The organism is Providencia sp. UF-183, from assembly GCF_058246155.1.
Genome location: NZ_JBSICD010000024.1, coordinates 1 through 57,671 on the forward strand (window position 1 = coordinate 1; position 57,671 = coordinate 57,671).

Here is a 57,671-nt window from a genome sequence, read left to right on the forward strand (position 1 = left end):
CAGTGTTCATCGCGCTTTGCGTTGTCTTGTTCCCGGTCAGTGGATGCGCATTATAGGGAGTCAGAAAAATCTGGCAAGTGTTTTTTAAAACTTTTTTTCCGACTGCTCGCTTATCACTCAAAATGGCTATTTTTTAATTCTTTTTAGCGTTTCTGGCAGGTCTGCAATGCTATTAACCACAAAGTCAGCACTATTCATTGCTTCTTCTGTCACAGGTTCGCCACTTTTAACCAGCACTGTTGTTCCGACATTTGCGGCTTTACCCGCTAAAATATCAGCAAGTTTATCGCCTACCATTATAGAAGCAGCCATATCTATATTTAAGAAAGACTGTGCATCTAATAACATACCCGGTTTTGGTTTACGGCAATTGCAGTCTTGGCGATATTCTTCTACATCAGACTCTGCGTGATGTGGGCAGAAGTAAATACCGTCTAGGTCAACACCACGATCCGCAAGTGACCAGTCCATCCATTCAGTTAACTGCATAAATTGGTCTTCGGTATAAATGCCACGACCAATACCTGATTGGTTTGTGACAACCACTAATGCATAACCCATCTTCTTTAATTCCAACATGGCTTCAATAGCGCCTTCAATAAATTCAAAGTCATCTATTTTATGTACGTAGCCATGGTCGATATTAATTGTTCCGTCTCTGTCTAAAAAGACTGCTGGTATCCCGTTACTCACCTGTTTACTCCTCAAACTGAATATCTTTTTAGTATCTCACGAAAAGAAATGAAATGAGAATAGAATAAATCGCACAATCTTTGTTGACTTAGACGTCTAGACGCCTTAACATCCAACCATATTAGATACACTATCTAAAGAACAATTCAGATAAAAGTTAGAAAACATAAATGATAAAGCTCTCAAATATAAATAAAGTTTTCCAGCAAGGAAGCCGTAGCATTCAAGCATTGACTGATATTAGCTTGCATGTGCCTGCTGGTCAGATATATGGCGTTATTGGTGCTTCAGGTGCAGGTAAAAGCACCTTAATTCGTTGCGTAAACATGCTAGAGCGCCCAACATCAGGCCAAGTTGTTGTTGATGGACAAGATTTAACCTCAATGACAGAAAAAGCGTTGACGAGAGCACGTCGCGGTATTGGCATGATTTTCCAACATTTTAACTTATTATCTTCGCGTACTGTGTTTGATAACGTGGCACTGCCACTGGAACTGGACAATACGCCTAAAGAAAAAATTAAAGAACGCGTTGATGAGCTACTAGATTTAGTCGGCTTAAGCGAAAAGAAAGATGCTTATCCTGCTAATTTATCAGGCGGACAAAAACAACGTGTTGCAATCGCACGTGCTTTAGCTAATTCGCCAAAAGTTTTACTGTGTGATGAAGCGACGAGTGCATTAGACCCTGCGACCACACGCTCAATTTTAGAGTTATTAAAAGATATTAACCGCCGTTTAGGGTTGACCATCTTATTAATCACTCACGAAATGGATGTCGTAAAACGTATTTGTGACCAAGTCGCAGTAATTAGTGGCGGTCAATTAATCGAGCAAGATAAAGTGAGCGAAGTGTTCTCTCACCCGAAAACACCGGTTGCGCAGGCTTTTATTCAGTCAACATTAGTTATTGATATTCCAGATGACTATAAAGAGCGCATGAGCACTGAAGCAGGTAAAGATTTATCGCCATTAGTGAAATTAGAATTTACAGGCCAATCCGTTGATGCGCCGCTAATTTCGATGGCTGTACGTAAGTTTGATATTGATATTAATATTTTAAGCTCTCAGATTGATTACGCAGGCGGCGTGAAATTTGGTGTGATGCTAGCGGAGCTGCATGGCATTAATGGTGGTGTTGAGTCCACAATTGAATTTTTGAAAGAGCACCACGTAAAAGTAGAGGTTTTGGGTTATGTCTGAGAGAATGATTTATTTGCTGATTAACGGCACCATCGACACTATCACAATGACCTTTGTTTCTGGCTTTTTGGGCTTTGTTTTAGGCTTACCACTAGGCGTTTTACTTTATATTACGCGTAAAGACCAAGTGATGGAAAATGTCGGTTTATATCGTGCGCTTGCCGTTATAATTAATATTTTCCGTTCAGTACCATTTATTATTTTACTCGTTTGGATTATTCCATTAACGTCATTTTTAGTGGGTACAACCATTGGTTTAAAAGCTGCAATCGTACCGTTAACCATTGGTGCAGCACCATTTATTGCACGTATGGTCGAAAATGCGCTATTAGAAATTCCAAGTGGTTTAATTGAATCAGCACGAGCAATGGGGGCAACTCCGCTTCAGATCATCCGTAAAATTTTGATCCCTGAAGCAATGCCTAGCCTGATTAACGCAGCAACCATTACTTTAATTATGTTAGTTGGATATTCCGCAATGGGTGGTGCAGTCGGCGCCGGTGGTTTAGGTCAAATCGCACTGCAATATGGTTACCAAACCTATAACCCTGTTGTGATGAATACCGTTATTGTTCTTCTTGTCATTTTAGTAAACGCAATCCAGTTTGGTGGCGAATACTTAATGAAAAAAGTTTCACATCGATAGTCAGTAAAATAGCGGCGCCGTTAGGGTGCTTATAAAGTCCGAATGAAAGGGGTACTACCAATGTCTATTAAGTTAAAATCTATCGCAGTTGTCGGCGCGCTATTAGGCACACTCGTTTTAGCGGGTTGTGGCGAAAAAGAAAAAGATGCTAACAGCATTAAAGTTGGTGTGATCATGGGCAAAGAGTTAGAAGTTGCTGAAGTCGCACAGAAAGTTGCTAAAGAAAAATATGGTTTAGATGTTGAGCTGGTTTCATTTAATGATTTCGTATTACCAAACGAAGCATTAAGCAAAGGTGATATCGATTTAAACGCGTTCCAACACAAGCCATACCTTGACCAACAAATTAAAGATCGTAACTATAAGTTAGTACCAGTGGGCAATACTTTTATTTACCCAATTGCTGCTTACTCTAAAAAAATCAAATCTGTTGACGAATTAGCTGACGGTTCACAAATCGCATTACCAAATGACCCAACCAACTTAGGTCGTTCTTTACTGCTGCTACAACAACAAAATTTAATTAAGTTAAAAGATGGCACAGGTTTAATGCCAACCGTTCTGGATGTTGTTGAGAATCCAAAAAATCTGAAATTTGTTGAATTAGAAGCGCCACAATTACCACGTGCACTTGATGATCAAAAAATTGCTTTAGCTATCATCAACACCACTTGGGCAAGCAGCGCAACACCTAAACTGACGCCAGCAAAAGACGGTTTATTTGTTGAAGATAAAGATTCTCCATATGTAAATATTATTGTTGCTCGTGAAGATAATAAAGATAGCGAAAATGTGAAGAAATTTATCCAAGCTTATCAATCAGATGAAGTTGCTAACAAAGCTAACGAAGTCTTCGATGGTGGTGCAGTTAAAGGCTGGTAATCTTTTTTATTATTAAAAAAACGATTAAAATACTAGGTGGCTCTATGCCACCTAGTATTTTTTGCAATTTATAGACTATAAAAATAACGATATTTTATTGAATCATATAAGAAAGGTAATAACTTATGAGACTGTTATTGCTCACCTTAGCGGCGTTGACGTTAGCTGGGTGTGGGATTAACCAATACACGAGTCCAGGGGCAAACAAAGGTTTCACCAGTATGAAATTGTCTAAACCTGTGCCAAGTGTGACTGAAGAACCTGAAACAGCAAATGTTAAATTAATGAATAGCCCAGAAGAACTCTTGGGAATGCCTTTCAAAGATTTAGGTATTGTTTCTGGTGAGTCATGCAGAGAAAGCGTTCAAAGCCCTCCTGCAAATCTAAATACAGCGAAAAACAGTATGTTATCTCAAGCTGCTTTTATTGCTGCTGATGCCGTCCTTTTACACCAGTGCCAGACAATGACCTCTCCAGGTTGTTATCAAGCAACGATTTGTGAAGGTAGCGCATTAAAAATTGTTGAATAACCGCCATATGCAATCTTTTCAATTTGAGACTATTGGGTATATCGAATCGCCATATAAAGAAAAGTTTGCCATCCCGCGCCAACCTGGGCTTGTTCCAGGTGGTGCAGGACGCCTACATCTCCACTCCCCTTTTAATGATGCTAATACTGTTCGTGGCTTAACGCAATTTAGCCATATCTGGGTAATTTTTGTTTTTCATCAAACGATGAAAGGTGGCTGGAAACCTTTAGTTCGTCCACCTCGCCTTGGCGGTAATGACAAAATGGGTGTATTTGCAACACGCTCAACATTTAGACCAAATCCAATTGGTATGTCCCTTGTTGAATTAAGAGGGGTTTCTATAAAAAATAACCAAGCTATACTCGAGCTTGGTAGCCTGGATTTGGTTGATGGCACACCTGTGATTGATATAAAACCTTATTTACCTTTTGCTGAAGCAATACCAGAGGCCACCGCGGGATATGCTCAAGATGCGCCTTCAGATAATATGCAGGTTATATTCACGCCATCCGTTGAAAATCAATTAGTGTCTTATCAACATCAATACCCTGCGCTAAAGCAATTTATTGAACAAGTTTTAATGCAAGACCCTCGCCCAGCGTATAAAAAACAATCGACTGAAATTCGTGACTATGCGGTTCATTTATTAGATTTTAATATTCGTTGGCGAGTGATTAATGGTGTGACTGAAGTATTCGCTATCGAACCTTACGAAAAAACGTGTTAACCCCTTTTGGCGAATCTCAGTCGCTGGTAGACTAGCTCTCTATATACTTTGGTAAGCAAGCGGCTTGCCATAATTTGTTGTTCTAATGGAACCTATACAATGCGTACTAGCAAATATCTGCTCTCAACTCTAAAAGAGACCCCTGCGGATGCAGAAGTTATCAGCCACCAGCTGATGCTGCGTGCAGGAATGATCCGTAAACTTGCTTCTGGTCTGTATGACTGGTTACCCACTGGCGTGCGTGTTCTACGTAAAGTCGAAAATATCGTCCGTGAAGAAATGGAAAATGCAGGCGCTATCGAGGTATCTTTACCCGTCGTTCAGCCCGCAGATTTATGGCAAGAAAGTGGACGTTGGGAACAGTATGGCCCTGAATTGCTGCGTTTTGTTGACCGTGGTGAGCGCCCATTTGTTCTTGGCCCAACCCATGAAGAAGTGATCACTGATTTAGTGCGTAACGAAATCACCTCTTATAAACAACTGCCATTGAATTTATTCCAAATTCAAACCAAGTTCCGTGATGAAGTTCGCCCGCGTTTTGGCGTCATGCGTTCACGCGAATTTATTATGAAAGATGCTTACTCTTTCCATATTAGCCAAGAATCATTGCAAGAAACCTATGATGCAATGTACGAAGCGTATAGCAAAATTTTCACACGTATTGGCTTTGATTTCCGTGCAGTTCAAGCGGATACCGGCTCAATTGGTGGTAGTGCATCTCACGAATTCCAAGTACTAGCACAAAATGGTGAAGACGACGTTATTTTCTCCACTGAGTCTGACTATGCGGCGAATATCGAGTTTGCAGAAGCGTTAGCGCCAACCACACCACGTGGAGCGCCAACCGAAGAACTGCGTTTAGTGGATACACCAAACGCAAAAACAATCGCTGAATTGGTAGAGCAATTTAACTTACCTGTTGAAAAAACAGTTAAGACACTTATCGTTCATGCCGAAAAAGATTCAGGCCATACATTAGTGGCATTATTGATCCGTGGCGATCATGAATTAAATGAAGTTAAAGCGGAAAAACATCCTTTAGTCGCTAGCCCACTAGAGTTTGCAACAGAAGCTGAAATTAGAAATGCTGTGAATGCAGGCCCAGGTTCATTAGGCCCTATCAATATGCCATTACCAATTGTTATCGACCGTAGCGTTGCTGTGATGAGTGACTTCGGCGCGGGTGCAAATATTGATGGAAAACACTACTTTGGCATCAACTGGGAGCGCGACTTAGCCTTACCTGAGACTTATGACCTGCGCAATGTGGTCGAAGGTGACCCAAGCCCAGATGGTAAAGGCGTGCTGCAAATTAAACGCGGTATCGAAGTTGGTCATATTTTCCAATTAGGCACCAAATATTCAGAAGCCATGAAAGCGTCTGTCCAAAATGAAGAAGGCCACAACCAAATCGTCACCATGGGTTGTTATGGTATTGGTGTGACGCGTATCGTTGCAGCTGCTATTGAGCAGAGCCATGATGATCGTGGAATTATTTGGCCGGATGCGATTGCACCGTTCCAAGTCGCTATTTTACCAATGAATATGCACAAATCTTATCGCGTAAAAGAAGTTGCTGAGAAACTGTATGCTGACTTAAAAGCAAACGGTATTGATGTAATTTTCGATGACCGTAAAGAACGCCCTGGTGTAATGTTTGCTGATATGGAACTGATTGGCGTTCCATACACCATCGTTATTGGTGACCGTAACTTAGATAATAACCAGATTGAATATAAATCACGCCGCAGTGATGATAAAGAATTGGTTGGTTTAGAAAATGTCGTTAGCTTCCTTAAAGGTAAGCTCGGCAAATAAGTTAGGTTAAAAGCCAAAAAATAGAGCCCAAATTCTAGTCATATTGAATTTGGGCTTTTTTCTTTAAATATCTCGGTACGAACCGATTTTAAAACCACGTGCAGCGATTTGTGATTTTAAATTTTCCGATGTTAATACTTCCAATTCATTTAAACGTGGATAAGCGTAGTTGCTTTTTAATAATGCATTATCAATAAAAGCAGGATGGCTCATGACTTCAATAGAGCGATGCCCTTGTGCTTTGGCTTCATCGATAATCTTCAAAAATAACGTTTCTGATATTTTATCGCCATAAAACTCACTACTAAAGCAATCAGTGCTCGCCACTTGGTATGATAATGGCGGCCAATTTTTCTCTAATTGACGATCAACACGCAGTGCAACACCTTGTTCTTGTGCAAAACCCACGACAATTGGAAAAATACCTTCAATCATATGCACGTGATGATGGCTATCAATATGGCTGGGCTTTTTGCCAAAAATGTCGATAAATTTTTGATATTGTAGATTCAGCTCTTGTTCAATCTCAGACAAAGGTAAATCATGAATATCGATATCCCATAGCCATTTACCTAACATTCCATCTCGAGTGAGCGTTGGCATTGGTGAAAAAGGCTTACCTGCCGTTAAAACGAAATGCATTCCCACCGCTAAATTCGGATTTTCATGACTTAATTTAGCCGCATGGGATATGGCAGGCATATTCATCATTGCGCTCGTTGAATTAACAACCCCATTACGATGAGATTCGATAATGCCGTAATTAACCGCTTCGCATAATCCAAAATCATCGGCATTCACAATAAGTAATGAAGCCATTTGTTCTCCCTTAGTGCTATAAATGATTTAACTCATTAACCTTCCAGCTCAAGTTGCTGTATTGCTTTCGCAAAGTTCGGCAGGTGTTTTTTATGGGCGATAAGTAATTCTTTCGAAATTAAACGCGCATCTTTATCTGAATGAATTAATGGGTTTAAATTCATTGCCAGTAATACATCATTAAACTGACCATTTACAGCTGCTTGGCTAGTGGCAATTTCAAAGTTTTTTAAGGTATAAATTAATCCAAGTACTTTGTCATCAAAATGCGTTACTCGTGGATGCGGTTTTGCACCATCGCGTCCCAGTAAGCAAGTCATCTCCACCGTCCAATCTTCGGGAATATTATCAATATGTCCCTGATGTGGGATATTAACGTAATGTTCTGTGTTTTTATTGTTATAAATAGCGTTAATGACTTCACAAGCCGCATCTGAATAATAGGCACCGCCTCGTAATTCAAGTTCTTTAGGTTTCACATCGAGTGATGGGTCCTTATAAAGCTCGAACAACCGATGTTCAACTTTTTGCACGATTTGAGCTCGAGCACCACCTTTATAATATTCCCCCAGCTCGATAGCTAACATTTCTTTTGGCTTAAAGTAATACAGTAAATAAGAGCAAGGGATTAGATTTAAGCTGCGAATTAACCCTTCTTCAAACGCAAGGTCAGTGATGTTTTTTACTGAGTTAGCACTTAATGTACCTGAAGCAATACCATCTAATAGCTCATCAAAACGAGAGATGCCATTAACTATCACATCCTTGATAAAAACCATGTGGTTTAAACCGAATAAGTCGATGGATAACTCATCTTTGTCTGACAGATTAAGAACATCTGTAATAAACATTTTCATGCCAATCGGAATATTACACACACCAATAAAACGCTTAAAATTAGTATGTCGGTAAACAGCTTCGGTCACCATCCCTGCTGGGTTAGTAAAATTAATCACCCAAGCATTAGGGCAGATTTCTTCCACATCTTTAATAATGTCAAAAATAACAGGAATGGTACGCAAACCTTTAAATAACCCACCAGCACCGTTGGTTTCTTGGCCTAAATAGCCATGTTTTAATGGAATAGACTCATCAATTTCGCGAGCCTTTAACTGGCCAACCCTCAACTGTGTAGTCACAAAATCAGCATCTTTAAGTGCTTCTCTTCTATCCAGTGTTTTCACTATTTTTAATGGGATGTTTGCATGCTTAACCATGCGTTCACATAAATCAAAAATAATATCTAATTTTTCTTTGCCTTCCTCAACATCCACCAACCATAACTCAGTTATCGGAAGTTCATGGTAACGTTTAATAAAACCTTCGAGTAATTCAGGTGTATAGCTACTACCACCACCAATGGTGACAACTTTTAACTTCTGAGTCATATTAACCTCATAGAACCTTATACAATAGACATAGAAAGGCACACCATCTTTATTAAAAAAGATGGTTATGCTTGAATTGTTTAATTAAGAACGTTTTGAAATTCAGTTTACCTAATGCTAATTAACCCACCATTTTTTGCTCAACACTGTATAAATTTTTCCGGTAATCACTTGGTGTTAGTGAAGTTGATTCTTTAAATTTTTTCACAAATAAACTTGGGCTACTGTAACCGGATTCAAATGCAATATCGGTGATCGAATAATTGGTAATTTCTAATTGCTTTTTAGCAAAATTAATTCGGATGTCGTTGATAATTTGCATGGGTGTTTTGCCATAAAAACGTTTTGTCGCTCGCGTTAAATACTCTTGAGATTTTCCCGTCATGGTGATCATATTTTGTAGTGCGCTTTCACTGAACATCGCAATATCATGCATATCTTCAAGTGTGCTCTTAAGCCATTGAGGGGCATCATCCTGTAAACTCTTTTCGCGAAAATGGCGTAAACGGTTGACGACATTAAATGTGACTAGCTCAATAAACTCATTAAACTCGCTGTCTCTAAAATTTAATGAGGCAATAACGGACTCAATATAAGCCATAAATTCATTTTTTAATGGGTAGCTTTGTGATGCAACAAAACAGCTTGGTAATAATGGCAAATAATGTTTATCAAAAAATGATTTACTAATTCCAACATTTAATATCCGTGTTGGACCAAAGTCATAAGCACTTTCGTGATATGAACCAATAGGCAAAAAAACAAAATCCCCACGCTCTAATAATATTTTTTTCCCATTAATAATTTGATAACAGCGACCTGTTAATACAATCGTGTATTCATAATAATCGTGTTGATGCAGTCCACTTGCGCTCTCAACTTTATTATAAATAAAGACATGAAAGGTTTTATTGTTAAACAGTTCGCTTTCTTGAACTAATTTAATTTCAGCATTAGTGTCGGTTCTATTCATCAGTGTCTGCATCATTATCCCCTTTTAATGGTTTAATTTTTCATGTAGCTCAATTAATTCAGTAATCAATTCGCGCGCTAGCATGGCATTCATTAAATGATCTTGAGCATGGACGAGGACTAAACTGACTTTAATTCGACCCTCCCCCATGTCGCTTTCAATGAGCTGAGTTTGTACTTTATGTGCTTCATTCAAAGAAGAGTGAGATTGCTCCATTAAACTTTTTGCTGTGACGAAGTCACCCTCTTTAGCCTTTCTTAATGCGGTATAAGCTAAGCTTCTTGCCTGACCTGCATTAATAATTAAGCCCATGACAACTTCTTCTAATTCGTTAGTTTCATCTTCTTGAATATCATCGAGTTCAAACATATTTTTATCTCTACTTAGATGGGAGGAGCAAGCTCCTCCGTTTTTTAAAACTTCAGTGCATTGGCAATATCTTCTTCACTTTCTTCTTCGTCTATCGTGTTTTGGGCTTTATTCGAAATCACCACAAATGGCAGATAAACCAGTACAGCAACACCAAGGTTAAATAAAGCAAGTAATAGTGCTGCAATACTTCCGTTAGTGTTGAAGAAAGCCGCCAAGCCTGTCGGCATTGTCCACGGTGCAATATTGGTCACCGGTGGGATAATCCCTAAAGAATACGCTGCTACCATTATTCCCGCCAATAAAGGTTGGATCAGAATAAATGGGATAAACATGACAGGGTTCATGATGATAGGTAATCCAAAAATAATCGGTTCATTAATTTGGAATATACCCGCTGGTAATGCTAGTTTTGCAACTTGGCGGTGATCTGCACGGCGTGAAGCAATAAAGATGGCAATGATTAACCCTAATGTCGCCCCTGTTCCCCCTAGGAAGACATAGGAATCAAGCATCGGTTTTGCCCACATATGGAAGGATTTACCCGCAGCAATCGCCGCATCCACAGAACCATATTGCGCATATAACGAGACGTTTTCCAGTGCCCATGGAGTCATGATCCCGCTGTCTAAGGCTGTCAGGGCTAATGAACCGTGAATACCAAAGAACCACAGTAACGATGTAAAGACTACATAAGCCCAGCCAACGACATTCCCCATTGATGCGAGCGGTGTCGACACGGTATCCATAATGATTTGGTGGAAGTTAGTACTGATACCACTCGAAAGCGCCCATGACACAATCCCCATTATCGATAAGATAATAAAACCCGGAATAAGTGCAGAGAATGAACGGGAAACAGAAGGAGGGACGCTATCAGGTAATTTAATTACCCAATTACGACGAACAATGAATGCAAACATTTCGGCAACAACTAACCCTAAAATAATACCCGAAATGATATTTGCGCCGCCTAACCAATTTGCACCAACAGCATAAGCGCCATTAACTTCATAAGGTGTTACTGTCATAAAAGCAGCGACTGCCAGTAACCCTGCGGCTAATGGGTCAACTTTTCGCTCTTCCGCTAATGCCATGGAGATAAAAAAAGGCGCCATGAGGGACATAATACCGAGCGTCCCATTGTAAACATTTCCCCCAATCGCTTTAAATCCATTTAATGTTTCTATTGTTGATGGTTCTAATCTCACGCCCAATGAGTAAAAGAACGACCCTGCATCAAAGCTTAAAAATACATTATTAATCAGTACAAACATTGCCCCGACTAACGTCAGTGGCATAATTCGAATAAAACCATTCTTTATTGCATTAACATGAGGTTGCTTTCCCAATCTAACTGCGAAGGGCAGAAGTACCTTTTCAAGCGAAGTAATAACAAGACTCATAAAAATACCCTCGATTTTTTGAGTGTGCTCCATTCTGATTAGGCTAATCTGCAATGAATAGCGCCAATGTTGATGGAGTTATTATTGAGTAGAAGTAGCTCTCTAATTTTAATTTGCTGTTTGTTTTTTTATGCTGGCAACGGCTGCTTTTAATACCCCAAGCCCATCAACTTTGCCGTATAACAATGAATCAATCACTTCAACGGGTTTATTTGGCAGTATTTTTTGAATATCCGTTAACATCCAAGCAATTTGTGGACCGAGTAAAACCAAATCTGCATCAACACCTTTTTCACTTGCTAAACTTTCTGGAAAAGCTTCTATATTGACGGGTACATCGTACTTTTCTGCCTGTTGCCTCATTTTGTTGACTAACAATGAAGTCGACATGCCAGCAGAACAAAATAAATAGATATTTTTCTTCTTCATTCCTTATCCTTTGATTCGTTCTATTTTTTAGTTACCGCTTAGATTTATAAATTTTTTTTACAGGCTGCGGCTTTTTTTTAAATCAATAAACTAAAAATTAAAATTATTTCTAGTTGAATGAAGTATACGGACTTCCCTTAGTTTACGATATTTCATTGTTATCATTAATTGTCTCTGATTGACCAACCGCTATGACAATCTTCACAAAACAAGCAAATATTTTGCGACAACAAAAAAGTTATACTGATATCAAAAAAAAGAGTATGAGAGGCGCAAAGAAATAGAGGAAGTGATTTTCTGTTGAGATTTTAAGATGTTAAATAAAAAAGCCCAATATTTCTATTGAGCTTTTTAGAGGAAAAATACAGTCTAAATTATTTACAAGACGCCGTTTTATCGAATTTAATCTGCCCTGTTTGAACGAATGCTGAGTCAAATTGACCATCTTCCATTGACGGACGAACGGTATAATAACCTTCAACCTCAACATAAACAGGCGTTCCGCCGTCAACACCCGTTTCCCCATAGGCTTTTTCTAATTCAATACCCGATGCAGCGTATTGGCGCCCAGTTTCGCACTCAGTAAAGACAGCGGCATCCGCCATATAACGATATTGGCCCACTTTTTTACTCGGTTGAACACGGTTTAACGTATAATTCAGTTCTGTTTCAATCGGGTTACCGTCTAAATCCAGTAAAGTCACGGACTCGCCATTGTCAGCTTTAGCAAAAAAGGTGCTTTCGCCTTTTGGATTTGTTGTACGCAATTTATTGCCTTCAACGCTCCATTTACCCGCTTCATGGAAGCCTGTGTTGCCGTCTTTTGTTCCCAAGTAAATCAATTGTTCGACATAACTGCCATCTTGATCCACTAACAATGTTGCTTCAATGCCTGAGCAATCTGCACAAGGCAATACACCAGTGTAAACTTGATCAACAGGAACTGCGCTGGTATTTTTCGCACCACTTTGGCAGCCTGCTAACGTCACCGCGCCAACCGCCATTAAGACTAACAATAGTGATTTTTTCATGAGACTTCCCTTGAAATTATTCGTTTTTAACTCGTTTACCAATATGAAACATCATAGCATCTCAAGTCATAAAAAAATGGAAACAGTAAGATAATTCGGACATAACTGATAAAAAATGCCACGCATTAATTTGATGAATAAGAATTGTCTTTTTCATCCAGTAGCGATTATAGTTATTAAAATTACTGTGCTATTATCGTACTAAGCATTTTTTTGCTTGATACAACATGTTCAAGGCGGCAATAACCGCCACTAACACAGTGGTGAGGGAATATGTCTACAGATACTGAATATCAACCTATCAATTGTGATGATTACGAATATCTAGAAATCGCATGCCAACGTCAGTTGAAGTTGCAAATAAAACTTAATGACGGCGAGAATATTGAAGGGCAGGCCAGTGATTTGCTTCTACGAAAAAAAGTCGAGTACCTGATTGTTGAAACACAAGAGGGCACAAAGGAGCTACGGTTGGATTGCATTAACTCCTTCAGTCATCCAGAAATCGGCACAATCGTTGTCGACCACTCTCACTAATGCTCACGATTTGAGTCCTTCTTACCCCTTATGATGGTCACAGTCATAAGGGGTTTCTTGTTTTAGAAATCGCTCTGAAACCTCGACTCTTGCTGCCAATCTATCGCTATCCCAACTAGTTCATCGCCAATAAAACCTTCTGGTGTGATAAAACACCCCACCGCTGTAATCAATTGATCGTTATAATAAACCAGTGGAATACGTTCTCGCATCCACGGTGCAACCCCTAGTTCCTGCCATATTTTTTTGCTGCTTCTTGAACGATGCCGCCCCACAATATTGAGCGTGCCTTGTAAACCAAAACGTACAGTCACTTTTTCATCAGGCTCTGGGGGGCGAATTTGCCCTTGCCCTTCCATAACCTGTAATCGACCAAGGGATTCAGGCAGTTCAAATGTGGCGGGATATGACCACGTATATTGCTGCCCTGCTAAGTTTGCAATACGAGGAACCACCCACAAGGCGCCTTGGTAACGGCGAACTTCAACCAGCCCTAAGCGACAAACAGGCTCGGCATCTTGCCGCGCAAGCGCCACTTCTTGCCAAATGCGCTCTAATTGGTTAAAAGGTGGCATCGGAAGCTGATGTAACCCAATCCAACGGCGGATCAGTGCGTTACGCTTTGCGACAGAACAATTTTGCAGTTCATCAATAAACAAACCACCACGGTAATCCATCATCCCTTCAAGGGTTTCCTGCAATAATTCATCCAGTAACGATTCTTGCTCAGCACATAGCGATGCACTGCGCGCAATGGCATTGGAAATATACGGCCAACGTGTCGTTAAACGCGGTAAAATATGCAACCGAAGGAAGTTTCTATCATAGCGGTCATCTTGGTTGCTATCGTCTTCCACCCATGGCAATTGCTGCGCTTGCATGTAAGCTTCTAAATCAACACGAGAGACCGTTAATAATGGGCGCAGCAACTGAGTTTGTCCGCATTTCCCGATAAAAGGCAAGGATTCAGGCATCGATGATAACCCCGCAGGGCCACTTCCACGCTTTAACGCTAATAAAAATGTTTCCGCTTGGTCATCAAGATGTTGAGCGGTTACCAATACTTCGTTGATTTCAAGTTCTTCACGATAAGCTTGATAACGGGCATCCCGTGCTGCTGCCTCAATACCTTTCTCGCTTGGGTCAACAGATACATGGTGGCAGACAAAAGGGATCTGCCATTGTTGGCATAACTGCGCACAATGTTGTTCCCAAGCATCTGCTCTCTTGTTTAAACCATGATGAATATGGATTGCTCGGATAATTAATCGCGAATTATGATTTTTCTTGAGTTGATAAAGCGCATGCAGTAATACTGTCGAATCAATCCCGCCACTAAACCCAACAAGTATTTTTGTATAATCACCGATTTTTTCGCGTACTCGCTCGATGATCATGGATGATTGCTGCACCATACGTTTACCCTTTTTGACTATTGTTGATTGCGACGTTTTGCACCAACACATAAAACACCTGAAATAATAACTAACATGACCCCAATAATATATGCAATTTCAAATGGCTCACTTAAAAGTAACACTAACCACAATACCGATAATACCGGTGATAAAAATACTACTGAGGCAATTTTTGTCGAGTTCCCCGTATTCATCGCTTTAAACCACAGGATATACGACACGCCATTAATGAGTACCCCATTAATCAACGTCGGCCAAAATGCGCCTTGAGATGGTAACTGCATTTCACTCAAAGACAACAGGAGAACCAAGGAAGTTAATGTCGAGAAGATAAATAACCAAACCGTACTAATATACGGATCAATAGAATATTGGCGTGAAAATACTGACATTAAAGCAAAGCAAAATGCTCCGCTAAAGACCAATAATAACGCCGTTGGGTTATCCACGTACAACTGGGTTATTTGCCCTTTCGTGAAGGTGATAATAACAGCAATAAAACCAACCATAACCCCGACAATTTGCCGCCCCGACAATCTGTCCTTCAATAGCACTACCGATAAAAGAATAATAATCAGTGGCCAGCTATATTGGATCACCAAAACAGCAATCCCATTTTCAATGGAATAACCGTAGTACAACAGCAAATAGAAAAGGCAATCCAGAAACCCAAGAACAAAAACTTTGGCTACAATGTCACGTGGCAAAATAAACAATTTAGCAGGCGTATAGCCTGATACTAATGCCACACTAATAACAGCAATGACCGAAATAAGGTTTGACCAAAATAAAAATTGAAAACTATCCATCCCATCTTGCCCAAAGCGTGAAACGATAGGGATAAAACTCCAAATCAGCACGCAAGAAAAGGCATAAATTAAATAATTATATTGTCGCACTTTAATACCTATTTTTTATTATTTGCGGGTGAATATTAATAACATTCAATAAAAAACGGGAGTTGGCAAAAGCAAACTCCCGTTTTATTTAATCTATGAATCGCTAAAAATTAGCAATAACCGTATTCCATCAGGCGCTGATAACGACGGTTTTTCAATGCTTCTGCATCTAATACTTCCAGTTCGTTAAGATCTTCAGTGATACGTGCTTTTAGGTGAGCTGCGATTTCATCATAGTTACGATGCGCACCACCTAAAGGCTCAGAGACCACGTTATCAATCAGTTTTAGCTCTTTCAGGCGCGGCGCTGTAATGCCCATCGCTTCAGCCGCTAATGGGGCTTTGTCTGCACTTTTCCACAAAATGGATGCACAGCCTTCCGGGGAAATAACCGAATAAGTGCTGTATTGCAGCATATTCACTTTATCACCCACACCAATGGCTAACGCGCCACCAGAACCGCCCTCACCAATGACTGTACAAATCACGGGAACAGATAAACGTGACATTTCACGTAGGTTACGCGCGATCGCTTCTGATTGACCACGCTCTTCTGCACCAACACCTGGGTATGCGCCCGGGGTATCGATGAAAGTGATAATAGGCAGATTAAAACGCTCAGCCAGTTCCATCAGGCGCAGTGCCTTACGGTAACCTTCAGGGGCTGGCATACCAAAATTACGACGGATTTTTTCTTTCGTTTCGCGCCCTTTTTGGTGCCCAATAATCATCACAGGGCGACCATCTAAACGCGCCAAGCCACCGACTATGGCTTTGTCATCAGCATAAGCACGATCACCCGCTAATTCTTGGAAGTCCGTGAAAATGCGAGAGATATAGTCCAATGTATAAGGACGGCGTGGATGACGAGCGAGTTTAGCAATTTGCCAAGCACCCAGATCAGAGAAGATTTTACGTGTCAGTTCAACACTTTTTTCACGTAAACGAGCAACCTCTTCATCGAGGTTGACCTCTAAATTGTTATCTTGACGGCTGACGGCTTTTAAAGAGTCAATTTTTGCCTCTAATTCCGCAATTGGCTGTTCAAAATCAAGAAAATCCAGACTCATAATATTCCTATTTTAGTCAAATTCTAATTCTACCTGCTCACTACCCAGCAGAGTTCGAAGATCGTTCAGAAGGGGATCCACGGGTGTCACACGCCAAACAACGCCAAATTTAAGCTTGGCTCTGGCATCGTCCTTCTGGTAATACAGATGAACCGGGATAGTGCCTGAACGATGAGGTTCAAGCGTACTGCGCAGCCGGTTCAGTAATTGATCGTTAATTTGTTTATCTGACAGTGAAATCGCAAGTCCACGTGCATATTTCTCCCTTGCTTCACTAATATCCATTAACTCACGCACTGTCATTTTATTACCACCATTGAAATCATCAAAGCTGACCTGACCGGTGGCTATCAGGATATTGTCTTTTTCCAACATATGTTGGTATTTATCGAGTGCATCTGAAAATAGCATAATATCCAGACGACCGGAACGATCATCAAGCGTACAGATACCAATTCTATTCCCACGCTTGGTTGTAATGACTTTAGCTGAAAGTACTAAACCTACCACAGTTGTCACTTGACCACGAGGGGTTGGGTTCACATCTTTTAATCTAAGGCCATTAGTATAGCGTTCTATTTCACTCAAGTATCGCGTTATTGGATGACCCGTTAAATATAAGCCAAGGGTTTCCCTTTCCCCATCCAATACCACTTGTTCTGGCCATTTTGGCACACTTGCATACGAGCTTTCCACTTGCTCAGGGGCTTCAGCTAACACACCAAACATATCGGCTTGGCCTATGGCTTCGGCTTTCGCATGTTGATCAGCGGCTTTTAATGCATCCTCAAGGGATGACATCAACGCTGCACGGTGAGGACCTAGGCGATCAAATGCCCCCGCCATGATCAGTTTTTCCATCACGCGGCGGTTAATTTTTTTAATATCAACGCGAGCGCAAAGGTCAAAAATCTCTTTGAAAATTCCGCCTTGCTGGCGTGCTTCAACAATGGCTTCAATGGGGCCTTCTCCGACCCCTTTAATCGCACCAATACCGTAAACTATCTCACCTTCATCATTCACATGAAAGTGATAAAGCCCGCTATTGATATCTGGAGGCAATACTTTTAAGCCCATTCGCCAGCATTCGTCAACTAAACCAACGACTTTTTCGGTATTATCCATATCCGCGGTCATTACTGCCGCCATAAATTCAGCAGGGTAATGCGCTTTTAGCCACAGTGTTTGGTAAGAAACCAGTGCATACGCTGCAGAGTGCGATTTGTTAAACCCATAACCGGCAAATTTCTCTACCAAGTCAAAGATTTTCATCGACAATTCGCCATCAACGCCGTTTTTGATTGAACCTTCCTCAAAAACAGAACGCTGCTTCGCCATCTCTTCCGGTTTCTTTTTACCCATTGCACGGCGCAGCATATCCGCACCACCAAGGGTATATCCCGCAAGAACCTGTGCAATCTGCATAACCTGTTCTTGGTATAAAATAATACCATAAGTTGGCTCAAGAACAGGTTTTAACGATTCATGTTGCCATTCTACATCAGGATATGAAATCTCTTCACGACCATGTTTACGGTCGATAAAGTTATCAACCATGCCTGATTGCAGCGGGCCTGGACGGAATAACGCCACCAGAGCGATCATATCCTCAAAGCAGTCAGGACGTAATCGCTTAATTAAGTCCTTCATTCCACGGGATTCTAACTGGAACACCGCCGTGGTTTCAGAGCGTTGCAGCATATCAAAACTTTTTTGATCGTGTAATGGAATGGCTGCAATATCAATCGGTTCTTGGTTTTTCTTAGCCCGACGCGCGTTGATCATCTCCAACGCCCAGTTAATGATCGTTAACGTCCGTAAACCTAGGAAGTCAAACTTCACTAACCCTGCATATTCAACGTCGTTTTTATCGAATTGCGTAACGGGGTTGTTCCCTTCTGCATCGCAATACAGTGGGGCAAAATCGGTAATTTTGGTTGGTGCGATAACCACACCACCTGCGTGTTTACCCGCGTTTCGTGTCACCCCTTCAAGTTTACGCGCCATATCAATCAGCGCTTTCACTTCTTCATCCGCTTCGTAAATTTCAGGAAGCTGTGGCTCCGCTTCAAAGGCTTTTTCTAATGTCATTCCCGGATCAGGGGGAACCAGTTTAGAAATCCTATCCACAAAACCATAAGGGTGGCCAAGGACACGCCCTACGTCACGAATAACTGCTTTTGCCGCCATCGTACCGAAGGTAATAATTTGTGATACCGCATCACGGCCGTACATCTGCGCTACGTGATCAATCACTTGGTCACGTTTTTCCATACAGAAGTCGACGTCAAAGTCAGGCATCGAGACCCGCTCAGGGTTTAAGAAACGCTCAAACAGAAGGTCAAATTCTAATGGGTCGAGGTCTGTAATTTTGAGTGCATAAGCCACTAATGAGCCCGCACCAGACCCCCTTCCCGGCCCAACAGGCACGCCGTTGTCTTTTGACCATTGGATAAACTCCATCACGATCAAGAAGTAACCGGGGAACCCCATTTGGTTAATCACGTTCAGTTCAATGTCTAAACGCTCATCATATGCAGGGCGTTTTTCTGCACGAACTTTTTCGTCAGGGAATAAAAACTCAAGACGTTCTTCGAGCCCTTCTTTTGACCGCATCACCAAAAAGTCTTCAGTTTTCATATCCCCAGTTGGGAATTGCGGTAAGAAGTACTCACCAAGACGAATCGTGACGTTACAACGCTTAGCAATCTCTACACTGTTTTCTAACGCTTCAGGAATGTCGGCAAAAAGCTCACACATTTCCTCTTCAGTACGTAAGTATTGCTGAGGGCTATAGTTTTTCGGTCTTTTGGGGTCAGCTAGGGTGAAACCATCGTGGATGGCAACGCGAATTTCATGGGCATCAAAGTCGCTACTTTCAATAAAGCAGACTTCGTTCGTCGCGACAACAGGCAAACCTTTCTTCGTGGCCAATTCGACGGCAGCATGAAGATAGCTTTCTTCGTCTGGACGACCCGTTCTGACGAGTTCGAGATAATAACAACCGGGGAAATGCGCTTCATAAAACTCAAGGCACTCATCGACAAGCGCTTGGTTGCCTCGTAATAGAAATTGCCCAATATCCCCTTTGCGCCCACCAGAGAGCAAAATAAGCCCCTCTTTGTGCTTTGCTAGCCAATCACGCTTAATTGTTGGCCCTACAGCGCCATAGCCCTTTTGGTAGGCTTCTGAAATCAAGAGAGTAAGGTTTTGATACCCTTCATTATTGCGAGCAAGAACGGTGAGATGAGAAATTTCATCGCCTAATAATTCGCTTTCTACATAAAAATCCGCGCCGATGATCGGCTTGATCCCTGCCCCATGTGCAGCACCGTAGAATCTCACTAACCCACACAAGTTAGTAAAATCGGTGATTGCGAACGCAGGCATGCCCATTGCTGCCACTTTTTTGACCAATGGACCCGTTTTCGCGAGCCCGTCAATCATCGAGTAGTCACTGTGCACACGCAAATGAATAAAACGAGGTGATGCCATCGATTAAGTACCTATTTTTGACTGTCTAAAGCTCGCCTCACGGGAGCAAAGCTTTTACGATGGAATTCGGTTGCACCATACTGCGCCAATTTTTCTAAGTGGTATGCGGTTGGGTAGCCTTTATGCTTTGCAAAGCCATATTCTGGGAATACTTTGTCCAGCTCGACCATTTCCCTATCCCGCACGACTTTCGCTAAAATGGATGCTGCGCTAATTTCTTGTACAAGGCTATCGCCTTTAACCACGGCCTGTGACGGCATTGGCAGTTCAGGGCAGCGATTGCCATCAATTAAAACAAATTCAGGGGCGATAGATAACCCTGCAACAGCACGCTGCATGGCTAACATCGTCGCGTGTAATATATTTATTTTATCAATTTCTTCAGGTTCTGCACGACCAATGCACCAACATAAGGCTTTTTCTTTGATTTCGTCGAACAGTTTCTCGCGCTTTTTTTCACTGAGTTTTTTCGAGTCTGCGAGCCCTGCAATCGGGTTATTGGGATCAAGGATCACAGCGGCAGTCACAACTGCGCCCACTAATGGCCCACGCCCAACTTCATCAACGCCAGCAATTAAATTGGCTTTGGGATAGATAAATTCCATTAATTTTTAACCAAATCGAGTACTGCTTCTGCAGCTTGTTTATCTGCATCACAACGGATCAACTGATGCAGATGTAAAAAAGTGTCTTTTAGTTGATTAACTCGTTCGCCACCTTCCAATAATGGAAGAATCTCTTGTGCCAGTTTTTCTGGCTGGCACTCTTCTTGCAGTAATTCTTTGACAATTTCTTTTTCAGCCAGCAAATTCGGCAAGGAGACATACGGGGTTTTAACTAAGCGTTTAGCCAGCCAAAAAGTGAACGGCTTCATACGGTAACCAACCACCATCGGGCATTTAGTCAACATACATTCCAGAGCAGCGGTTCCTGAGGCTAACAGTGTCGCATCTGCAGCAATCATCGCATCACGGGCTTGTCCATCAAGGATATGCACGGATAACTCAGGCGCAACAGTGGCTTTGATTGTATCAAATTGCAGACGGCGCTTTTCATTCACCAGGGGCACTACGATATGCAAATCAGGGAAGCGTTGTTGGAGTATTTTAGCTGTTTGTAAAAAATCAGCACTCAACATTTCCACTTCTGAATGGCGGCTTCCTGGTAATAATGCGAGACATTTTACATTTTCGGGAATACCGAGGTGCGCTCGCGCAGCAAGTTTATCTGGATGTAAGGGAATAGCATCCGCCATCGTATGGCCGATAAAACGACAAGGTACATCAAAACGGTCATAAAACGCTTTTTCAAATGGTAAAAACGCTAAGACTAAGTTTGTAGAACGACCGATTTTAAATACACGCTTTTGGCGCCAAGCCCAAACTGAAGGGCTGACGTAATGAATAGTTTTGATGCCTTTTGCTTTTAAGCGCCCTTCAAGGGTGATGTTAAAATCAGGGGCATCAATTCCGACAAAAATATCGGGTTGTAACTGTGTAAAACGCTGGGTTAAATCTTTACGAATAGATAATAAACGAGGTAACCGACCGAGAACTTCAACAATTCCCATCACGGCTAACTCTTCCATTTCGTACCAAGCTTCACAGCCTTCCGCTTGCATCAACGGGCCTGCAACACCAACAAAGCGAGCATTAGGCACTTGCTCTTTCAGTGCACGAATAAGCCCTGCACCGAGGATATCGCCAGATGTTTCTCCGGCAACAAGGCCAATAGTAAGTGGACGGTTATCAATCACCGAAATTCGCTCCTTAATAAAGGCCTAGTCACGTTAACCACAGCACTTTGTGATTAACGGATAATACCACGCTTAGATTGTGCAGAATCTTCTAAGAAATCACTAAACACTTTAACGTGTTCGTTGACTTTCCCTGCTTCTGCGATTTCTTCACGCGCTTCTTCTAATGATTTACCTGAACGATATAACGTCTTGTATGCATTACGAATAGCATGCAGTGATTCTTTTTCAAAACCACGACGTTTTAGGCCTTCAAGGTTTAGACCAAATGGCGTTGCATGGTTACCTTGTGCAATAACATATGGTGGCACATCTTGCGCCACGCCAGAGCAACCACCCACCATAACGTGAGCACCAATTTTACAGAATTGATGCACAGCTGTCATACCACCAATAATCGCGTAATCGCCTAATGTGACATGACCGCCTAACGTCCCGTTATTTGCAATAATGCAACGATTTCCAATGATACAATCGTGAGCAATATGCACGTTAACCATCAGCAGGTTATCATCACCCACTTTTGTTAAGCCAGCATCTTGGACGGTACCACGGTGAATAGTCACACTTTCTCTAATACGGTTTCTATCACCAATTTCAACGCGAGTTGGTTCACCTTGGTATTTCAGGTCTTGGTTAGCTTCACCAATAGACGCAAACTGGAAAATCACATTATCGCGGCCAATTTTTGTGTGACCGTTAACGACAACGTGGGATTTCAGCTCTGTGCCTTCGCCAATTTCAACATTCGCGCCAACATAACAAAAAGGGCCAATACGCACATTGGCGCCAATAATTGCGCCATCTTCGACGATGGATGAAGGATGGATATAGGCAGTATTGTCAATCATATCAGACCTCACGGCGACGGGCGCACATCATTTCTGCTTCGCAGGCCACTTCTCCATCAACTTTTGCAACGCCTTTAAAACGTGCGACTCCGCGACGTTCTTTAATAAATTCAACTTCTAAGATCATTTGATCTCCAGGCTGAACAGGACGTTTAAAACGGGCGTTATCTACCGCTGCAAAATAATACAGTTCACCCGGCTCTAATTTTCCAACGCTTTTAAATGCAAGGATACCCGTTGCTTGCGCCATTGCTTCTAAAATTAAAACACCCGGGAAAATCGGTTTACCAGGGAAATGCCCTTGGAAAAATGGCTCGTTGAAGGAAACATTTTTAACTGCACGCAAAGATTTGCCTTCTTCAAAATCCAATACACGGTCAACCAAAAGGAACGGGTAACGGTGTGGAAGGAGCTCTAAAATTTCTTCAATATTCAGAGTATGATTATCACTCATCGAAATACTCTTCCTGTCTATTAATACGGTTATTATTAACGAATCGGCCTGCTTCAACCTTAAATTAGGTTAACTGGCAGGCCGGAAAACGTAACTCAGATAACTATTTTAGCCTGAATTACAAAATGATTACTGATTTTTTTGATTTTGGCTATCTAATTCGCGTTCAACGTTTTTCAGGCGCTTATTCATCTCATTGATACTTAAGACTAAAGCAGCTGTTTTACGCCAAACTTTATTAGGTTGTAAAGGAATACCTGAAGAGTAAACTCCCGGTTCGGTGATAGGCCGCATGACCATTCCCATTCCCGTTACTGTGACCTTATCGCAAATTTCCATATGACCGTTGATCACGCTCGCGCCACCAATCATACAGTAACGGCCGATTTTTAAGCTGCCAGCCATGATTACGCCGCCAGCAACTGCGGTATTATCACCAATAATGACGTTATGTGCAATTTGGCACTGGTTATCGATAATAACCCCATTGCCAATCACTGTGTTATCTAGAGCGCCGCGGTCAATTGTTGTACTTGCGCCGATCTCGACACGATCTCCGATGATCACAGTGCCTAATTGAGGAATTTTGATCCAATTGCCACGATCATTCGCGTAGCCGAAGCCATCAGAGCCGATCACGGTACCTGATTGCACTAAGCAGTGCTCGCCAATTTCAATATTGTGGTAAACGCTGACATTCGCCCATAAGCGGGTTCCTGCACCAATACGCGTGTTTTTACCCACAAAGCAACCTGCGCCAATTACGACGTTATCGCCCAGTACAACACCACTTTCGATAACGGCATTTGCGCCAATTGCAACATTTTTACCGAGTGTTGCATCATCGGCAATCACTGCGGATGCATGAATATCTTCAGCCGGACTTGGCGTGGTATCCATGATTTGCGCCATCCGTGCATAGGCGAGGTACGGGTTATCAACAACCAGTGCCGCCACTTTGCAGGATTCGAGATCTTTTGCTGTAAGAACCACCGCAGCAGCTTGGCATTCGGCCAATTTATCACTGTAACGGCTGTCAGATAAAAAAGTTATCTGTTGATTATTCGCTGAATGCATGGGAGCAATACTGGTGATGACGATATCGCCATCACCATGTAATTGTGCATTCAACTGCTGAGCAAGGTCAGCCAATCGAATTGAAGACATCTATTATTTAACCTGTTTTTGAACCTGACTAGTGATGTCGATACTATCTTTTGCATACGCAACTGCGTTTGCATCGATAACAACATCGTAGCCTTCTTTAGCAGCAACAGACTTAATAGAGTCCTGAATACGAGTTAAAATTTTATTACGCTCTTCACCTTGACGACGACGGTTGTCTTCTTCAAATTTCTGCGCTTTTTCAGCAAAAGTATCACGTTTAGTCATGAGTTCGGATTCAAGCTTTTCGCGCTCACTTTGCTTCATGGTAGCACCATCACGACGCAGTTTTTCTACGCGTGATTGCAGGTCTTTTTCCAGATTCTGCAATTCAGTAGCACGGCTTTTGAATTCGCTTTCAAGCTGTTTAGCAACGGCTTCACGCGCAGGCATATTTTGGAAAATTTCGCCAACATTTACGATAGCGATTTTTTCAGCATAAGCACCCGCAGACATTGCTAAAGCAATACTCACACCCGCTGCACACAACAATTTTTTCACACTAAACTCCTTAACCCATATGTATGGCTGGAAATTTTGGTTGCTCCCATAAAATTATGGGAGCCTTCATAGATAGAAACTAGTGTAGATTACCACGTTCTACCAATATTAAATTGGAACTGTTCTGATTTATCCCCATCGTAGTCCTTAATCGGCTGCGCATAAGAGAAGACCAGTGGTCCAAGTGGGGACATCCATTGTAAAGCTACACCCGCTGAAGCACGGATATTAGACGCCTTACCGTAGTCAGGCATACCCGCACGCCAATCAGATGGAATACTGTTCCAGTTAGTGTCCCATACCGTACCCGCATCAACGAAGAGAGAGGTACGAACAGAGTTCGAATATTTCTCGTCGATAAATGGCGTAGGCGTAATTAACTCAAATGATGCTGCATACATGGCGTTACCACCGACTGCATCACTTGATGGGCTACCTGGCTCTGGACCAGCCACACCTGTCGTTTTATCACGCTTCAAATAAACCGCTTTCGGACCGATATTGTTCGAGCGGAAACCACGAATGGTGCTAGAACCACCCGCATAGAAGTTTTCATAGAATGGCATTTGTTTGCTGCCAATACCGTCACCGTAACCCGCTTGAGCACGACCCAGCACAACCCATGTTTCATCTTCATCTAATGGGTAGTACTGCGCAGTATCAAAACGCAGTTTATAGTATTCGTTATCAGAGCCTGGAACAGTCACTTTACCAGAGACGTTCGTTTTGTTACCCGACGTTGGGAAGAAACCACGGTTTAACGAGTTGTAAGTCCAACCTAAGTTAAGCGTGAAGTCATCCGCATCAAAGCTTTCTTTATTACGGCCATTCTCTGTGATTGGTGGATTTTTACCCATAGAATCAAGGTAATCCCACATCGCAGCTTGCGCACGCATATCAGACAGTTTGTTATGAACATAACCCGCACCTACGCGGAAAGAGTTATTTTCATTGAATGGGAAACTTAAGAAACTATCTAAGCCATATGTTTTGTTGTTATAGCCAGACAGGTCAGCATCTTTCGCACTAAAGTCGTTATAGAAAATACGACCACCCAAGCTCACACCATTAACGGTGAAGTAAGGGTCAGTAAAGGAGAACTCAACGTTGGTTGAATAATCATTTTTACTTGCGTTGATACCAACCGCGTTACCTGTACCTAACCAGTTATCTTGCGTAACACCAACTTGGAAGCTCACGCCACTTTCTGTACCGAAACCGATACCGAAGTTCATCGAACCTGTGTTACGTTCTTTAACTTTATAGATAACATCAACTTGGTCAGGGCTGCCCGGCACGCGCTGAGTTTCAACATCAACGGTTTCAAAGAAACCTGTACGGTTCAGACGTTCTTTTCCGAGCTCAACAAGGTCGTTCCCCAGCCATGCCCCTTCCATTTGACGCATTTCGCGACGTAAGACGGTATCTTTACTGGTGTCATTACCTTGGAAACGAATTTCACGAACGTAGAAACGGTTACCTGCATCAATATTCAGATGCAATTTAACGGTTTTATCTGCGTCGTTAATTTCAGGCTGAGTCATCACTCGTGGATAGGCATAACCATAACGACCAAACAGTTCTTTGATCTGGTTTTCCATTCGAGTCACTTGCGCACCGTTGTATAACTCACCCGGTGTGATTGTGATCAGCTCTTTGATTTCATTTAAATGTTCAGCCGTATTACCATTAATTTCAACGCCAGAAATTTTGTACTGGTCGCCTTCAGTAATGTTAATCGTGATATAAATGCCTTTTTTGTCTGGAGTCAGACTGACTTGGGTAGAGTCAATATTAAAGCGTGCATAACCGCGATCAAGGTAGAAACTGCGCAGCGTTTCTAAGTCACCCGCCAGTTTTTGCTTCTGATATTTTTGGTCAGCCGCAAGGTTCCACCAAGGTACATCATCACGTAATTGCAGCTTGTTAACCAATTCAGCGGTCGTGTAGTTTTTGTTACCTACAATGTTAATCTGCTGAATTTGCGCAGACACACCTTCGGAGAACACAAATTTTAAATCGACACGGTTGCGCGGTAATGGCGTTACAACGGCTTTAACTGTCGCGTTGTATTTACCCACACTGTAGTAAAAGTCTTCTAAGCCTTTTTCAATATTCGCGATTGTTGTGCGGTCAAGTGCCTCACCCACACGAATATTTGAAGCCTCCAAGTTCTGCTTGAGCATATCGTCTTTAACAGATTTATTACCTGTAAACGTGATGCTTGCGATGGTTGGCCGCTCTTTAACTTGAACGATCAGCGTGTTTCCATCACGCAGGACCCTAACATCTTCGAAGTTACCGGTTGAGAATAGGGAACGAATTGAACGACTGATATCGTCGTTATCAATTGAATCGCCCACCCTAACAGGCATGTTCAATAATGCTGCACCAACGGCGACGCGTTGTAGACCTTCGAAACGAATGTCTTTAACTACGAATCCGTCTGAACCGTATGCAGTGGCGCTGCCTAGAAGCAGCGACGCTATGAGCAACTTTTTCATCGCCATCGTTGTTATGCGTATTCCTTACTGGTCCCCGGCTTACAAAATTAGAAGCGAGAGAAATCATTAAAAAGTGCAAGTCCCATTAACAGAATCAATGCCATTGCACCTATCCGAAAACTAAAGTCTTGTACTCGCTCAGACACTGGACTTCCCTTAATTTTTTCAATTAATAAGAAGAGCAAATGCCCCCCATCTAAAACAGGCAATGGAAACAGATTGATGATACCTAAATTCACGCTAATAAGCGCAATAAACATCAAATAATATACCAAGCCTGATTCGGCGGATACCCCCGCTCCTTTCGCGATAGATATCGGACCGCTTAAGTTATTGAGTTTGACATCCCCAACAACTAATTTACCCATCATGTTGACCGTTAGCTTCATCAACTGCCACGTTTTATCACTTGCTTGGTAAAACGCAGAAAATGGCCCATATTGTTGCACCATTTTATATTCATCTGCTAACGGTAACACTGAAAGTTCCACACCCGCAAATCCAATTTTCTCACCACGCTGCCCATCTTGGCTATCTGGCGTTAAGGTCAGTGAAACACGTTGTGAAGAACGTTCAATTTCTAACTTTAACGGCGTTCCCGGATTCATACGAATGATTCGGGTCACAGGGTTCCAATACCCAAGTTCCTCACCGTTAACACTTACAATTCTATCGCCCGGAATTAACCCTGCGCGTTCACCAGCCTGACCCGCTGTGACTTTCTGAATCACCGGATCGATTCTGGCTGAAACAGGCATGATGCCAATTGACAAAATCGGGTCTTGTTTTTCAGGGTCAAATTTCCAATCAGTTAAATCAACTGTTTTGGTAATGGGCTCACTATACCCTTCTGGCACCACTTCAGCGGTTAACTCGCGATCGCCAATTTTAGCCACTAATGCTAAACGCGCTGAATTCCAATCAGGTGTTTCGATACCATCAATGGATTTTAGTTCCATTTTAGGTTCAAAATTTGCAGCCGCGGCAATCGAATCTGGTTTTATATCCGCAATAATTGGCTTCACTGATGGAACGCCAATCATAAAGACTATCCAGTAGACAACAATAGCCAGTAAAAAGTTCGCAATTGGACCCGCGCTAATAATTGCGGCACGCTGCCCCACGGTTTTATTATTAAACGCTTCATGCCGGCGTTCAGGTGAAACCTCACCAACACGTTCATCCAGCATTTTGACATAACCGCCCAGTGGAATTAGTGCGAGGACAAACTCAGTACCGTGTTTGTCTACTTTGCGCCACAGCGTTTTACCAAAACCAATTGAGAAACGCTCAACATAAACACCACAGCGGCGTGCAACCCAATAATGACCAAATTCGTGTACGGTAATCAGCACACCAATTGCAATAATAAATGCCGCTAAGCTCCAAATAAATCCCATTTATCTTCCTACAGACCAAAGCCGTTAAAAATTAACAAATTCAGCCCAGCAAATACTGGAATTGCCGCAGTTAGGCTATCAATACGGTCAAGAATACCACCATGACCAGGGATTAAATGACTACTGTCTTTAATGCCAGATTGGCGCTTAAACATACTTTCAGTTAAATCACCAAACACAGATACTACAACAACAATAATTGAAGTCACTAGCAAATAATCTGGCATAACAGGGATTGGTGCGTATGCACTAAATACCCAAGAAATAATCCCAGCAGTGATTAGACCACCCACGAGGCCTTCCCACGTTTTACCCGGCGACACTTTCGGTGCCATTTTATTACGGCCGATTGTACGCCCAAAGGCATAAGCACCAGAGTCAGCTCCCCACACCAGTAACATGACATACAGCAACCACCATGCACCAATAGCGGTATCATTCTGGTAGCCCACAGTACGCAGTGCCATCATTCCGCAGTAGAAAGGGATTATAGTTAATACGCCAAATAATAAGCGAATAATAACAGATTTACCCCACGATGCAGACGCAGGGTAAGTCACAACGAGCACAATAGCGACAATCCACCAAACTAGCCCTGCCCATAACCCATAAAGAATTATTGGCGAATTGGATAATGATGTGATGTCAGGAATCGAAAATTGCATTGCCAGCAAGATTACTGCAAAAACAATGGCTAAGCCAACACGCTTAACCTGTGAGTGCCACCCTGCAAATTGAGCCCATTCCCAAGCACCGAGAGCAGAAACAGCAACCACTACTAAACCAAAATTCGCTGGAGAAAGTAAAAACAACGCCGCAATAACAATTGGTATTAATACTATCGCAGTAAGCAAACGATATTTCAGCACATCTATCCCCTATTATTTGACAAGTTCGTCATCTGATTCAGCCCCACCATAACGACGCTCGCGCTTACTAAATGCATCAACCGCATCCTGAAACACCATTTCATCAAAATCTGGCCACAAAACGTTGGTGAAATAAAATTCCGCATAAGCGACTTGCCATAATAGGAAGTTGCTAATTCGATGTTCTCCCCCTGTTCTGATGACTAAGTCGACACACTCTTGGTCATGCATACAGATTGAGTTATTAATGGAGTCTTCATTGATATCATCAATGGAAAGCTCACCACTTTGTACTTTCGCAAAGACTTGCTTCACGCTATTAGCGATATCCCAGCGCCCACCATAGTTCGCCGCAATATTGAGTTTTAAGCCTGTATTGTTTTGCGTTAATGCCTCTGCTTTATCAATGCGTTTTCTCAGGCGCTCGCTAAAACGGTCAATATCCCCTATCACTTTTAATTTAACATTGTTCTTGTGTAGGTTTTTGACTTCATTATCGAGTGCAAAAACGAATAATTCCATCAAAGAACTCACTTCTTTTTCAGGACGTCTCCAGTTTTCACTACTAAATGCATAAAGCGTGAGCGAACTAATTTTATTTTTTACCGCAAAACGCACAGAATTACGTACAGATTCAACACCTGCCTTATGGCCTGTTATTCTGAGTTTTCCTCTCTGCTTTGCCCATCGCCCATTACCATCCATAATGATAGCGACATGCTTCGGCATCATCGATTCAGAGAGATTTTCACCACTAGAGTTCATTAAATGTTAATCCTTGTGAGTACCGCTTTGAGAATTCCACTCAATAATAACCACTATTATTAAGTTTGCTGATAAGACACATCCTTAATTCTCTGCTAAATACTAGGTTATCTTTCTTTTTTTAAACGCATCACATATTAAAGATAAATTATGGTTATCAGCAACTAAATAAATCACATACCAAGCTTAAACTGTCTGAGCGATTATTTTTGCCGCATCGCGGCGCGCACATTCGTCGATTTCTAAGACCTCTTCAATAGAAACAGGTTCAGAAAAAACTTGGCTTTCTAATATTTTGTGATTAATTTTCGCGATATCAGTAAAGCGAATTTTTCCTTCAAGGAACGCCGCAACCGTCATTTCATTTGCCCCATTCAGCGCCGTTGTTGCTGCTTGACCTTGATGGCAAGCATCAATCGCCAGTTTCAAACAAGGGTAACGCTGGTAATCTGGTTGCACAAATGTTAATGATGAAAGGCTAGCAAAATCAAGCGGTTTTGCACCTGACATAATACGCTGCGGGTAAGCCATGCTATATGAAATCGGCGTGCGCATATCGGGCGTACCAAGCTGTGCGATGACACTGCCATCGCGGTATCTTACCATCGAGTGGATCACCGATTGAGGGTGAATAATCACTTCCATTTGGTCAGCATTGGCATTGAAGAAATAGCAAGCTTCAATATATTCTAGCCCTTTATTCATCATTGTCGCTGAATCAACAGAGATTTTACGCCCCATCGACCAATTTGGGTGATTGCACGCTTCATCTGGAGTGACATTATCAAAGTGCGATAATGGCGTTTCTCTGAACGGGCCACCTGAGCCTGTTAAAACAATACTGGAAATACCTGAAGCAGTTAGATCGGCAAAACCTAAATTGAGCTGAATAATTTCAGGCAAACTTTGGAAAATTGCATTATGTTCACTATCAATTGGAAATACTGATGCATTATGCTGACGAATCTCATTAAAGAATAAACGGCCACTGGTAATCAAAGACTCTTTATTCGCTAATAATATTCTTTTGCCTTTGCGGATCGCTGCCAAGGTAGGTAATAGCCCAGCGACACCCGTAATTGCTGACATTACTTGGTCTGCATCATCAAGGCCTGCAAGGTCAATCGCGGCTTGTTTACCAGATAACACTTCTGTTTTGTTATTATTTTCAGACAAAATCGCCCGTAATGCCTTCGCCGATGACTCATCCGCCATGGCGGCATATTTCGGATTAAACTCAAGGCATTGCTTTGCCATTTCAGCAATGTTTTTACCTGCCACGAGGGCAAGAACTTGGAATTTTTCAGGATTTTGACGAACAACAGAAAGTGTATTAGTACCAATTGAACCTGTTGAACCCAGGACTGTCAGACGTTTCATAGTGATCGGATGCTCTGTATTAATTCAATACTGAGATTATATCAGCTTAGTGATAAGAAAGGATTTTTTAATGGGTACAAAAATAATAAAGCCACGCTAACGCACACTTTTTGAGTATGCATTGGTGGCTTTACCATTATGATGGATTAAAACTCCATCAACTCTGCTTCTTTTTGCGCTAATGATTCATCAACTTTCTTGATGTAGTTATCAGTCAGCTTTTGAATGTCATCTTGTGAACGACGCTCATCATCTTCACTGATTTCTTTGTCTTTTAGCAGTGCTTTAACTTTATCGTTAGCGTCACGGCGTACGTTACGAACAGCGATACGACCTTGTTCAGCTTCACCACGAACCACTTTAATTAAGTCTTTACGACGCTCTTCCGTTAACGGAGGAAGTGGAACACGGATAACGGTGCCCGCAGAAGAGGGGTTCAGACCTAAATCAGACGCCATGATCGCTTTTTCAATCGCAGGTGACATGCTACGGTCAAAAACAGAAATAGCTAATGTACGTGAATCTTCAACCGTCACGTTAGCCAACTGGCGCAGAGGTGTCGCTGAGCCATAATATTCAACAGTAATACCATCTAATAGGCTTGGAGATGCGCGGCCTGTACGAACTTTACTGATTTGGTTTTTGAATGCTTCAAGGCTCTTTTCCATACGGTCTTGAGCATCTTTTTGGATTTCGTTAATCACGTTTTCAACCCTTAAGAACTGATTATTAAAGGCCGCAATGCGACCTCGCTTAAATTGTCTGAATTTATCTTAGATAATACATTTAAACTCAGGCTGTGTCTCTGAGTATTAGTTGTGAGAAATCAGAGTACCTTCGTTTTCGCCCATGACAACACGGCGTAATGCACCCGGTTTATTCATATTGAAAACACGGATTGGTAAGTTATGGTCACGGGCTAATGTGAAGGCTGCTAAGTCCATCACTTTTAACTCACGCTCCAAAACTTCTTGATAATTCAGGTTTTCATACAATACCGCATCTGGGTCTTTTGCTGGATCAGCGGAATAGACGCCATCTACTTTTGTGGCTTTTAACACGACATCTGCTTCAATTTCAATACCGCGTAAACACGCCGCAGAGTCTGTTGTAAAGAATGGATTACCTGTTCCCGCAGAAAAAATAACAACACGGCCGTGACGTAATAAGCTAATGGCTTCCGCCCAGCTGTAATTATCACAGACGCCGTTTAATGGAATTGCAGACATCAGTCGTGCATTCACATAAGCACGGTGCAAAGCATCGCGCATCGCGAGTCCATTCATCACCGTGGCTAGCATACCCATGTGGTCACCGACAACACGGTTCATACCAGCTTGTGCCAAACCAGCACCACGAAACAGGTTACCACCGCCAATAACCACACCGACCTGTATACCCAGTTCTATGAGTTCTTTGATTTCCTGAGCCATACGATCTAAAACGCTAGCATCGATACCAAAACCTTCTGCGCCTTGTAAGGCTTCGCCACTTAATTTAAGCAGAATACGCTGATAAACGGGTTTTGCATTGGTAGCCATGGTGTTCTGTCCTAACAGATTATTTATTGGGGTAACATACGCAGAACACGCAGGTTCTACATACCTAAATTTGAATAGAGTTTTACAGCTTGATTACCCACGATATTTTTCAAGTCAAAAGGTAACGTTGTGGTCTCTCATGCCCGTTAACTGATGTTTGCTACTCGAAAGAAACGTGAATAAAACAGAGCCGCCAATTGGCGGCCCTTAGTTGATTACTTGCTCATCGCAGCAACTTCTGCTGCAAAGTCAGTTTCAACTTTCTCGATACCTTCACCTACTTCGAAACGAAGGAAACCAGAAACAGTAGCACCTTTCTCTTTCAGTAAGTCACCAACAGATTTGCTTGGGTCCATTACGAAAGGCTGGCCAGTCAGAGAGATTTCGCCAGTGAATTTGTTCATGCGACCGATAACCATTTTTTCAGCGATTTCGCGTGGTTTACCAGATTGCATTGCGATGTCTAACTGAATTTGGTGCTCGTGAGCAACAACATCAGCTGGAACGTTGTCTGGAGTCACATATTCAGGTTTGCTTGCAGCGATGTGCATAGCGATGTGTTTCAGTAATTCTTCGTCTGCGCCTTCTGCAGCAACTAAAACACCAATACGAGCACCGTGCAGGTAGCTACCTACTTGTGCGCCTTCCAGAATAGCAACGCGACGAATATTGATATTTTCACCAATTTTCGCAACTAAATTTGTACGAGCTTCTTCGAATTTTGCTTTCAGCGCATCGATGTCAGCATTTTTGTCAGCAACAACAGAAGCTAAAACTTCTTTACCGAATGCTAAGAAACCTGCGTCTTTAGCAACGAAGTCAGTTTCACAGTTCAGCTCAACCAGAGCACCTGTTTTACCACCGTTGAAAACTTCAGTCAGGATAACACCTTCAGCTGCAACACGGCCTGCTTTTTTAGCCGCTTTTGCTTGACCTGATTTACGCATGTTATCAATCGCTAATTCGATGTCGCCGTTAGCTTCAACAAGTGCTTTTTTACATTCCATCATACCTGCGCCAGTACGTTCGCGCAGTTCTTTTACCAATGCAGCGGTAATTCCAGACATGTGATTTATTCCTCGATATTCCCCGTGGGAGTCTTCCCCACGTGGATAGTTCTGATTCATATATAAAAGGGGCCTAAATCAGGCCCCTTCTAACATATAGCAGTACCTGTATAGCAATACCTGTTAATAAGGATAAAACCTTATTATTCAGCTTCTACTAAGCTTTCTTCTGCTTGAACAGCCAGATCTTGCGAACGACCTTCACGAACGGTGCTTGCTACAGCGCCCAGATACAGTTTGATTGCACGGATTGCATCGTCGTTACCAGGGATAATGAAATCAATACCATCTGGATCAGAGTTAGTATCAACGATAGCAAATACTGGGATACCCAGGTTGTTTGCTTCTTTGATAGCAATGTGTTCGTGGTCTGCATCGATAACGAACAGAGCGTCAGGTAAACCGCCCATATCTTTGATACCGCCTAAGCTGTTTTCTAACTTAACCAGTTCACGAGTACGCATCAGCGCTTCTTTCTTGGTCAGTTTGTCAAAAGTACCGTCTTGTGATTGAACTTCTAAATCTTTCAGACGTTTGATTGACTGACGAACAGTTTTCCAGTTAGTCAACATTCCGCCTAACCAACGGTGGTTAACGAAATATTGGTCACAGCTGTTAGCAGCTTCTTGAACGGCTTCGCTTGCAGCACGCTTAGTACCAACAAACAGAATTTTGCCTTTACGAGAAGCAATTTTAGTCAACTCAGCCAGAGCTTCGTTGAACATTGGAACAGTCTTTTCCAGGTTGATGATATGAACTTTGTTACGCGCGCCGAAAATGAAAGGTTTCATTTTTGGGTTCCAGTAACGAGTCTGGTGACCAAAGTGAACGCCCGCTTGTAACATATCGCGCATGGAAACAGTTGCCATTTAATACCTCTGTATTTAAGTAATTGGGGTTATGCCTCCACGAATCCCATACTACCGACTCTAAAGCTGCGTCTAAACGCATAAGAGCACCCCGGCGTACGTGTCGATTCGTGTGTGTTATACACAATTGAGTTTAAGTTTCGCAAATCCAATTTCCTTTTCAGGAAACCTCATTTTGCTGCCATAAATTGACATTTCAATGAAGATGAGAAGAAATAATATGGATTGCCGGCGCGCTTTATACCATAAAACCAACTTAGAAGCCAACTTTTGTTGATTTTTTCGCTCACAAAAGTGACAAAAAAACAGATTTTATGGGTCGCATATCGCCTATCTGATACAGGATTTGCATCCCATTAATTATAGACCTTTTTTGATAAGATGAAAAAGCCCTATTTTTATGATGGGCATTCATCCACTTAGCGCCAATTTTTTGCAATTTGTGCGGTGAAAAGCTCAAAATGAACAAGGCTCTCTCCTCTGTTCTTCTATCCTAATAGCAACTTCAACTCTCGAACCTTTCGATAGCAGGTTGGCAGAAAATGCGGTGGCTGTTACCATAAGTGTCATTAATGCTAAAAAATGGTCTCAAAAACCCATTTTCAACCTCTCATTTTTTAACATGTCATCAATCATTGCTGGCATGAATGGACTGAACTCATGGCTATTATTATCAAAACTGAAGAAGATATTCAGAAAATGCGCGTTGCTGGCCGCTTAGCAGCCGAAGTATTAGAAATGATCGCACCGCATGTGGTACCGGGTGTGAGCACGGGTGAACTTGACAGACTTTGCCATCAACACATTGTTGACGCACAACAAGCTATCCCGGCTTGCCTGAACTACCATGGTTTCCCAAAATCCGTTTGTATTTCCGTCAATGATGTTATCTGCCACGGTATTCCAAGTGATGACAAAATTCTAAAGGACGGTGACATCGTCAATATCGATGTGACGGTGATTAAAGAAGGCTTCCACGGCGATACATCCATGATGTTTATCGTTGGAAAACCGACAATTCAAGGCGAACGCCTGTGCCAAGTCACTCAAGAAAGCCTGTATTTAGCGATCCGTATGGTTAAGCCAGGTATTCGCCTGCGTACTATCGGTAAAGCTATTCAAGAATTTGTTGAAAAACAAAGTTTTTCAGTGGTTCGTGAGTATTGCGGACACGGCATTGGTGAAGGTTTCCATGAAGAGCCACAAGTGTTGCACTATGATGCCGATGACAGCGGTGTTGTTCTGCAAAAAGGTATGGCGTTTACCATCGAACCGATGGTCAACACTGGCGACCACCGTATTCGTACCATGAAAGATGGTTGGACGGTGAAAACCAAAGACCGCGGCTGGTCTGCGCAATATGAGCACACATTAGTGGTTACAGATAACGGCTGTGAAATTCTCACTCTGCGTAAAGAAGAAGAACCTTTTATTTCTGCCGTTTTAGTCAACGAATAAATTTCCCCAAGAACCCTCAATTAAGGGGGTTCTTTCTCTGTTCATCTTTCACAAAAAACCGTAAGCTGGTTGTAGTTTCTTTATGGCTATCAATACGGAAAGATAAAGATGACGGCATCCTCTGCAACGTATCTCGCTCCAAACCACTTCACTGCCCACGACCTTGACCTCGCTGCTTTAAGGCAACATGTTGATGATTTTGACAGTTGGCTTGAGGACAGCTTTAATCAAGGTAAAGATGTGGTTGATTTGATTCACATTCGCAGTGACTACCTTGATGCATTGCTGACAAGGTTGTGGCAGGCTTTCGAATTCGATAAACAGACGAATATGTCCCTTGTTGCTGTCGGGGGTTATGGGCGACATGAGCTCCACCCGCTTTCTGATATTGATATTTTAATTCTAAGTAAACACCCCGTTTCCGAGGATATCGCTGCAAAAATCGGCCAATTTATCACGTTACTGTGGGATTTACGTTTTGATATTGGGCACAGCGTTCGCTCTCTTGCTGAATGTATCGAAGCTGGCAATGCTGATTTAACAACAGCAACTAATTTAATTGAGTCACGGCTTATTTGCGGTGATATAACCCTTTTCTTGTCACTACAAAAAACCATTTTTAGTGACGATTTTTGGCCGTCAGCGACCTTTTTTGCCGCAAAAATTGCTGAACAGCAAGAGCGCCACCAGCGCTATCACAGTACCAGTTATAATTTAGAGCCAGACATTAAAAGCAGCCCTGGGGGTCTACGGGATATTCATACCCTACTTTGGGTAGGAAGGCGCCATTTTGGTGCGACAACCGTCGATGAAATGGTCGATTTTGGTTTTTTAACTGAAGAAGAGCGCCAAGAGCTGAAAGAATGCCTCACTTTCTTATGGAAAATTCGTTTTGCGCTCCACTTGGTGGTGAAACGCCACGATAACCGTTTACTGTTCGACCGCCAATTTAGCGTCGCGCGTTTATTAGGCTACGAGGGTGAGAAAAACCAACCCGTAGAGCGCATGATGAAAGACTTTTATCGTGTAACTCGCCGCGTGAGAGAGCTGAATCAAATGCTATTGCAGTTATTTGATGAAGCCATTTTAACCCTTAAACCCAATGAAAAACCGCGCGCAATTGATTCACAGTTTCAATTGCGCGGCACACTAATTGATGTAATTGATGAAAACCTGTTTATCAACCAGCCCGCCGCTATCTTAAAAATGTTCTACCAAATGGCGCGCTACCCAAACATCACAGGTATCTATTCCACAACATTGCGCTTACTGCGCTTTGCACGGCGAAACTTGAGCGTGCCGCTATGTGAAATTCCTGAAGCACGCAAGTTATTCCTAAAAATTCTGCGCCACCCGCGAGCAATTAAAGGCGCATTTGTCCCCATGCACCTGCACAGTGTACTGAGTGCCTATACGCCGCTTTGGAGCAACATTGTTGGGCAAATGCAGTTTGACTTATTCCACGCCTATACCGTTGACGAACATACCATCCGTGTCTTACAAAAAATCGACAGTTTTACACTTGAAGAGAATCGCCGAGAACACCCTTTGTGTGTCAGCGTTTACCCTAAACTGCTGCAACCTGAAATTTTACGCCTTGCAGCTATCTTCCATGATATCGCCAAAGGCCGTTCAGGAGATCACTCAGACTTAGGCGCTGATTTTGTGTATGACTTTGCGCTACAGCATGATTTATCAACAAAAGAAGCTGACCTTGCTGCATGGCTTGTCAAAAACCACTTATTGATGTCGGTTACCGCACAACGCCGAGACATTCAAGACCCTGATGTTATCAAGCAGTTTGCGAGTGAGGTGAAATCGGTTTCTCGACTTAACTATTTGATGTGCTTAACCGTTGCTGACATTTGCGCCACCAATAGCACCTTGTGGAATAGTTGGAAGCAGAGCTTAATTCGTGAGCTATTTTTGTCAACAGAACACCAACTCAACCAAGGTATGCAAAGCACGCCAGATTTACGAGAGCGCATTCGTCATCACCGAAATCAAGCGTTATCTCTGCTTCGCCCTCTTGCTATTGATGAAGAGAAACTGCAAAAACTGTGGTCACGCTGTCACGCAGACTATTTTTTACGCCACACCCCATCACAACTCGCTTGGCATGCAAAAAACCTGTTAAATCATGACCTAACTAAACCATTAGTGTTAATCAGCACACAACCAAAACACGGTGGAACAGAAATTTTTATTTGGTGCCATGATAAATCGCATTTATTTGCCGCAGTGGCCAGTGAGCTCGATCGCCGCAACTTAAGTATTCACAGCGCTCAAATATTCACCAACAAAGACAACATGGCGATGGATACATTTGTAGTACTCGAACCAAATGGCTCGCCACTCGCAAAAGACCGCTATGACCACATTCGGAAAATGTTGTTACTCGCGGTACAGCAACCTGAAATTTCCCTACCGAAACAACGTACATTACCCGCAAAGCTACGTCATTTTACCGTTCCCACTAAGGTCAATTTCTTGCACTCCACCAATGAGCGCCGTACCTATATGGAATTATTCGCATTAGATCAACCGGGTTTACTGGCACGAATTGGCCATGTTTTTGCACAGCTAGATATTTCTTTATACGGCGCGAGGATCACCACAATTGGCGAAAAAGTTGAGGATTTCTTTGTGTTAGCAGATAAAGAACACAAAGCGCTCGATAAAAATATGCAGCAAGAGTTATCAGAAAGGTTGACAGAAGCCCTAAAATCGAAGGATAAAATATAACGTTCATCACATTTTTCTGGTGAACGCTCACTTTTATGTTATTCAAGAGGGAAATACTATCAATGCAGCATTTACAAGCGATCATTGAAAACGCATTTGAAGACCGTGCTAGCATCACACCAAACACGGTTTCAGCACCCGTTAAACAGGCCGTTTTAGACACTATCGCGCTATTAGACAGTGGTAAACTTCGCGTTGCCGAAAAAATCGCGGGTGTATGGGTTACTCACCAATGGTTAAAAAAGGCCGTCTTACTGTCATTTCGTATCCAAGACAATCAAGTGATTGACGGTGCCGAAAGTCGTTATTTCGATAAAGTACCAATGAAATTCGCTGATTACGATCAAGCACGCTTCGAAAAAGAAGGTTTTCGCGTTGTACCACCAGCAGCAGTTCGTAAAGGTGCTTATATCGCTAAAAATAGCGTACTTATGCCATCTTATGTGAACATTGGGGCGTATGTCGATGAAGGGACAATGGTCGATACGTGGGCAACCGTGGGCTCTTGCGCGCAAATCGGTAAAAACGTGCATTTATCTGGCGGTGTCGGTATTGGTGGCGTATTAGAGCCATTACAAGCTAACCCAACCATTATCGAAGATAATTGTTTTATTGGCGCACGCTCTGAGGTTGTTGAAGGTGTGATTGTCGAGGAAGGCTCGGTGATTTCTATGGGCGTTTATCTGGGGCAAAGCACCAAAATTTACGACCGAGAAACAGGTGAAATTTTTTATGGGCGCGTTCCAGCGGGATCTGTCGTTGTGTCGGGTAATTTACCATCGAAAGATGGCCGCTACAGCTTATATTGCGCCGTGATTGTCAAAAAAGTGGATGAAAAAACTCGCGGAAAAGTTGGCATCAATGAATTATTAAGAACTATTGATGAATAACTAATTTTCTAACAGTTTACCCCCTTAACCTTTTACTGCTGTTTTTGAATTAGTTAGCAGTAATCTGGTAAAACGAAGCTATCCCGAAATGCATACTCTGTATGCAGCTCGGGTGGCCAAGTTCCCTTATCTTCCCCTATCTCGCCTTTCCCTTTTTATCGGTTTATTGCAAAGAGAAGTTGGTCAATTTCAAGAAATCGCGCATAATATGTTCGTGGCTTTTGCCGTTTACCATCAATAAAACTGTATTATTTTATTTTTCATTATCATGATGCTATTTACGTAATGGCTTAATGTTATTTACGTCTTTAGGTCAATAGCACAATAAAAGAGAAATAGACCGGTATTGTTACGGCCTGCTCACACAATTATTTTGTTCACCGACTCTGTCTCTACAGTTAAGCGAGCTAACATGTACGATAATTTGAAAAGTTTAGGCATTAGTAACCCTCAGGATATTGACCGTTATACCCTGCGCCAAGAAGCAAATAACGATATTTTGAAAATTTACTTCCGTAAAGACAAAGGGGAGTTTTTTGCAAAAAGCGTCAAATTTAAATACCCACGCCAGCGTAAAACCATTGCGGATGGGGGTAATAATTTCAAAGAAATTCACGAAATCAATACTAACCTTCGTTATGCTATTGAAGAACTCGACCAAATTTGCCAAACAGATAAAACTGATATCGATTTAAAACACAAGATTCTTGATGACTTACGTCATTTAGAACATGTGGTTTCAAACAAAATTGCAGAAATTGAAGCTGACTTGGAAAAACTGACTCGTAAATAGCCAACTTGTCAGAGATTTACTGCGCCGTGAAATCACCTAAATTTGTATCGAAAAGGGCTATTTCACGGTGCAGGCACTTACAGTAATTCACTCCACGCTTCAACCCACGGTTTTGCAAACTCTTCGGGGGTATCCACTTCTATCGCATCAATAAAAAGAATATCACCGATACGTGTGGCGGATTGCTCAGTTAACACTTCATCAAACCGTAGACCTGCGCCACAAAAGCTTTCATAACTGCTATCACCTAATGCAATTAAGCCATAACGTAAATCGGGCTGATAACCAACAACATCATTGATTTCATTAAAAAGTGGTGCGATGGTATCAGGAAGGTCCCCTTGCCCTGTCGATGAGGTTACAATCAACGCAATTTCATTTCCTGAATTATACAATTGCCAATCATTCAGAGTGGGCTCATCAAAGACAACCACTTCATGCCCTCTTTCCTCTAAGATTTCTTGTGCGATTTCTGCCACAGCTAAAGAGTTGCCATAGACAGTACCGACAAAAATACCTACTTTTGACATAACGCCTCCCTCTAAATTTAATTTAAACTGACGGATTAATAACTTTTATAGCTAGATTAGCGACTTGCGCTGACCACCCAAACTGCTCAGTCAATGAGATCCATTGTGCATCCCAAGGTGCAACCAGTGATATATTTTCTTCTGTTATAGGGTGACTTAAATTTAATTGGCTTGCGTGCAACATCAAACGAGAAACTGAAAAATGCTCAGATACGCCTCTGTTTTGTCGTAAGTCGCCATGCTTGCTATCACCAATAATAGGGTGGCGTAAGTGGGACATATGTCGCCTGAGCTGATGTTTTCGGCCTGTTTCTGGCATTAACTCTACCAAACTAAACCGTGCGGTTTCATAGCGGCCAATCGCCACAGGGCATTCCACCGTCGCAATTGGCCGACAATGGGTAATGCACTCTTGCAGCACCGGTTCCCGAGTAGCATGTTTGTCTGCGATTTTATCTAGCTCTTCCAGCAACGGGTAATCAATAGTTTGCTCATCAGTTAGATACCCCCGCACAATCGCATGATAGGTTTTCTCTAACTGATGGTTTTCAAACTGAGCAGCAAGCAACCTTGCTACTTCACTTGATAAAGCAAATAGTAAAATACCCGATGTTGGCCTATCTAGCCGATGAATGGGATAAACATATTGGCCAATTTGGTCGCGCAAAGTTTGCATCACAAAAACGGTTTCTTTGCTATCTAACCAACTGCGATGAACCAACATTCCTGCGGGCTTATTCACCGCAATCATATATTCATCTTGATAAATGATTTCTAACATCAATCACCCTGATTAGTCGAAAAAATGCTGTCTAGCTCACGCAAATGCTGGATAATAACCACGTATTGTTCTTCTTCGTCATGCTTATACGCTTCTTCAAAATACGGTGCGAGCGCAAAATTTGCAGGTAACGTACCACCTTGGTCAATAATCGCTTGTAAACGTGGAATTAAAATCCACTGTAGCCACTCCAAAGCCTCCATCGTATCGATGCAAAATGGCTCTACGCTTTTAAACGCATCTTGTTCTGGAGGATGCTCACGCCACAATAATTTTAATTTCATTTCGTCTTCGAGATGACGAAGCTTTTCAACAATGCGTTGTTCAGTATTCATATTTAAACCTTTTAGCCTTTATGCTGCGAAATATACTGTAATTTTGCCAACGATTCTGTCGGATAAATGGGGTTGGTCGACCTTATATACAAGCTTATTTATTTCTATTGCATTTATTTATTCAAAAAAATGCAATTCAATAAATTTCGTTGATACTTTGTTAGGGTACATACACATATAATTAAATGTTTTTTTTAATTTAATTTTAGCGAAATAATTAACAATAAAATGGTTTATCTATGGGATTACTAAAGCAGTGGCGTAAGGAAAACAAAGCTTGGAAAGCATTCAGTCATAAACTTACCGAGCTCAAAAGAAAAGTTCGTATTGGGAAGCTCCCTTCAAGGCAGTATCAACAATACCAAAGCATGTGCCAGACATTCCAAAGTGCTCAGCTCGCCTCTGCAATTGATGGAGTTCCTCAATTTATTGAGCGCCCAATCAATAAATATCTACATAAAGCTTGGAGTGGAAAGCAAAAATTGCTTACAGCAAGCTACACGCTGAATTTAATTGAAAAAACCTTTACCTCAGAAGCCATTGAAAAGATGTTTTCGGCGAAACGTGAGGGGTTAACCGTTGCAAATATTGAGCTAAAATCCGGCGATTTTGCCCAACTTACCTTAATTTATTCCCAATATCCAAGGGAAGGTGATCTCACTTTACATCTGCGCAATGAAACAGGTGATGATATCTATTTAATGAGTTTTTCATTTGGGCCTGAAGGGCAACTCTATGTGTGTTCACTGCAAGGGCCATCAACGGATCAAAGTGTTGAGCAAGTTCGCCTAATTACCAAACAAATGCATGGAATGAGACCAAAAAACTTATTAATGTCTGCGGTATATGCGGTCGCTGCTTATTTCAAAGTGACGTCCATCCAAGGCATTGCAAACAATAGCCACATTAAGAGCCAGCACTTAAAATCAAGTTACGATACCTTTTGGCAAGAATGCAGTGCAACATTGACCTCTGATGGTTGGTACCAGCTCCCATTGCAAGAACCTGTTCGCGATATCGAATCAGTAAAAAGCCAGCGCCGAGCTGAGTTTCGCCGACGTGAAGCACTTCGTGATGCAATGAGCCAAGAGATTATTGCCTCGCTCAGCGCGAATTCAACTCATTTGAGCTAAACTCACAAAAAAGCCAGCCGGCCTAAATAAGGTCGACTGGCTTAACTTCACATTTTATACGCTTATGCATCCTGCAAAACGACTTCCTGTCGCTCAACGTCCTGTTGAATAAAAACACTTTAATAGGTCGTTCCTGCCTATTTAGCGCTCCATCGCTTGGTTTTGATTTTTTTATACATCGTGCTGTATAAAAGCTAAACGAACTTACCCTGTCCAGCGGCATAAGAATGTATTAAATCTATTAATGAAACAACCTAGCAGAGCAAACAAAAATGGGGTTGAAAAAACAGCATTATCTTTTTCGGTAGTAACGTCATGAAATTAAAAGTGAAATAATTATCATTTCAATAAAATGAAATAATTTTAAGAAATAGCTCAACCCAATTGTAAGCTTTTACTTACACCATTTATCCTAAAATACTTACCCCTGCGGTTCGACAACAGGAACTAACTCCTCAATAAAACTCGCTAAATTTGGCGAAAGGACGCGCCGTTCTTGGCTACCAAATTTTTCTAAAATCACTTCCCCAGTCAAATTGCAAAGTGAGATCATTTCAATTTCAGAGTCTATTGTTGCGATAAACAAGGTTGGTGATAATTTTAAGCGCTTTTGTGTCACTAAATGACCAATTAAATTTTCTTGTAAGCGAATAAAATCCTCTTCATTCCAAACTTGTACCAAACTTACCGTAATATCACGAAATGTGGCTTTCATATCCCCAGCAAGCTGAGTTGTGTAAAAGTCATGGATATCACTTTGCAAACTGATATCCAAGGCAGTTGCGACTTTATTTAAATGCGCATCTTTGATTGGGAATGCCTGAGGCTCCCAATAAACCCAGTTTTCCCCTGTTCGTACAATGCAAGGGGATGGAATACCATATAAATCAGTGGATGCGGGTGGTAACCCCGTTTGTTGTTCCCACGCTGACATGTAGTTTTGAGTAAAACGCTGTAGTGCTTGAGAGAGTATTGTATTCATAATTACGTATTTTTTACGGCTAGCCTAAATTGCTAGACGTCAATATGATGGATAAATGGTATTATGACAGATGTTTGTAGGCGAATAAAATGTACACATTCTGCCTTTTAGCCTCATTGTGTTTATGAAGTATAAGGATCACTATGTCACACTACCAGAACAATCCTGCATTAGACAATTTAACGCTTGGGAAAAAAACGGCTTATCATGACCAATATGATGCTTCACTGCTGCAACCCGTCCCACGGAGCCTAAATCGTGATCCATTAGGGATTTACGCAAATGCATTGCCATTCCACGGTGCGGATATTTGGACCTTATATGAAATTTCGTGGCTAAATCAACGTGGCGTGCCTCAAGTCGCCATTGGCTCAATCAGTGTAAACGCAACAAGTGATAACCTCATTGAGTCTAAAAGTTTTAAGTTGTATCTCAACAGTTTTAATCAAACTCGCTTTGAAACTTGGGAAAATGTGCGAAGCGTTTTACAAAATGATTTAAGCCGCTGTGCTAATGGCAAAGTTGACGTTACACTTCATAAGCTAGAGGCTTTTTCTCATCAGCCCATCCTGCCATTTAAAGGGCAGTGTATTGATGAGCAAGATATCACTATCGAACAGTATGAGTTTAACCGTGACTATCTAGCGGGTTGCACTCAAGAAGAGATTGTTGAAGAAACATTAGTCAGTCACTTGTTAAAGTCGAATTGCTTGATTACAAATCAACCTGACTGGGGCTCTGTACAAATTCACTACTCTGGCCCTAAAATCAGCCATGAAGCACTTTTACGATATTTAGTTTCATTCCGTCACCATAATGAGTTTCATGAGCAATGTGTTGAACGTATCTTTAACGATATTATGCAGTTGTGTAAACCAGAAAAACTGAGTGTCTATGCTCGATACACCCGCCGTGGAGGACTGGACATTAACCCATGGCGTAGCAATGAAAATTTTGAACCTGAACTTGGCCGCTTAGCACGCCAATAGTACGCATGTAGTTGATAAATGCTTGAAAACAGTTGAAAAGTAAATACTTTAACGTATTTGCTGTACAATTCACCTATCAAGAACCCATGGGGTAAAGGAGTACTACTTGATTACGCATATCAGTCCATTAGGATCTATGGATCTACTCTCGCAACTTGAAGTTGACATGCTTAAACGCACCGCAAGTAGCGATTTATACCAGTTATTTAGAAACTGCTCATTAGCGGTTTTACATTCAGGAAGCCTTACTGATAGCAGTAAAGAATTACTCGAAAAAAGTAAAGACTTTGATATCAACGTATTACGCCGTGAACGTGGTGTAAAACTTGAGCTTATAGAGCCACCAGAAAAAGCGTTTGTTGATGGTAAAATTATTCGCACTTTGCAAGCAAACCTATTTGCCGTCTTACGCGATATTTTGTTCGTCCACGCGCAAATTAACCAAGCTAAAGAGCAATTCCATTTTGATACCGAAAATGGAACGCACATCACCAATATGATTTTCTCCATCCTGCGCAATGCTCGCGCATTACATATTGATGATGACCCAAGCATGATAGTCTGCTGGGGCGGTCACTCAATTAACGAAATTGAGTATCAATATGGGCGTAAAGTTGGTAATGAGCTGGGCTTGCGTGAATTAAATATCTGTACAGGTTGTGGGCCGGGTGCAATGGAAGCCCCAATGAAAGGCGCTGCGGTTGGTCACGCACAACAACAGTATAAAGATAGCCGCTTCATTGGATTAACCGAACCTTCTATCATTGCGGCTGAGCCACCTAACCCATTAGTTAACGAACTCATTATTATGCCTGACATCGAAAAACGTTTAGAAGCGTTTGTTCGTTTGGGCCATGGCATTATTATTTTCCCGGGCGGCGTTGGTACTGCTGAAGAATTGCTGTATTTACTGGGGATCTTGATGGATCCTGCCAATAAAGAGCAAGTTTTGCCACTTATTTTAACGGGTCCGAAAGAAAGTGCAGAATACTTTGAAGTATTAGATGACTTCATCCGACATACTTTAGGGGATGACGCGAGCAAGCACTACCAAATCATTATTGATGATGCTCAAGAAGTCGCCCGCGTAATGAAAAGAAGCATGCCACAAGTGAAAGAAAATCGCCGCAGCACAGGTGATGCATATAGCTTCAACTGGTCAATCAAAATTGCCCACGACTTACAGCACCCGTTTGAACCGACTCATGAAAATATGGCTTCGCTGAATCTTCATCCGGGGCAAGCGCCTGAGAAGCTGGCTTCAGATTTACGCCGTGCCTTCTCTGGTATCGTCGCAGGTAACGTGAAAGAGTTTGGTATGAAAGCGATTGAAAAACACGGTCCATTCAAAATTCACGGTGATAGCGAGCTCATGAAACGTATGGATGTGTTATTACAAGGCTTTGTTGAGCAGCATCGTATGAAATTACCCGGTGGTACTGCATATGAGCCTTGCTACGAAATCGTGAAATAAATCAGTGATGGCGTATTTATGATCCATTTATTAATTATTGATGCATTAAATTTGATACGCCGTATCCACGCGGTGCAAGGAAGCCCGTGTGGAGAAACCTGTTTATCTGCAATATCTCAGTTGATTGCCCATACAGATGCCACGCACATTGTGGCAATGTTTGACGAAGAAGGCCGCCACCAAAGCTGGCGTCATGAAAAGTTGCCTGATTACAAAGCTGGCCGGTCACCGATGCCTGAAGATTTGCATGCTGAGCTCCCCGCATTAATGGCTTTATTTACGGAAAAAGGCATCCACTGCTGGCAATCTGAAGGGGATGAAGCAGATGATTTAGCGGCTACCTTGGCAACTCGCATCGCGGGATCAGGGCATACCGTGACCATCGTTTCTACAGATAAAGGTTATTGCCAACTGCTTTCACCTAATCTGCGAATTCGCGATTATTTTCAAAAGCGCTGGTTAGATATCCCTTTTATTGAAAAAGAATTTGGTGTTTCACCAGAACAACTTCCTGATTATTGGGGACTTGCAGGTATTAGCAGCAGTAAGGTTCCCGGCGTTGCAGGCATTGGTCCAAAAAGCGCAACAACACTATTGCAGCAATATCACTCTATCGAAAATTTGTTTGCGAATTTAGATAAACTTGAAGATAAATGGCAGAAAAAGCTAGCTAATCAGCAAGAAATTGCACTTATTTGCCGCGATATAGCAACGTTAAAAACGGATATTGCACTACAAGGGAATCTCAATCAGCTGCGTTATATAGCCAACTAATAAAAACAAAAAGGCCACTTAGTTAATGAGTGGCCTTTCTTATTGGTTTGATGAATTAATAAAATTCACGCGCCATTGGGTTTGCTGACCAAACACGCATCACATGCACAGTCACTTCTTCGCGGTCATGATAAAGCTGCTTAGCCTGAATGAGCACATTTATGCCTCGTTCCTTCAGTTGCACCTGCATCTTTTCTAAGATGTGTGAAACTTCTTCATAGCGCTTTTTCATTGGCAGTTTTAGGTTAAATATCGCCTCACGGCACCAACCCTGGGCTAACCAATCTGTCATCAATGCAGCCACTTTGGCAGGTTTTTCAACCATATCACACACTAACCATGTAATATTCTGGGATGACGGTTGAAACTTAAAGCCATCCACTCGATGATGAGTAACTTGCCCTGTATCCATCAAACTTTCTGCCATCGGGCCATTATCCACCGCGTGAACCATCATGCTGCGTTTCACAAGTTGGTAAGTCCAACCACCCGGGCATGCCCCTAAATCGACAGCTTTCATTCCGCTAGCAAGGCGTTCATCCCACTCTTCGTAAGGGATAAAGACATGAAATGCTTCTTCTAACTTCAAAGTAGAACGGCTAGGCGCATCAGACGGGAATTTTAAGCGAGGAATACCCATATAGAAATTCGAGCTATTGTTGGTGTACGAATAACCTGTGTAGCAACAACCTGGAGCGATGAAAAAAACATGGATAACTGGGCGCTTAAAGTTCTCAAGAGGAAGTAAAATTTTCTCTTTACGCAATGCATTACGTAAAGGCACCGTAAATTTACGGCAAAACTTCATCAACTCTTTTGATTCGTTGGTATCAGCCACTTCAACACGGATATCACCCGCTCTCGCCACTTGTTGGCTTAACGCGCTGACTATTGGTGTAATGCGGTCTTCAGGCGGTAAGTCTTTTAATAAATCACCAACGACAATCATCTGGCGAGCAAAAATTAACTCACGAAAAGGCAACATACGCGCGAGTGTATCCGCATCTTCTGCTTGATAGCACTCAAAAATGACATAACCACTATTTTCTTTTACGCGGGCAAAACCGTAAATTTCTTTTTGCCCGGCTTTATCTGTAATCTCTGCTGCGCACTCTTTTTCAAAGCCTGGTCGACAATAAAGTGCAATCTTATTACTCATTGCGTGACGCCGATTTCCTTAGACGCATAGCGCCAATAACAACTAACAACCAACCAATCAGGAAACAAACTCCCCCTATTGGCGTAAAATAAGAAAAGTATTTTACCTGCAATAGGGCCATACAATAAAGACTACCGCTAAAAAGAAGTATCCCAACAGAGAAAAAAACACCTGACCAATAAAACCATAGGATCACTTTACGTAATAAAATTGCACCTAATACCATTAATGCAATTGTGTGCAACATCTGATAACGCAATCCAGTTTCAATCCAGTCCATTTGATGGACACTCATAATTGACGATAACGCATGAGAACCTATTGCTCCAAAAGCAACAGTAAAAAAGCCACTAATCCCAGCGAAAATTAACATCAAACGACTATTCACAGTAACACCTTTTGTTTAAATACTTGATTACTGAATAAGCGCCACATCTTGGTCACCCGTAATAAAGCCTAATTTTTCTTGTTCACTCGCTGCTTGCGCAAGGATCCACTGGCGAAATGCAGCTATTTTGCCTAAGTCAGCCTGACTTTCTTGGCAAACTAAATAAAACGCATTTTTGCTAACTAACACCTCGCTAAAGGGACAAACTAAACGCCCTGCGTCAATTTCATTCTTTGCCATTACATTATTGGTTAATGCAACACCTTGCCCATGCACAGCAGCTTGGATAACCATCGCACTGTGACTAAAAATAGGCCCTTGCTGTACATTAACGATATTCTGTAACTCTAGTTGCTTAACATACGATTGCCAGTCTTTACGTGAAGAGTCATGGAGTAACGTATGTTTAGCCAAATCTTCTGGATTTTTTAGCTGGTTTTCCCCTGTCATTAACGAGGGGGCACAAACTGGCATCAAATATTCTGCATACAGCCTATCTGTCCTAAGACCGCTCCAGTTTCCTCTCCCATAAAAAATCGCCACATCCACATCATCGGCGAGTTTATCTTCTTCTCTATCAACAGCTTGGATACGAACATCAATTCCTGGATAAGCTTGATTAAATCCTGAAAGCCTAGGTACCAGCCATTGGATAGCAAAACTGGGTGATAAACTCACCGTTAATGCCCCTTTGGCACTTCGTGCTTGTAATTTACGCGTCGCTTCGTTTAAAGAAGAGAATATTTCTTTAATATCAAGATAATAGCTCTGACCTTCTTCCGTTAACAATAATGAACGATTGCGACGGCGAAATAGCTTCAAGCCAAGGAAATCTTCCAAAGATTTCATTTGGTGACTCACTGCGGCTTGAGTGACAAATAATTCTTCTGCTGCCTTAGTAAAACTTAAATGACGTGCAGCTGCGTCAAATACTCTCAGGGCATTCAGTGGCGGTAATCTCTTAGACATAATTACGTCGACTCGGCATCTCGTTATACATTAGTTTTTTTCATCCGAAGCATTATAATTTGTCCCTTGAGGATCTGCCAGTAAATACCTATAGTATGCGCACTTCCTAAGCCGGAACGAAAAGTTACAGAGTTTGGTTACTTTGAAACTTTTGGCTTTGTGGTTGTGATGTTGTGTTTGCAAGTTGTCTGGTTGAACCAGACTTTGTAGCTTTTGCTACTGTTTTTTCACTTCCTGTACATTTACCCTGTCTGTCCATAGTGATTTTTTATAGTGCACCGCCAACATGCGGTGCTTTTTTTTGTGTTTTTTTACTAGTATCTACTTAGTGAAAATAAGCAATTTAACTTAATAAATACATATAGCTATAGATAGTTACTAGTGTACAGAAAAAATGTTAAGTTAGATATTTAAGATAATTCCTGAAAATGATTCAATTTATATATTGAAAAAAGAACCAAGAATTAAAATTGGCCACATTGTGATACAAAACTCTAAAACATCATAAATAACTACTCTCAATATTGCTAATAAGTAATACCAAACGTAACAAAATATTTCAATGTTTAGATGGAAAAATGACGAGTTTAAATTAATCAAAAAATAGTCAATAATGTACCGATAAATGTACATATCTATAGCCAATACATGCAACTATCAGATTACACAGATAATATTGACCAAAAAGAAAGAACCCATGGATCATTTTAGTGCTACCTCATTTCGCCATGCATTCCCTGCGATAAATACCTCAACACTGTTTTTTGATAGCGCAGCAACTTCATTAAAACCGCTCGCTATGATTGAGGCTTCAAACGATTACTATCGCTTATCTGGTAGCTCGGTTTACCGTGGACAATCACCTGAGTCATTGAAATTAACTCGTGATTATGAATTAGGCCGTGTTAGAGCAGCAAAACTCATCAATGCCCCCTCTGCAAATAATATTATTTGGACACGCGGCACAACTGAGTCGATTAATTTAATCGCTCAGAGCTATTTTCGCCCCTTATTAAAGAACGGGGATGAAATTATTGTCAGTGAAATAGAACACCACTCAAATTTATTACCGTGGATGATAGTCGCTGAGCAAACTGGCGCTAAAATTATAAAATGGCCCATCGAGCAAGATGCCTCACTCAGTTTAGAGACGTTAAAATCACTGCTAAACAGCAAAACTAAAGCCATTGCTATTACGCAAATGTCGAACGTCACAGGCTTCCAGCCTGATTTAGCGGTAATTACTTCTCTTGCTCATCAAATTGGGGCGCTGGTTATCGTTGATGGTGCACAAGGTGTTGTTCATTGCCCAGTTGATGTAAGTGCAGAGGATATCGATTTTTACGCTTTTTCTGCCCACAAACTGTATGGCCCAACAGGCCTTGGTGTTTGTTATGGGAAAACAGAATTATTAAATGCGATGGCACCTTGGCATGGCGGGGGAAAAATGTTGACTGAGGTGACCTTCGATGGTTTCACGCCAGCACCAATCCCTCAATGTTTCGAAGCTGGTACCCCTAATATTGCGGGTGTGATTGCTTTTTCAGCGGTTCTTGAGTGGATCCAATCTATCGATTTAGTGCAAGCAGAAGCTTATACCTGCTCACTTATTGAGCTAACATATAGAAAACTCTCACGCATTCCAGGTTTTATTGGTTATAGTGTACCTAATTCACCTTTACTTTCATTTAATTTTGAAGGTATTCACCATAGCGACTTAGGTGTGCTCTTGACTGAACAGCACATTGCATTACGCTATGGTCAGCATTGTGCTCAACCTTTAATGGATGCCTTGAATATTAGTGGCTGCATACGCATCTCTGTGATGCCATACAATAACTTGCAAGATATTGATAAGCTTATTCATGCGGTCACATTCTCTCTTTCAATACTCAATGACTAAATTAATACTAAATATAAAAAGGAAGCCTAATGACTTCGACTAAATATGAACTTGCTCCGCACCCTTTTGGTACAGAGATTGGAATTCAGGAAATAGTTGAACAGTTCTCCACACATAAAGCATGGGAAGATAAGTACCGTTTGCTAATACAATTAGCAAGGCAGTTACCTGCATTAACGGATGATGAGAAACAACAAACTCAAGAAGTGAAAGGCTGCGAAAATCGCGTATGGATTGGCGCGCTGATTAATGATGATGAGACCTTTCACTTCTATGGCGATAGTGAAGGGCGAGTGGTAAAAGGGCTTTTTGCGATTTTATTAGCCGCTATTGAACAGAAAACTGCAAAGGAAATCACGGAGCTTGATTTTAATGAGTTACTCGAAAAAACAGGTTTACCTAGCCAGCTTAGCGAGTCACGCCAAAATGGGATCCAGTCATTAATCACGGCAATTCAAAATATTGCCAATGAAATGACACCCGCCTAATCAATGAAAGAGGCTATCTATCGCAATAGCCTCTTTACTGCTAATGACTTTTTTCCGCATCTCTTTGGGCTTTCGCCATCATCTTTTTCAACGCATGTGCCACAGCAATAAAACCAAAACTGGCCGTAACCATGGTCACAGCACCAAAACCAGACGCACAATCCATTCGCTTAGAACCATCAGCGGTGCTTTTTGCAGCGCAGACAGTGCCATCGCTTTGCGGATAAACAAGCTGCTCGGTGGAAAACACGCAATCAATCCCCAGTTTACCTTTACCATTTTTGACAACATTAAAGTCTGACTTTAGCCTCTCACGAAGCTTTGCCGCTAAAGGGTCTTGAATGGTTTTTGCCAAATCTGCCACTTGTATTTGGGTTGGATCAATTTGACCACCCGCCCCGCCCGTTGTGACTACAGGGATTTTAAAGCGCCTACAATAAGCCAGTAGCGCCGCTTTAGGCCTAACACTATCAATGGCATCAATAACGTAATCAAAGCCCGTACCGAAGTACTGAGCGACATTATCGACAGTGATGAAATCATCAATTACATTCACCACGCATTCTGGATTAATCTCCAAAATGCGTGCTTTCATCACCTCAACCTTTGGCAATCCAACCGTTGATTTAATGGCATGTAATTGGCGGTTCGTATTGGTGACGCAAATATCATCCATATCAATTAAGGTGATAGCCCCAATACCGGAACGAGCAAGCGCTTCCGCAGCCCACACTCCGACCCCACCAACCCCAACGACACAAACATGGGAACGCGCAAAAAGATGGAGGGCTTGTTGCCCATATAAACGCCCGATCCCAGCAAAACGCTGCATCCAAGCATCTGAAAGCTTAGCTTGCATAATGACAAACAACCTTAGTTAAACGCTAATTACATTGCACCAAAAAGGGGCTGGCTCTTTTTCAGCACCCAAACGCGCCCATAATGGTTATAAAAACCTGCCATTTTACCTGCATCATGGCCTGTTCCGTGGTAAATATCGAAGTGGTGACCTTTAATCGCCCCACCCACATCCAAGGCAACCATCATACGCATTTCGTATTGCCCCGTAAATTTACCATTGCTGTCTAAAACAGGGATTTCTGCTAGCAAAGCGGTTCCTGCGGGGATCAACGTTTTATCTGATGCAACGGATGCTTTTGCTATCAATGGAACTGCACTTGCGCCTCTTACAGGTACAAAAGATTGCGGTTTGAAGAAAACAAACGATGGATTTTCCTCTAATAATTGGCGAACTTCTTGCTCACTGTGGCTATTTGTCCAATCGTGGATAGCTTGCAAAGACATTTGGCTTAATGGAACCTCACCCCGGTCAACAAGTACTTTACCTATGCTTTTATAGGCATGGCCATTTTTCCCCGCATAACCAAAGAAATTCAGAGGGCTACCATCGCCAAAATCAACATAACCACTGCCTTGCACTTCCATCATAAAGTTATCAACAGCAGAATTGCTGTAAGCCAAAATAAGGTTATTGCTCAATGCCCCGTTATAAATAGCCGCTCGGCTAGGTAATCGAGTCTTTCCTTTTGCTGGCATACCATACAAAGGGTGACGGAATTCCCCCTGAGGTGAACGTCTTGCTTCAATAACTGGTGTGTAATACCCCGTAAACTGCACGTTTCCGTAGTTATCCGCACCTTCCATTTGAAATGCAGATAAATTGAAACTGGCTAACTGGGCGGGGTTTCCTCCCGCCATTAACCAATTCTCAATCGCATGATAGGTATCACGGTTATTTTGAAATAAACGTGGAGAGGCTTTTTGAATTTCAACCACTTGTTGGTTAAAGTCAGGTGTGTTTATTGGTTTACCTTGAACATTCACCAGATTAACTTTTTGTAAGTCTTCAATAAGACGACCATCTTTGTATTGTTGGCCTTTATCTGTTGGATGAGTTTGGCATCCTGCCAACAGTGAAAAAAAGACCCCTGTGATTATCCATTTATTGGCTGCCGACCATTTTGCTTCCGCCAGCTTATTAATTACCTTCATTAATCCTAAATTCATGCTCCACCACCCAAACGCATCCAACAATCCAATATGAAATGCACAATAGCAAACCCAAAATGGGAATGAAACGTGTAAACATATTTAGTTAAATTATTTTTCTCTGCTACGCCAATAAAGTTTAAAAATTAGTCATTCCGTGCGTATTTTGTTCTGTAGAGTGCGAAATGTGAAAAAAAAACACGAAAAAACTTGCATCAGATCTCATCCCGAGTATAGTGCCCGCTATCGGACGCGGGGTGGAGCAGCATGGTAGCTCGTCGGGCTCATAACCCGAAGGTCGTTGGTTCAAATCCAGCCCCCGCAACCAATACTGATTTAATCAGTAAAGCAGTAAAAAAATCAAAACGTTGTAAAGAATTCAGTCGCGGGATGGAGCAGCTTGGTAGCTCGTCGGGCTCATAACCCGAAGGTCGTTGGTTCAAATCCAGCTCCCGCAACCAATTTTTTTACTTCTTCAGTCGCGGGGTGGAGCAGCTTGGTAGCTCGTCGGGCTCATAACCCGAAGGTCGTTGGTTCAAATCCAGCCCCCGCAACCAATTTTCTCTTCTAGTACCACACTCTCTCTCAAACTTATCAATTATCTCTTTCGTTTTTTGCACATAAAAAAAGGCGACTCGCTTTTGCTTATCACCTCTTTGTCCACTATTTGCAATAACTAGTTGCGGATCGCTAACTCACCACCGTTGCGAAAATACGCTTTTATTCCTTCAAAAATAGACTCTGCCATCTGTTGTTGGAACTTAGCCGTCTTCAACTTACGCTCTTCTTCTAGGTTACTGATAAACGCAGTTTCAACTAATATTGAAGGAATTTCAGGGGCTTTGAGTACAGCAAACCCTGCTTGATCAACCTTGTTTTTATGCAACCGGTTGACTTTCCCCATACGCTTGAGTACTTCATCACCAAATTTTAAGCTATCGTTAATTGTCGCTGTCTGGACTAAATCTAGCATTGTGTGATCAAGATACACATCCCCGCTCTTGCTAACCCCACCGATTAAATCAGCCTCATTCTGTGTTTGAGCAAGGTAACGAGCCGTGTTGCTGGTTGCCCCTTTAGTCGATAATGCAAATACTGACGAGCCATGTGCTGAACGGTTAGTAAATGCATCCGCATGAATAGACACAAATAAATCAGCCTGCATTTTACGTGCTTTTGCGACACGTACCTTAAGTGGAATAAACACATCTTCATTACGCGTCATATATGCACGCATTTTGGGGTCTTTATCAATCAACGCTTTTAAGCGCCGTGCAATTTGCAAGACAACATCTTTTTCACGTGTTTTATATTTCCCTATCGCACCGGGGTCTTCCCCACCATGTCCAGGGTCAATCATAATGATAATCGGGCGATCCGTCCCAGCCTTACCTGGTTTCTTCGCTTGTACTGGCATACTTTCTTCGAGGTCGCCTTTATTGTAGTCCTCGAGTAATGCTAACAGTGGATCATCACTGGTATCTACACCTTTACCCGGATAGAAATCAAGGACTAAGCGGTGTTTAAACTCCCCAACAGGCGACATAGTAAAGAATTGCGGGGTCACTTTATTTTTCACTTCAAAAACAAGGCGTACGGTTTTAGGGTCAAATTGCCCCACCCTAACCAATTTGAGGTAAGGGTCACGCGTTTGAATTTGAGTTCCCATCTGTTTAAGGACGTTATTTAACTGTACGCCCTCAAGATCAACAACGATACGCTCCGGGTTATTTAGTACAAACTGGCGATACTTTAGCGGAACACTCGATTCAAGCGTTACTCGAGTGTAACTCGACGCTGGCCAAATACGCACAGCAATCACGCTGCTATTCGCAGAAAAACCGAATGGGCTGACGCTCAGTAACATAACTGCGGCGGCGCCTTGGATAAAACGGCGCTTAGATGGGCTGTGATCTTGCTGACTCATCAATAATTCCGAACCTAGAACTGAAAAATAAAATGATTTTAGACTATAAGCCAATTATTTGGCTAGAAATAAGCACTCTAACGAATCATGTGCTCCCTGTCATTAATAATACACATTTATATTTAAAGATATGTAACCCATAAAAATATATTTGTTATTTTTTTATTCCATCTTTTACTTGATATTTTTTGCCAAAAAGAATAAAAATACATAATTAACGAATAAAAATTCACTTAAGAGGGTTGTTATGAAAGAGCGCAGCACCGAGTTGGTTGATGAATTTCGCCATTCGGTACCTTATATAAACGCCCACCGCGGCAAAAATTTCATTATTATGCTTGGTGGTGAAGCGATTGCGCATGAAAATTTTCCAAGCATTGTCAATGACATAGGGTTATTACATAGCTTAGGGATCCGAATTATTGTGGTCTACGGCGCTCGCCCGCAGATTGAAGATATTTTAGCGGAACACAAATACGATGCGGTTTAC

55 protein-coding genes and 3 tRNA genes (1 of these 58 running past the window's edge) are annotated in these 57,671 nt (G+C 41.9%); 21 read left to right on the forward strand and 37 right to left on the reverse strand.

Going from position 1 to position 57,671, the window contains the following annotated elements; all coding sequences use genetic code 11:
• Nucleotides 1-126 precede the first annotated feature (126 nt).
• Nucleotides 127-693, reverse strand: coding sequence for a D-glycero-beta-D-manno-heptose 1,7-bisphosphate 7-phosphatase (gene gmhB, locus AC4IFT_RS18575; RefSeq protein WP_490735777.1), 567 nt, complete (start codon nucleotides 691-693; stop codon nucleotides 127-129).
• Between the two features lie 170 nt (nucleotides 694-863).
• On the opposite strand from gmhB, the gene metN reads away from it, so the two are divergent.
• The 6 genes from metN (at nucleotide 864) to proS (ending at nucleotide 6,498) form a co-directional block, all read left to right on the forward strand.
• Nucleotides 864-1,895: a methionine ABC transporter ATP-binding protein MetN gene (metN, locus tag AC4IFT_RS18580; RefSeq protein WP_219244362.1), complete on the forward strand. Its 1,032-nt coding sequence runs from the start codon at nucleotides 864-866 to the stop codon at nucleotides 1,893-1,895.
• Complete coding sequence (metI, locus tag AC4IFT_RS18585) at nucleotides 1,888-2,541, forward strand: methionine ABC transporter permease MetI (RefSeq protein WP_206083774.1); 654 nt, start codon at nucleotides 1,888-1,890, stop codon at nucleotides 2,539-2,541. Before metN ends, metI begins: the two co-directional genes overlap by 8 nt.
• Nucleotides 2,542-2,601: 60 nt before the next feature.
• Nucleotides 2,602-3,423, forward strand: coding sequence for a MetQ/NlpA family lipoprotein (locus tag AC4IFT_RS18590; RefSeq protein WP_219244363.1), 822 nt, complete (start codon nucleotides 2,602-2,604; stop codon nucleotides 3,421-3,423).
• A gap of 125 nt (nucleotides 3,424-3,548) precedes the next feature.
• Complete coding sequence (rcsF, locus tag AC4IFT_RS18595) at nucleotides 3,549-3,953, forward strand: Rcs stress response system protein RcsF (protein WP_490735780.1); 405 nt, start codon at nucleotides 3,549-3,551, stop codon at nucleotides 3,951-3,953.
• 7 nt (nucleotides 3,954-3,960) lie between these two features.
• Complete coding sequence (gene tsaA / locus AC4IFT_RS18600) at nucleotides 3,961-4,680, forward strand: tRNA (N6-threonylcarbamoyladenosine(37)-N6)-methyltransferase TrmO (protein ID WP_490752232.1); 720 nt, start codon at nucleotides 3,961-3,963, stop codon at nucleotides 4,678-4,680.
• A 99-nt stretch (nucleotides 4,681-4,779) separates the two neighbouring features.
• Nucleotides 4,780-6,498: a proline--tRNA ligase gene (gene proS, locus AC4IFT_RS18605; protein WP_490735784.1), complete on the forward strand. Its 1,719-nt coding sequence runs from the start codon at nucleotides 4,780-4,782 to the stop codon at nucleotides 6,496-6,498.
• Between the two features lie 63 nt (nucleotides 6,499-6,561).
• Here proS and chbG read toward each other — a convergent pair whose 3' ends face one another.
• From chbG to nlpE, 7 genes are all read right to left on the reverse strand, one after another.
• Entirely contained in the window at nucleotides 6,562-7,317 is a 756-nt protein-coding gene (gene chbG / locus AC4IFT_RS18610) for a chitin disaccharide deacetylase (RefSeq protein WP_490752234.1), read from the reverse strand.
• Nucleotides 7,318-7,352: 35 nt separating this feature from the next.
• Nucleotides 7,353-8,705 carry a 6-phospho-beta-glucosidase gene (locus AC4IFT_RS18615; protein WP_490735788.1) on the reverse strand — a complete coding sequence of 451 codons (1,353 nt, stop codon included), beginning with the start codon at nucleotides 8,703-8,705 and terminating at the stop codon, nucleotides 7,353-7,355.
• 121 nt (nucleotides 8,706-8,826) lie between these two features.
• Nucleotides 8,827-9,693: a transcriptional regulator ChbR gene (chbR, locus tag AC4IFT_RS18620; RefSeq protein ID WP_219244369.1), complete on the reverse strand. Its 867-nt coding sequence runs from the start codon at nucleotides 9,691-9,693 to the stop codon at nucleotides 8,827-8,829.
• 9 nt (nucleotides 9,694-9,702) lie between these two features.
• Nucleotides 9,703-10,047 carry a PTS N,N'-diacetylchitobiose transporter subunit IIA gene (chbA, locus tag AC4IFT_RS18625; protein ID WP_490735792.1) on the reverse strand — a complete coding sequence of 115 codons (345 nt, stop codon included), beginning with the start codon at nucleotides 10,045-10,047 and terminating at the stop codon, nucleotides 9,703-9,705.
• Between the two features lie 44 nt (nucleotides 10,048-10,091).
• Complete coding sequence (gene chbC, locus AC4IFT_RS18630) at nucleotides 10,092-11,453, reverse strand: PTS N,N'-diacetylchitobiose transporter subunit IIC (RefSeq protein WP_219244371.1); 1,362 nt, start codon at nucleotides 11,451-11,453, stop codon at nucleotides 10,092-10,094.
• Nucleotides 11,454-11,561: 108 nt separating this feature from the next.
• Nucleotides 11,562-11,882: a PTS sugar transporter subunit IIB gene (locus tag AC4IFT_RS18635; RefSeq protein WP_206083764.1), complete on the reverse strand. Its 321-nt coding sequence runs from the start codon at nucleotides 11,880-11,882 to the stop codon at nucleotides 11,562-11,564.
• Between the two features lie 374 nt (nucleotides 11,883-12,256).
• A complete protein-coding gene (nlpE, locus tag AC4IFT_RS18640) occupies nucleotides 12,257-12,913 on the reverse strand; it encodes an envelope stress response activation lipoprotein NlpE (RefSeq protein WP_490752236.1) in 657 nt (218 codons plus the stop codon).
• A 273-nt stretch (nucleotides 12,914-13,186) separates the two neighbouring features.
• Here nlpE and rof point away from each other — a divergent pair, with 273 nt between their 5' ends.
• The gene (gene rof, locus AC4IFT_RS18645; RefSeq protein ID WP_490735796.1) at nucleotides 13,187-13,450 is read left to right on the forward strand and encodes a Rho-binding antiterminator; all 264 of its coding nucleotides are present in this window, start codon (nucleotides 13,187-13,189) and stop codon (nucleotides 13,448-13,450) included.
• A 62-nt stretch (nucleotides 13,451-13,512) separates the two neighbouring features.
• Here rof and tilS read toward each other — a convergent pair whose 3' ends face one another.
• The 19 genes from tilS to rpsB form a co-directional block, all read right to left on the reverse strand.
• The gene (tilS, locus tag AC4IFT_RS18650) at nucleotides 13,513-14,865 is read right to left on the reverse strand and encodes a tRNA lysidine(34) synthetase TilS (protein ID WP_490752238.1); all 1,353 of its coding nucleotides are present in this window, start codon (nucleotides 14,863-14,865) and stop codon (nucleotides 13,513-13,515) included.
• Nucleotides 14,866-14,882: 17 nt separating this feature from the next.
• Nucleotides 14,883-15,767 (reverse strand): DMT family transporter, encoded by an 885-nt coding sequence (locus AC4IFT_RS18655; protein ID WP_490752240.1) that lies wholly within the window; start codon nucleotides 15,765-15,767, stop codon nucleotides 14,883-14,885.
• 110 nt (nucleotides 15,768-15,877) lie between these two features.
• Complete coding sequence (accA, locus tag AC4IFT_RS18660; RefSeq protein ID WP_219244375.1) at nucleotides 15,878-16,837, reverse strand: acetyl-CoA carboxylase carboxyl transferase subunit alpha; 960 nt, start codon at nucleotides 16,835-16,837, stop codon at nucleotides 15,878-15,880.
• A gap of 12 nt (nucleotides 16,838-16,849) precedes the next feature.
• Complete coding sequence (dnaE, locus tag AC4IFT_RS18665) at nucleotides 16,850-20,332, reverse strand: DNA polymerase III subunit alpha (protein ID WP_490735803.1); 3,483 nt, start codon at nucleotides 20,330-20,332, stop codon at nucleotides 16,850-16,852.
• Between the two features lie 11 nt (nucleotides 20,333-20,343).
• Nucleotides 20,344-20,937, reverse strand: coding sequence for a ribonuclease HII (gene rnhB / locus AC4IFT_RS18670; RefSeq protein ID WP_490752242.1), 594 nt, complete (start codon nucleotides 20,935-20,937; stop codon nucleotides 20,344-20,346).
• Complete coding sequence (lpxB, locus tag AC4IFT_RS18675; RefSeq protein WP_490752244.1) at nucleotides 20,937-22,088, reverse strand: lipid-A-disaccharide synthase; 1,152 nt, start codon at nucleotides 22,086-22,088, stop codon at nucleotides 20,937-20,939. Before lpxB ends, rnhB begins: the two co-directional genes overlap by 1 nt.
• A gap of 53 nt (nucleotides 22,089-22,141) precedes the next feature.
• A complete protein-coding gene (gene lpxA, locus AC4IFT_RS18680) occupies nucleotides 22,142-22,939 on the reverse strand; it encodes an acyl-ACP--UDP-N-acetylglucosamine O-acyltransferase (protein WP_490735809.1) in 798 nt (265 codons plus the stop codon).
• 1 nt (nucleotide 22,940) lies between these two features.
• A complete protein-coding gene (gene fabZ / locus AC4IFT_RS18685) occupies nucleotides 22,941-23,393 on the reverse strand; it encodes a 3-hydroxyacyl-ACP dehydratase FabZ (protein WP_219244380.1) in 453 nt (150 codons plus the stop codon).
• Between the two features lie 129 nt (nucleotides 23,394-23,522).
• Nucleotides 23,523-24,560 carry a UDP-3-O-(3-hydroxymyristoyl)glucosamine N-acyltransferase gene (gene lpxD / locus AC4IFT_RS18690; RefSeq protein ID WP_490735812.1) on the reverse strand — a complete coding sequence of 346 codons (1,038 nt, stop codon included), beginning with the start codon at nucleotides 24,558-24,560 and terminating at the stop codon, nucleotides 23,523-23,525.
• Between the two features lie 3 nt (nucleotides 24,561-24,563).
• Nucleotides 24,564-25,058, reverse strand: a complete 495-nt coding sequence (skp, locus tag AC4IFT_RS18695; protein ID WP_206083755.1) for a molecular chaperone Skp — start codon at nucleotides 25,056-25,058, stop codon at nucleotides 24,564-24,566.
• An 89-nt stretch (nucleotides 25,059-25,147) separates the two neighbouring features.
• Complete coding sequence (gene bamA, locus AC4IFT_RS18700; protein ID WP_490735814.1) at nucleotides 25,148-27,568, reverse strand: outer membrane protein assembly factor BamA; 2,421 nt, start codon at nucleotides 27,566-27,568, stop codon at nucleotides 25,148-25,150.
• 41 nt (nucleotides 27,569-27,609) lie between these two features.
• Nucleotides 27,610-28,962 (reverse strand): sigma E protease regulator RseP, encoded by a 1,353-nt coding sequence (gene rseP, locus AC4IFT_RS18705; RefSeq protein ID WP_490752246.1) that lies wholly within the window; start codon nucleotides 28,960-28,962, stop codon nucleotides 27,610-27,612.
• A gap of 8 nt (nucleotides 28,963-28,970) precedes the next feature.
• Nucleotides 28,971-29,831: a phosphatidate cytidylyltransferase gene (gene cdsA, locus AC4IFT_RS18710; RefSeq protein WP_490735818.1), complete on the reverse strand. Its 861-nt coding sequence runs from the start codon at nucleotides 29,829-29,831 to the stop codon at nucleotides 28,971-28,973.
• A gap of 12 nt (nucleotides 29,832-29,843) precedes the next feature.
• Nucleotides 29,844-30,596 (reverse strand): polyprenyl diphosphate synthase, encoded by a 753-nt coding sequence (uppS, locus tag AC4IFT_RS18715; protein ID WP_490735820.1) that lies wholly within the window; start codon nucleotides 30,594-30,596, stop codon nucleotides 29,844-29,846.
• Between the two features lie 186 nt (nucleotides 30,597-30,782).
• Nucleotides 30,783-31,976, reverse strand: coding sequence for a 1-deoxy-D-xylulose-5-phosphate reductoisomerase (ispC, locus tag AC4IFT_RS18720; RefSeq protein ID WP_490752248.1), 1,194 nt, complete (start codon nucleotides 31,974-31,976; stop codon nucleotides 30,783-30,785).
• 146 nt (nucleotides 31,977-32,122) lie between these two features.
• Complete coding sequence (gene frr, locus AC4IFT_RS18725) at nucleotides 32,123-32,680, reverse strand: ribosome recycling factor (RefSeq protein WP_125890289.1); 558 nt, start codon at nucleotides 32,678-32,680, stop codon at nucleotides 32,123-32,125.
• A gap of 108 nt (nucleotides 32,681-32,788) precedes the next feature.
• A complete protein-coding gene (pyrH, locus tag AC4IFT_RS18730; RefSeq protein ID WP_206083748.1) occupies nucleotides 32,789-33,517 on the reverse strand; it encodes a UMP kinase in 729 nt (242 codons plus the stop codon).
• 215 nt (nucleotides 33,518-33,732) lie between these two features.
• A complete protein-coding gene (tsf, locus tag AC4IFT_RS18735; protein ID WP_490735826.1) occupies nucleotides 33,733-34,584 on the reverse strand; it encodes a translation elongation factor Ts in 852 nt (283 codons plus the stop codon).
• A 143-nt stretch (nucleotides 34,585-34,727) separates the two neighbouring features.
• Nucleotides 34,728-35,453 (reverse strand): 30S ribosomal protein S2, encoded by a 726-nt coding sequence (gene rpsB, locus AC4IFT_RS18740; RefSeq protein ID WP_219244390.1) that lies wholly within the window; start codon nucleotides 35,451-35,453, stop codon nucleotides 34,728-34,730.
• 660 nt (nucleotides 35,454-36,113) lie between these two features.
• Here rpsB and map point away from each other — a divergent pair.
• The 4 genes from map to AC4IFT_RS18760 all read left to right on the forward strand — a co-directional run bounded on the left by map (nucleotide 36,114) and on the right by AC4IFT_RS18760 (nucleotide 41,339).
• Entirely contained in the window at nucleotides 36,114-36,911 is a 798-nt protein-coding gene (gene map, locus AC4IFT_RS18745; RefSeq protein WP_353244420.1) for a type I methionyl aminopeptidase, read from the forward strand.
• Between the two features lie 108 nt (nucleotides 36,912-37,019).
• Nucleotides 37,020-39,656: a bifunctional uridylyltransferase/uridylyl-removing protein GlnD gene (gene glnD, locus AC4IFT_RS18750; RefSeq protein ID WP_490752250.1), complete on the forward strand. Its 2,637-nt coding sequence runs from the start codon at nucleotides 37,020-37,022 to the stop codon at nucleotides 39,654-39,656.
• A gap of 62 nt (nucleotides 39,657-39,718) precedes the next feature.
• Nucleotides 39,719-40,546: a 2,3,4,5-tetrahydropyridine-2,6-dicarboxylate N-succinyltransferase gene (gene dapD, locus AC4IFT_RS18755; RefSeq protein WP_490735830.1), complete on the forward strand. Its 828-nt coding sequence runs from the start codon at nucleotides 39,719-39,721 to the stop codon at nucleotides 40,544-40,546.
• 412 nt (nucleotides 40,547-40,958) lie between these two features.
• On the forward strand, nucleotides 40,959-41,339 hold the full coding sequence (locus AC4IFT_RS18760; RefSeq protein WP_047755916.1) for a DUF3461 family protein: 381 nt from the start codon (nucleotides 40,959-40,961) through the stop codon (nucleotides 41,337-41,339).
• A gap of 77 nt (nucleotides 41,340-41,416) precedes the next feature.
• Here the strand turns inward: AC4IFT_RS18760 and AC4IFT_RS18765 are convergent, their stop codons facing one another.
• From AC4IFT_RS18765 to AC4IFT_RS18775, 3 genes are read right to left on the reverse strand one after another with little or no spacing between them, the layout of a single operon-like run.
• Nucleotides 41,417-41,869 (reverse strand): flavodoxin, encoded by a 453-nt coding sequence (locus AC4IFT_RS18765; RefSeq protein WP_490735834.1) that lies wholly within the window; start codon nucleotides 41,867-41,869, stop codon nucleotides 41,417-41,419.
• A 22-nt stretch (nucleotides 41,870-41,891) separates the two neighbouring features.
• Nucleotides 41,892-42,650, reverse strand: a complete 759-nt coding sequence (gene truC, locus AC4IFT_RS18770; RefSeq protein ID WP_490735836.1) for a tRNA pseudouridine(65) synthase TruC — start codon at nucleotides 42,648-42,650, stop codon at nucleotides 41,892-41,894.
• A complete protein-coding gene (locus AC4IFT_RS18775) occupies nucleotides 42,650-42,985 on the reverse strand; it encodes a YqcC family protein (RefSeq protein WP_490735837.1) in 336 nt (111 codons plus the stop codon). The genes truC and AC4IFT_RS18775 overlap by 1 nt, the downstream gene beginning before the upstream one ends.
• Nucleotides 42,986-43,224: 239 nt before the next feature.
• Here AC4IFT_RS18775 and AC4IFT_RS18780 point away from each other — a divergent pair, with 239 nt between their 5' ends.
• Entirely contained in the window at nucleotides 43,225-44,118 is an 894-nt protein-coding gene (locus AC4IFT_RS18780) for a DUF535 family protein (RefSeq protein ID WP_490752252.1), read from the forward strand.
• Between the two features lie 421 nt (nucleotides 44,119-44,539).
• Here AC4IFT_RS18780 and syd read toward each other — a convergent pair whose 3' ends face one another.
• Nucleotides 44,540-45,100, reverse strand: coding sequence for a SecY-interacting protein (syd, locus tag AC4IFT_RS18785; RefSeq protein ID WP_490735841.1), 561 nt, complete (start codon nucleotides 45,098-45,100; stop codon nucleotides 44,540-44,542).
• 143 nt (nucleotides 45,101-45,243) lie between these two features.
• Between syd and queF the strand changes: the two genes are divergently transcribed.
• The 3 genes from queF (at nucleotide 45,244) to xni (ending at nucleotide 48,337) form a co-directional block, all read left to right on the forward strand.
• On the forward strand, nucleotides 45,244-46,089 hold the full coding sequence (gene queF, locus AC4IFT_RS18790) for an NADPH-dependent 7-cyano-7-deazaguanine reductase QueF (RefSeq protein ID WP_490735843.1): 846 nt from the start codon (nucleotides 45,244-45,246) through the stop codon (nucleotides 46,087-46,089).
• A gap of 106 nt (nucleotides 46,090-46,195) precedes the next feature.
• Nucleotides 46,196-47,563: a nucleotide 5'-monophosphate nucleosidase PpnN gene (ppnN, locus tag AC4IFT_RS18795; protein ID WP_353244429.1), complete on the forward strand. Its 1,368-nt coding sequence runs from the start codon at nucleotides 46,196-46,198 to the stop codon at nucleotides 47,561-47,563.
• 18 nt (nucleotides 47,564-47,581) lie between these two features.
• Nucleotides 47,582-48,337, forward strand: coding sequence for a flap endonuclease Xni (xni, locus tag AC4IFT_RS18800; protein ID WP_490752254.1), 756 nt, complete (start codon nucleotides 47,582-47,584; stop codon nucleotides 48,335-48,337).
• A gap of 55 nt (nucleotides 48,338-48,392) precedes the next feature.
• Here the strand turns inward: xni and rlmM are convergent, their stop codons facing one another.
• Genes rlmM through AC4IFT_RS18815 form a run of 3 tightly spaced genes read right to left on the reverse strand, consistent with a single transcriptional unit; the run spans nucleotide 48,393 to nucleotide 50,853 of the window.
• Nucleotides 48,393-49,496 carry a 23S rRNA (cytidine(2498)-2'-O)-methyltransferase RlmM gene (rlmM, locus tag AC4IFT_RS18805; RefSeq protein ID WP_490752255.1) on the reverse strand — a complete coding sequence of 368 codons (1,104 nt, stop codon included), beginning with the start codon at nucleotides 49,494-49,496 and terminating at the stop codon, nucleotides 48,393-48,395.
• Nucleotides 49,489-49,884 carry a DUF423 domain-containing protein gene (locus AC4IFT_RS18810; protein WP_206083735.1) on the reverse strand — a complete coding sequence of 132 codons (396 nt, stop codon included), beginning with the start codon at nucleotides 49,882-49,884 and terminating at the stop codon, nucleotides 49,489-49,491. The genes rlmM and AC4IFT_RS18810 overlap by 8 nt, the downstream gene beginning before the upstream one ends.
• A gap of 27 nt (nucleotides 49,885-49,911) precedes the next feature.
• Complete coding sequence (locus tag AC4IFT_RS18815) at nucleotides 49,912-50,853, reverse strand: transcriptional regulator GcvA (protein WP_490735848.1); 942 nt, start codon at nucleotides 50,851-50,853, stop codon at nucleotides 49,912-49,914.
• 697 nt (nucleotides 50,854-51,550) lie between these two features.
• Between AC4IFT_RS18815 and csdA the strand changes: the two genes are divergently transcribed.
• Together csdA and csdE are read left to right on the forward strand one after the other, a co-directional pair.
• Entirely contained in the window at nucleotides 51,551-52,756 is a 1,206-nt protein-coding gene (gene csdA, locus AC4IFT_RS18820; RefSeq protein WP_490735850.1) for a cysteine desulfurase CsdA, read from the forward strand.
• A 29-nt stretch (nucleotides 52,757-52,785) separates the two neighbouring features.
• Nucleotides 52,786-53,244 (forward strand): cysteine desulfurase sulfur acceptor subunit CsdE, encoded by a 459-nt coding sequence (csdE, locus tag AC4IFT_RS18825; RefSeq protein ID WP_490735852.1) that lies wholly within the window; start codon nucleotides 52,786-52,788, stop codon nucleotides 53,242-53,244.
• A 40-nt stretch (nucleotides 53,245-53,284) separates the two neighbouring features.
• On the opposite strand, the gene tcdA is transcribed toward csdE, so the two are convergent.
• Both tcdA and mltA read right to left on the reverse strand, forming a co-directional pair.
• Nucleotides 53,285-54,103 carry a tRNA cyclic N6-threonylcarbamoyladenosine(37) synthase TcdA gene (gene tcdA / locus AC4IFT_RS18830; protein ID WP_490735854.1) on the reverse strand — a complete coding sequence of 273 codons (819 nt, stop codon included), beginning with the start codon at nucleotides 54,101-54,103 and terminating at the stop codon, nucleotides 53,285-53,287.
• Between the two features lie 29 nt (nucleotides 54,104-54,132).
• Nucleotides 54,133-55,257, reverse strand: coding sequence for a murein transglycosylase A (gene mltA, locus AC4IFT_RS18835; protein WP_490735901.1), 1,125 nt, complete (start codon nucleotides 55,255-55,257; stop codon nucleotides 54,133-54,135).
• Between the two features lie 248 nt (nucleotides 55,258-55,505).
• Between mltA and AC4IFT_RS18840 the strand changes: the two genes are divergently transcribed.
• From AC4IFT_RS18840 to AC4IFT_RS18850, 3 genes are all read left to right on the forward strand, one after another.
• A tRNA-Met gene (locus AC4IFT_RS18840) sits at nucleotides 55,506-55,582 on the forward strand.
• Between the two features lie 56 nt (nucleotides 55,583-55,638).
• A tRNA-Met gene (locus tag AC4IFT_RS18845) sits at nucleotides 55,639-55,715 on the forward strand.
• 19 nt (nucleotides 55,716-55,734) lie between these two features.
• Nucleotides 55,735-55,811: transfer RNA gene (locus AC4IFT_RS18850), tRNA-Met, on the forward strand.
• A 119-nt stretch (nucleotides 55,812-55,930) separates the two neighbouring features.
• On the opposite strand, the gene amiC is transcribed toward AC4IFT_RS18850, so the two are convergent.
• The gene (gene amiC, locus AC4IFT_RS18855) at nucleotides 55,931-57,181 is read right to left on the reverse strand and encodes an N-acetylmuramoyl-L-alanine amidase AmiC (RefSeq protein WP_490735856.1); all 1,251 of its coding nucleotides are present in this window, start codon (nucleotides 57,179-57,181) and stop codon (nucleotides 55,931-55,933) included.
• Nucleotides 57,182-57,428: 247 nt separating this feature from the next.
• Here amiC and argA point away from each other — a divergent pair, with 247 nt between their 5' ends.
• A protein-coding gene (gene argA / locus AC4IFT_RS18860) for an amino-acid N-acetyltransferase (protein ID WP_490735858.1) crosses the window boundary here: on the forward strand, nucleotides 57,429-57,671 show its 5' portion. It continues 1,101 nt past the right edge of the window; 243 of the gene's 1,344 nt are visible here — the first part of the coding sequence; the start codon lies at nucleotides 57,429-57,431; its stop codon lies off the right edge, out of view.

What these genes read in the sequence shown, in the direction of transcription:
- chbG (WP_490752234.1), bottom strand. Translation starts at nt 7,317, where the DNA reads ATGGCTTCATTACTTATTGTGAATGCCGATGATTTTGGATTATGCGAA.
- AC4IFT_RS18780 (WP_490752252.1), top strand. Translation starts at nt 43,225, where the DNA reads ATGGGATTACTAAAGCAGTGGCGTAAGGAAAACAAAGCTTGGAAAGCA.
- AC4IFT_RS18615 (WP_490735788.1), bottom strand. Translation starts at nt 8,705, where the DNA reads ATGACTCAGAAGTTAAAAGTTGTCACCATTGGTGGTGGTAGTAGCTAT.
- mltA (WP_490735901.1), bottom strand. Translation starts at nt 55,257, where the DNA reads ATGAAGGTAATTAATAAGCTGGCGGAAGCAAAATGGTCGGCAGCCAAT.
- bamA (WP_490735814.1), bottom strand. Translation starts at nt 27,568, where the DNA reads ATGGCGATGAAAAAGTTGCTCATAGCGTCGCTGCTTCTAGGCAGCGCC.
- chbR (WP_219244369.1), bottom strand. Translation starts at nt 9,693, where the DNA reads ATGATGCAGACACTGATGAATAGAACCGACACTAATGCTGAAATTAAA.
- rcsF (WP_490735780.1), top strand. Translation starts at nt 3,549, where the DNA reads ATGAGACTGTTATTGCTCACCTTAGCGGCGTTGACGTTAGCTGGGTGT.
- fabZ (WP_219244380.1), bottom strand. Translation starts at nt 23,393, where the DNA reads ATGAGTGATAATCATACTCTGAATATTGAAGAAATTTTAGAGCTCCTT.
- tsf (WP_490735826.1), bottom strand. Translation starts at nt 34,584, where the DNA reads ATGTCTGGAATTACCGCTGCATTGGTAAAAGAACTGCGCGAACGTACT.
- csdA (WP_490735850.1), top strand. Translation starts at nt 51,551, where the DNA reads ATGGATCATTTTAGTGCTACCTCATTTCGCCATGCATTCCCTGCGATA.
- tcdA (WP_490735854.1), bottom strand. Translation starts at nt 54,103, where the DNA reads ATGCAAGCTAAGCTTTCAGATGCTTGGATGCAGCGTTTTGCTGGGATC.
- AC4IFT_RS18635 (WP_206083764.1), bottom strand. Translation starts at nt 11,882, where the DNA reads ATGAAGAAGAAAAATATCTATTTATTTTGTTCTGCTGGCATGTCGACT.
- ispC (WP_490752248.1), bottom strand. Translation starts at nt 31,976, where the DNA reads ATGAAACGTCTGACAGTCCTGGGTTCAACAGGTTCAATTGGTACTAAT.
- chbC (WP_219244371.1), bottom strand. Translation starts at nt 11,453, where the DNA reads ATGAGTCTTGTTATTACTTCGCTTGAAAAGGTACTTCTGCCCTTCGCA.
- rlmM (WP_490752255.1), bottom strand. Translation starts at nt 49,496, where the DNA reads ATGAGTAATAAGATTGCACTTTATTGTCGACCAGGCTTTGAAAAAGAG.
- rpsB (WP_219244390.1), bottom strand. Translation starts at nt 35,453, where the DNA reads ATGGCAACTGTTTCCATGCGCGATATGTTACAAGCGGGCGTTCACTTT.
- tilS (WP_490752238.1), bottom strand. Translation starts at nt 14,865, where the DNA reads ATGGTGCAGCAATCATCCATGATCATCGAGCGAGTACGCGAAAAAATC.
- lpxA (WP_490735809.1), bottom strand. Translation starts at nt 22,939, where the DNA reads ATGATTGACAATACTGCCTATATCCATCCTTCATCCATCGTCGAAGAT.
- uppS (WP_490735820.1), bottom strand. Translation starts at nt 30,596, where the DNA reads ATGAACTCTAGTGGTGAAAATCTCTCTGAATCGATGATGCCGAAGCAT.
- rseP (WP_490752246.1), bottom strand. Translation starts at nt 28,962, where the DNA reads ATGGGATTTATTTGGAGCTTAGCGGCATTTATTATTGCAATTGGTGTG.
- dapD (WP_490735830.1), top strand. Translation starts at nt 39,719, where the DNA reads ATGCAGCATTTACAAGCGATCATTGAAAACGCATTTGAAGACCGTGCT.
- dnaE (WP_490735803.1), bottom strand. Translation starts at nt 20,332, where the DNA reads ATGGCATCACCTCGTTTTATTCATTTGCGTGTGCACAGTGACTACTCG.
- metN (WP_219244362.1), top strand. Translation starts at nt 864, where the DNA reads ATGATAAAGCTCTCAAATATAAATAAAGTTTTCCAGCAAGGAAGCCGT.
- lpxD (WP_490735812.1), bottom strand. Translation starts at nt 24,560, where the DNA reads ATGTCTTCAATTCGATTGGCTGACCTTGCTCAGCAGTTGAATGCACAA.
- glnD (WP_490752250.1), top strand. Translation starts at nt 37,020, where the DNA reads ATGACGGCATCCTCTGCAACGTATCTCGCTCCAAACCACTTCACTGCC.
- proS (WP_490735784.1), top strand. Translation starts at nt 4,780, where the DNA reads ATGCGTACTAGCAAATATCTGCTCTCAACTCTAAAAGAGACCCCTGCG.
- AC4IFT_RS18760 (WP_047755916.1), top strand. Translation starts at nt 40,959, where the DNA reads ATGTACGATAATTTGAAAAGTTTAGGCATTAGTAACCCTCAGGATATT.
- tsaA (WP_490752232.1), top strand. Translation starts at nt 3,961, where the DNA reads ATGCAATCTTTTCAATTTGAGACTATTGGGTATATCGAATCGCCATAT.
- truC (WP_490735836.1), bottom strand. Translation starts at nt 42,650, where the DNA reads ATGTTAGAAATCATTTATCAAGATGAATATATGATTGCGGTGAATAAG.
- metI (WP_206083774.1), top strand. Translation starts at nt 1,888, where the DNA reads ATGTCTGAGAGAATGATTTATTTGCTGATTAACGGCACCATCGACACT.
- csdE (WP_490735852.1), top strand. Translation starts at nt 52,786, where the DNA reads ATGACTTCGACTAAATATGAACTTGCTCCGCACCCTTTTGGTACAGAG.
- chbA (WP_490735792.1), bottom strand. Translation starts at nt 10,047, where the DNA reads ATGTTTGAACTCGATGATATTCAAGAAGATGAAACTAACGAATTAGAA.
- xni (WP_490752254.1), top strand. Translation starts at nt 47,582, where the DNA reads ATGATCCATTTATTAATTATTGATGCATTAAATTTGATACGCCGTATC.
- queF (WP_490735843.1), top strand. Translation starts at nt 45,244, where the DNA reads ATGTCACACTACCAGAACAATCCTGCATTAGACAATTTAACGCTTGGG.
- map (WP_353244420.1), top strand. Translation starts at nt 36,114, where the DNA reads ATGGCTATTATTATCAAAACTGAAGAAGATATTCAGAAAATGCGCGTT.
- AC4IFT_RS18590 (WP_219244363.1), top strand. Translation starts at nt 2,602, where the DNA reads ATGTCTATTAAGTTAAAATCTATCGCAGTTGTCGGCGCGCTATTAGGC.
- pyrH (WP_206083748.1), bottom strand. Translation starts at nt 33,517, where the DNA reads ATGGCTACCAATGCAAAACCCGTTTATCAGCGTATTCTGCTTAAATTA.
- nlpE (WP_490752236.1), bottom strand. Translation starts at nt 12,913, where the DNA reads ATGAAAAAATCACTATTGTTAGTCTTAATGGCGGTTGGCGCGGTGACG.
- AC4IFT_RS18815 (WP_490735848.1), bottom strand. Translation starts at nt 50,853, where the DNA reads ATGTCTAAGAGATTACCGCCACTGAATGCCCTGAGAGTATTTGACGCA.
- AC4IFT_RS18775 (WP_490735837.1), bottom strand. Translation starts at nt 42,985, where the DNA reads ATGAATACTGAACAACGCATTGTTGAAAAGCTTCGTCATCTCGAAGAC.
- rnhB (WP_490752242.1), bottom strand. Translation starts at nt 20,937, where the DNA reads ATGGAATTTATCTATCCCAAAGCCAATTTAATTGCTGGCGTTGATGAA.
- AC4IFT_RS18765 (WP_490735834.1), bottom strand. Translation starts at nt 41,869, where the DNA reads ATGTCAAAAGTAGGTATTTTTGTCGGTACTGTCTATGGCAACTCTTTA.
- accA (WP_219244375.1), bottom strand. Translation starts at nt 16,837, where the DNA reads ATGAGTCTGGATTTTCTTGATTTTGAACAGCCAATTGCGGAATTAGAG.
- amiC (WP_490735856.1), bottom strand. Translation starts at nt 57,181, where the DNA reads ATGAGTCAGCAAGATCACAGCCCATCTAAGCGCCGTTTTATCCAAGGC.
- syd (WP_490735841.1), bottom strand. Translation starts at nt 45,100, where the DNA reads ATGAATACAATACTCTCTCAAGCACTACAGCGTTTTACTCAAAACTAC.
- rof (WP_490735796.1), top strand. Translation starts at nt 13,187, where the DNA reads ATGTCTACAGATACTGAATATCAACCTATCAATTGTGATGATTACGAA.